Here is a 57671-nt window from a genome sequence, read left to right as displayed (position 1 = left end):
TTATTCTATTATTAAATGAGAGTAATACGCTGTTTTAACTTGCAGTTAGGCAAAACGTGATTATGGCAAAAAACAAGATTGTAAACTTTTGGTTAAAAAATTGATTAAAGTTTCTGGTAAAATAAGATTTAGAATGTAGAAAGGTCAGTTAGCCACAGTGAAAATTTACAACACTTTAACTAATACTAAAGAAGAATTTAAGCCGATAAACCCAGGTCAGGTAACAATGTATGTTTGTGGACCAACTGTATATAATTATATTCACATTGGTAATGCCAGGAGCGTTATTGCTTTTGACACCATTAGGCGCTATTTAGAATTTCGCGGTTTTAGGGTAAATTTTGTGTCCAATTTTACTGACGTAGACGATAAAATGATCGCTGAGGCTAAAGCTGAAAATGTTACTGTTCCTGAATTAGCTGAGCGCTACATTAAAGCATATCGTGAAGATATTTCAGCTTTAAACGTTAAGCCGGCAACTAAAAATCCCCGTGCAACTCACGAAGTCAACGAAATTATTAAATTTATCCAAAAGCTGTTTTCTAAGGGTTATGCTTATGAGTCAGATGGTGATGTTTATTATCGTACCAGAAAATTTAAAAATTATGGTGCTCTTAGCAGCCAAAATCTTGCAGAGCTTGAAGAGGGTGCTTCTGAGCATGTTAATGAAGAAGAACAAAAACGTAAAGAGGACCCAATAGATTTTGCTTTATGGAAAAAGCAAAAGAAACCTGATGAAATAGCTTGGGCTTCTCCTTGGGGCAAGGGCCGTCCCGGTTGGCATATTGAATGTTCAGTAATGGCTACAAAATATTTAGGTGAAACAATTGATATTCATGGTGGTGGTCAAGATTTGGAATTTCCTCATCATGAAAATGAAATTGCTCAAAGTGAAGCAGCAACTGGTAAACCCTTTGTTCACTATTGGATGCATAATGGTTTTGTTACAGTTGGAGCAGATGCAGAAAAAATGTCCAAGTCACTGCATAATTTTGTAACTGTGCATGATTTGCTAAAAGAAGTTGATCCACAAGTGTTGCGCTTCTTTATGGCCAGTGTTCAATATAGAAAACAAATTAATTATTCGACTGATAATTTAAAACAAGCACAAATTATTTTGCAGAGGTTTAAGAATACTCTTAACAATCTTGAATATCGACTAAAAGATGAAACAGATAGTGAAAAGTCAGAAATTTTAGACAATAAAATTCAAGAGACACAGCATAAATTTATTAATGCTATGGACGATGACTTTAATGTTCAGAATGCTTTAACTGCCATTTACGATTTATTACCGGAAATTAATGCCAATATTAATGCTGAAAATGCTGATAAAGATGCTCTTAAAAAAGCGGCTAAACTTTTGACAAGCTGGTTAGCTGTTTTCGGGATAGATGTACAGCGCTTAATTACCGCTGAAAATCAAAATGATGATGAGCAAGTTCAGAGACTAATTAAAAAACGTGAAGAAGCACGTAAAAACAAAGATTGGGCACAAAGCGATGCGTTGCGGGACGAACTTAAACAAATGGGTGTTACAGTTGAAGATACACCACAAGGAACAAGGTGGCTACGTGAATAAAACTCTAAAAATGACAGAAAGTGATGTTAATCCGGATACTCTAAATGGTCAAACATTAGCTTATCTAGGTGATGCTGTTTATGAAATTTTTATCAGGCGACATTTAATTAAATGCGGTATTGTTAAACCCCAAATATTGCAAAGAAGAGCTACTCATTATGTGTCGGCCAAAGCGCAGGCAGCATTAATTACCAAACTTCAGGAAGAAAATTTGCTTTCTGAAGATGAAGTGGCAACCTTTCACCGCGGTCGAAATTCGAAAACTTATACTAAAGCAAAAAATACCAGTTTAGCTACTTATCAATTATCCACCGGTTTTGAAGCTGTTTGGGGATACTTAGAACTCTTGAACAAAAAAGATCGTATAGAGCAGCTGACCGAATGGTGTATTAAAACTATTGAAAATGGGGGCATAGAGGAATATGACTTCAAGTGACAAAGACTTTGTTTTTGGCAGGCATGCAGGACTGGATTATTTAAAAACCCAAGATGCCGATCATATCAACAAAATATTTTTACAGCAGGGCATTAAAGAAAATTTTGCCAATCAGGTATTTACCTTAGCTAAGCAGAAGGGGTTAATTGTCCAAACGGTACCCAAAAATAAATTGGATAGACTGGTGCAAGGTGAGAATCATCAAGGTTTGGTATTAACGGTAGCTAGTTTTGAATATGCCGATCTGGATCAACTGCTCGATCGATTTGACCGCAGCAATCACGAACCGTTTTTACTGATGCTTGATTCAATTGAAGATCCTCATAATTTAGGCTCCATTTTGAGAACAGCAGATGCTACTGGAGTTGACGGCATTATCATTCCTAAAAGACGTGCTACCGGATTAACTTCTGTTGTAGCTAAAACTTCAACTGGAGCAATTGATTACGTGCCGGTAGCCAGGGTAAATAATCTGGTGCAAACTGCGAAGATATTGAAAAAACGTGGCTATTGGCTTTTTGGTACTGATATGAAAGGTACAGATTATCGTCTGTGGAACAGTAATGGCAAAACTGTTTTGGTAATCGGCAATGAAGGCAAAGGAATTTCACGCCTTCTTAAAGAACAGATGGACCAAATGCTGACCTTGCCTATGGTCGGGCATGTGCAATCACTAAACGCGAGTGTCGCGACAGGTGTTTTGCTTTACCAGATGCTTAACAGCCGCAATCCTCTTAAATAGTTTTTCTAACACTCTGACCAATCAGAGTGTTTTTTTATAGCCAAATAAAGTAATATTCTCTTTTTTATTTAATGCGGTTTCAACAAATTTAGTTTTTTGTTGCAGCCGAGCTAACAGTAAAAAATAGTTGCCGAGTTTGAACTTAGGTTCGATTTTTGAGGTTTATTAGGTACTGTATTCTTCAATAAAAATTTAAATAGGAGAAAAGAAATGAAGAATACTGAAACAAATGTTAAAAGTGAGGCGGAACTTATTAGGCAAATAAAAAATGGTGAGGATGAAGCTTTATTAGATTTATGTTTTCGCTATAAGCCATTGATTAACAAAGTTAAAAGCATGTATCATGTGCGCTATTATGACAACCAAGATTGGGAACAGGATGCAATGATTATTTGTCATGCTTCGGCAAAAAGTTTTGACTTTAATAAAGGAAAATTTGGCAGCTATTTTAAAACACGACTGATTAATCATGCACGTTCACTTGTGAGATATGATAATGCCTATCGCAGGCAGGCGTTAAAACAATCAGTTTCGCTAGAAACAGCCAAGAAAAACAATTTAATGCCATTAAATAAATCATTTGTTTCTATACCAGAAATTCCTTTAAGTGAAAATATTGCTATTTTAACAGGCAGATTGTCTACTTTAGAGGCTAATGCATTGTTAGTAGGATTGGGTGTAATCAAACAAAAAGATGTTATCGAGAAACTAAAAATTAGTAAATTAACTTTATCAAGAGCACGCTCACGTCTGGCGCAAAAAATGCGCCAAACATTGCTCGATTAGTTTTTATAGTTGACATCTAGAAATTGCGGTATAATTGTTATTGTAGAATAAATTTTAGGAGGTAGTTAAGATGGCAGATGAAGTTATGAAGACTGCATTGTTGGATCGTCACATGAAAGAAGTTTTTGACTGGAGTGACTCAGATATTCCAGTTAGAGATGCCCTTTGGGATTATTTTATGGAAAAGAATGGCAGAGATACCATTAAGACGGAAGAAGCTATGCTTCCATTCCTGAAAGACTCTGACGATAAAATCGAATCCTTTGTTAATGAAAATCTTAAGAAGTAAATCCGACTAATACAATGTTCTACGCACTGTGGTCACGCATTTGTTTGGCCACTCTTAAGCAGCTGCTTGAAAGAGCAGCTGCTTTTGTTATGTAATAAGTAAGATTTACAAGTAATTATTAAATTAATTGCTTAAGTTAGCCATTTTTGCTAAAATACAATAGTTTGGAAGTGAGATTATGGCAGTGAAAAAAGCATCATTAGCTTGCAGCATTTGCGGCTCTCGTAATTACTCAATCGCTGCAAGTAAGAATCGCACTCAGCGACTTGAATTAAAAAAATATTGTAAGCATTGCGGTAAAATGACATTACACAAAGAAACGAGGTAAATTATGGTTAAATTCTTTAAGAGTGTAGTTGAGGAAATGAAGCTGGTTACTTGGCCAACAGCAAAACAAAACCGGCACGACACTGCAATCGTAATTGTTTCCTCGATTTTGTTTGCTGCGTATTTAGGTTTACTTGATCTGCTATTTACTAATGTTACACAAATAGTTATGTAATAGCGCAACTGATTGATTTGTGGTACAATTATATTAATTAGAAAAGTCCTCTGACGCAAGAGGCTTTTTTGTTTGCCAAAAATATAAGGAGAATATGTAATAATGGTAGAAACTACTAAAAAGCAATGGTATGTGCTTCACACTTATTCAGGTTACGAAGACAAGGTCAAATCAGACTTATTGTCACGAGCTCAAAGCATGGGGATGCAAGACTATATTTTTCGAGTAATGGTTCCTGAACAAGAAAAGATTGAAAAGGTTAACAACAAGAAAAAAGAAGTCGAAGAAAAAATCTTCCCTGGTTATGTTCTTGTTGAAATGGTAATGACCGATGAAAGTTGGTTTGTTGTGCGGAACACACCAAACGTAACAGGATTTGTCGGTTCACACGGCGGTGGCTCTAAGCCATCGCCACTTCTAGAAGACGAGGTCAACAGGCTTTTACGTCAACAAGGTGAACCAGCTAAAAGACCCCAAATTGACTTTGAAGTTGGTGAAACAGTTACGATTATTGATGGAGCCTTTAACGGTGTTGAAGGCAAAATTACTGAAATTCAACCTGATAAGTACAAATTGTTTGTTTCTGTTGACATGTTTGGTCGTGCTACTACCACTGAGCTTGATTATGATCAAGTAAAGAAAATTAGTTAGTAATAAGTCATTTATTGCAAAATTACTAAATCGATGATAATATATTAAAGTACTTTTATTATTGTGGGAGGAAAAGTAGGTAACTTTTCCATTTTAACCACGCACGGAATCAAGGAGGTTTTGACCGTGGCAAAGAAAGTTATAAATGTTGTTAAATTACAAATACCAGCTGGTGCTGCAACACCCGCTCCTCCAGTTGGTCCAGCTTTAGGTCAAGCTGGTATTAACATTGTTGGCTTTACTAAGGACTTCAATGCTAGAACTGCTGACCAAAAAGGCATGATTATTCCTGTAGTCATCACAGTATATGAAGATCGTTCATTCGAATTCGTAACTAAGACTCCACCAGCTCCAGTACTTTTGAAGCAGGCTGCTAAGATTGACAAGGCATCCGGTGAACCTAATACCAAGAAAGTTGGTAAGGTAACCAAGGATCAAGTTAAGGAAATTGCTGAAACTAAGATGAAGGACCTTAACGCTGCTGATGTCGAAGCTGCTATGCGGATGATCGAAGGTACTGCTAGAAGCATGGGTATCGAAGTCGAAGACTAATCCTGTTATTTATAACAATTTAGGTGGGAGAGCTTTAGCTCGCTTAACCACATATTAAGGAGGAAATCACATGCCAAAGCATGGTAAAAAATATTTAGAAGCTGCTAAAAAAGTAGATTCAAAGAAATTATATTCAGTTGCTGAAGCAATGAAGTTAGTTAAAGAAACTTCATACGCAGGCTTTGATGCTTCAGTTGAAGTTTCATACAACTTGAGCGTTGACCCTAAACAAGCAGACCAACAAATTCGTGGCTCACTGGTTTTGCCGAATGGTACTGGTAAGACACAAAAGGTCATTGTTTTTGCTGAGGGTCCTCAAGCTGAACAAGCTAAGGCTGCTGGTGCTGATGAAGTTGGTTCTGACGACTTAGTTGAAAAAGTACAAAACGGTTACTTAGACTTTGATGTCGTGGTTGCTACACCAACAATGATGGCAAAAGTTGGACGTTTAGGTCGTGTGCTTGGACCAAAAGGTTTGATGCCAAACCCTAAGACTGGTACCGTTACAATGGATATTGAAAAAGCCGTTAAGAATGTAAAAGCTGGTCAGGTTGAATACCGTGTTGACCGTCAAGCTGCTATTCACGCAGCGATTGGTAAAGTTTCATTTACTGATGAACAATTAATTGAAAACTTTGATGCATTGCGTGACGTTATTTTACGTGCGCGTCCATCTGCTGCTAAAGGTCAATACATTAAGAGTGTTGCTGTAGCTGCAACCTTTGGACCTGGGATTAAACTTGATCCATTAAATCTGGACTAAAATTGAACAATTAATTAAAGCAACTTTGCGATTGAGCAGGTTGCTTTTTTTATCTATTTACGAGTATTTATGATTGGTCAAAGGTAAAAGTTTTGATAAACTAGAGCTAAATTTTATTTGTTTAATTGAGGGAATTTTATATGAAAAAAAGTAATTTAGGCAGACTGCTGACATTAATATTATTTATGTCCCTATTTTTGACAGGTTGCAGTCAAAACCGAGAAAAAATTACTATTGTTGGCTCCAGTGCCTTACAACCTTTAATAGAACAAGCTGGCAATGACTATCACCTAGCCCACATGAGCAGCAACATTGTAGTCCAAGGTGGTGGCTCCGGTACAGGACTAAGCCAAGTGCAAGCAGGGGCCGTTGAAGTTGGTACTTCTGATGTTTTTGCTGAAACGCAAAAAGGCATTGATGCAAAGAAACTGGAAGATTACCCTGTGGCAGTAGTTGGTATTGTGCCAATTGCAAATAAGGGTGTCGGAGTTAAAAATTTATCTACTAAACAACTCTCTGATATTTTTACTGGTAAAATTAAAAATTGGCGTCAAGTAGGTGGTAAAAATCAGTCAATTATTGTGATCAACCGTTCTCGTGGAAGTGGTACGCGATCGACATTTGAGGACTTGGTTCTAAATGGAAAAGAAGCAATTAATTCTCAAGAACAGGATTCAAATGGAACTGTCAAAAAAATTGTCAATTCTACACCGGGTACTATTTCTTATATTTCTTTTCCCTATGCTAATGACCAAAATATTCAAAAAATAAGTATAAATAATATTCAACCAGATAATAGAAACATACCCACGAACAAGTGGCCACTTTGGTCTTATGAGCATATGTATACAAAAGGTAAACCGAATAAGGCTACTGCAGCTTTTATTAAATACGTATTGAGTAAAAAAGTTCAAAAAGATTTAGTTCCTAAAATTGGCTATATAAGTGTACATGAAATGAAAGTTGCGCGTGATAGTCAAAATAAAATTACGAAGATAGGTAAATAAAATGGCAAAAAAAGAACAAGATTTACAACAAGTTGTTGAGAATGCTCTTGCCGAACAAAAAGTACCACATGTTAAGTTCAAAGGTATTGATCCCAAAAATATTGATGTTGATCGCTTAACTAAGCCATCAAAAGAAACACGACAAGAATGGTGGGGCAGAGGATTAACATTTTTGGCAATTATATTAATAGGAATATTAATAGTTGCAATCATTGGTTTTGTTGGCATGCATGGGTTAGCAACCTTTATTGATGATAAAGTGAACATTTTCCATTTTCTGTTTTCTACTGACTGGAATCCTAATGCTGGTAAAAATCATGTGGGTGCCGCAGCAATGATTGTCACTTCATTTGCCGTAACGCTGCTGGCAGCACTAATTGCAACTCCGTTTTCGATTGCCGTGGCACTATTTATGACAGAATATGAATCTGGTAAGAGAGTGCAGTTACTGCAATCCGTAATGGAGCTCTTAGTAGGTATTCCTTCTGTAGTTTATGGCTTTATTGGCTTAATGGTAGTTGTTCCAGCTGTCAGAACTATTTTTGGTGGAACAGGCTTTGGCATCTTGACTGCCACTTTAATACTTTTTGTAATGGTTCTGCCCACAATCACTTCTCTTACTGTTGATGCGTTTAAAGCTATTCCCAAAGATTTGCGAAAGTCTTCAGCAGCTCTTGGTGCTACGAAATGGCAGACTATATATCACGTTGTGCTGAGAGCAGCTCGCTCACGTATCATGACAGCCGTTATTTTCGGTATGGCTCGTGCTTTTGGTGAAGCTTTAGCTGTGCAAATGGCAATCGGGAATGCAGTCTTAATGCCATATAACTTGGTTAGCCCAGCAGCAACATTAACCAGTCAGTTGACTAGTCAAATGGGCAATACTGTTATGGGTACCTTGCCTAACAATTCATTATGGTCTTTGGCACTTTTGCTATTAATAATGTCTCTTGTGTTCAATTTCTTAGTTCATCTGATCGGAAAGAAGGGTTAGTGGTATTATGAATGCGAAAAAAACTAACCGAATTGCTACTGGCGTAATTTATTTCTTAGTTGGAATCGTTGTACTTCTTTTGGTTGGTATTCTTGGTAATATCTTAGTTTCGGGATTACCGCATTTATCGTGGCATTTCTTGAGTTCAGAATCGTCCTCTTTTGAAGCAGGCGGTGGAATTAGAGACCAATTATTTAATTCTATCTATCTTTTATTACTTACCTTACTAATTTCTATGCCAATTGCACTCGGTGCTGCCATTTATTTAGCCGAATATGCTCCTGATAACTGGTTCACTCAGTTAATCAGAACCACGATTGAAATTTTGAGCTCTTTACCTTCAATAGTTGTTGGTCTGTTTGGCTATCTTTTATTTGTGGTTCAGTTCGGATTTGGCTTTTCAATTCTCGCTGGTGCTTTAGCACTAACTTTTTTCAACTTGCCAACTCTTACTAGTAATATTGAAGAAGCCATTAAAGGTGTTCCTCAAACTCAAAGAGAAGCTGGCTGGGCTCTGGGTTTATCTAATTGGAAGACCATTCACGGCATTGTATTGCCAGCAGCCCTGCCAGGAATAATTACTGGTGTTATTTTGAGCGCTGGACGTGTTTTTGGTGAAGCTGCAGCTTTGATTTATACCGCAGGGCAAAGTGGTTCAACGGTTGATTATTCTAACTGGAATATGTTTAGTCCTACTAGTTTTTTGAATGTAATGCGTCCAGCAGAAACGCTAGCTGTACATATTTGGAAAGTAAATACTGAAGGGATAATTCCGGATGTGAATGTGGTTTCAGCTGCTACTTCTGCTTTGCTAGTCATTGTTGTCATTATCTTTAACTTCGGTGCTAGAGCGTTGGGAAACTGGATCTATAAACGGCTTACTGCCGCAAGAATAAAGTAAAGGGGTTCTTATGGAAAATTGGCAAAAACAAAAAACCTACATTAAGACCTTTCCTGAAGATGACTGTGCAATTTCAACTACTGATTTGAGTGTTTTCTATGGTGGTACAGTTCAAAAGTTGTTTGATGTTAGCTTAGGCTTTAAGAAAAATACAATTACTGCATTAATAGGAGCATCTGGTTCAGGTAAATCAACATTTTTGCGCTCACTTAATCGTATGAATGATCGGGTAGCACGAGTTGACGGCAAAATTATGTTTCATGGCCTTAATGTTAATCAGAACAAAATTAATGTTTATGAATTGCGGAAGGCAATTGGAATGGTTTTTCAAAAGCCTAATCCTTTTCCGAAGTCAATTAGAGAAAATATCACTTATGCCTTAAAAGCAAACGGTCAGCAGAATAAAAAGAAACTGGATCAAATTGTAGAAGAAAGTCTCAGAGCTGCGGCTTTATGGGATGAGGTAAAGGATAAACTCGACCAAAGTGCATTGGCACTATCAGGGGGTCAGCAGCAAAGACTATGCATTGCGCGAGCGATTGCTCTAAAACCCGAAATTTTACTTCTTGACGAGCCTGCTAGTGCTTTGGATCCTGTATCTACTGCTAAGCTTGAAGATACTTTAAAGCAGTTGAGAAAGAAATATACCATGGTTATGGTAACGCATAATATGCAGCAGGCTTCAAGAATTAGTGAATATACAGCATTCTTTCACTTGGGACATGCGTTAGAATATGATACTACTACAAATATTTTCACCAACCCTCAAGGTGAAATTACTGAGAAGTACATTCAGGGTAGTTTTGGATAAAGGTGGCGTTATTGATGACAAATGTGATGGAGGCTAAAAATGTTAAACTTAAGTATGGCAGTTTTGAAGCTTTACATGGTATAAGTTTAGCTTTTCCCGCTCAAAAATTGACTGCCTTAATTGGACCATCTGGCTGTGGCAAATCTACCTTTTTGCGCTGTTTAAATCGTATGAATGATGATATTGACGATATTAATATTACTGGTGAGATACTTTTAGAAGGAAAAGATATTTATCACTCTCATATTGATTTAGTTGCTCTACGTAAGAAGGTGGGAATGGTGTTTCAACAGCCCACGCCGTTTCCGTTTTCCGTCTTTGATAATGTAGCTTATGGTTTACGCATAGCTGGTGTTAAAGATAAAGATTTGATTGAACAGCGTGTTGAAGAAAGTTTGAAGCAAGCTGCAATTTGGAATGAAACTAAAGACAGTTTGCAGCGTAATGCTCTTGCTTTTTCAGGAGGACAACAGCAACGTATTTGTATAGCTCGGGCTCTGGCAATCAGACCGGAAGTTGTTTTACTTGATGAGCCGACATCTGCTTTAGATCCAATATCAAGTTCAGAAATTGAAGAAACGTTAATGGCTTTGAAACAGAAATATACTTTTATTATGGTGACACACAACTTGCAACAGGCGAGTCGGGTTTCAGATCAGGTAGCTTTTTTAATGAATGGTGAATTGATTGAATCAGGTTCGACACAAGAAATGTTCTTGTCACCTAAAAAAGAAATAACAAACAATTATCTTAACGGCCGTTTTGGCTAATTTTGGAGGTGGATTATGCACGAAATATTTTTAGATGAACTGAAAAAGTTGAACGCTCAGTTTATGGAAATGGGAGTCTTGGTCAATGATTTGATTGACAAGGGTACGCGTTCATTCGTTGAACATGATAAAAAGACGGCGCAAGAAATGATTGCCGAAGACAAGGAAGTCGCAAAAGAAGCTGTCAAGATCGAAAAAAAGGCTTTGGAATTAATGGCATTGCAACAGCCGGTTGCGACAGATTTTCGCGTTGTTATTAGTATCTTAAAAGCTACAACGGACTTAGAAAGAATTGGCGAAAATGCAAACAGTATTGCCGTTGAAACTGTCAGAGTCAAAGGTAATCCACGTCTGCCAGAAGTTGAAAAAGTAATTTCCAACATGACCCATCAAGTGCGTGAAATGTTGGTTCAAGTGTTAACTGCTTATGTTCAAGAAAATGAAAAAGATGCTAGAAAAATGGTACTTGGACATGCTAAGGTTTTTAAAGATTATAAGAATGCCAGACAAATGATTATAGATGGTGTAGAACAAGAACCTGACGCCGCTGTAGCTTCTGCCAGTTACTTTGTTATCATCAGATTACTAGAGAGAATAAGTGATCATATTGTGAACTTGGCCAGTTGGGTAATTTACAAAACTTCAGGTGAATTATTTGAGTTAATAAAACCTAAGCCGAAAAAGAACTGATTAGCTTGCAATTAAGTTATATTCCTGTTATATTTAATAAAGTAAATTCTACCTAAGACTCGGGTGGCATGACGCCTTAATTTCCCGCCGAGGCCAGAAGATATTGATGAGTTTAAAGCTCCATGTCTTTCTTGGCATGGAGTTTTTATTTGGGCCTGATGGAATTTATTATTAAATTTGATGGAGGTGAAATCGATTGAGTAAAGCTGCTATTGCTGAAAAAGAAAAGTTCGTTGATGCGTTTGCTGAAGAACTTAAAGCTGCTAAAGCAATCTTAATAATTAACTACTTGGGTTTAACTGTTGAAGAAGTTACTAACATGCGTAAGGAACTTCGTGAAAACGATGTTAACATGAAGGTTGTTAAGAATACTTACTTAAGACGTGCTGCTGCTAAGGCCGGTATAGAAGGTCTTGATGAGACTTTTGTAGGTCCTACTGCTGTAATTTATACTGATAATGCTGATGACATTACCGAACCAGCTCGTATCGTTTCAAAATACGAAGATGATTATGATGTTATCGACATTAAGGGTGGTATGCTGGAAGGTAAATTGACTTCTAAAGAAGAAATCAAGGAACTTGCTGCCATTCCTGGTCGCGAAGGCTTACTGTCAATGCTTGTTTCTGTATTACAAGCCCCTGTTCGCAATTTCGCATATGCTGTTAAGGCTGTTGCTGATTCAAAAGATGAATCTGCAGAATAAATAAAATAATTTATATCTAAAATTTTGGAGGATAAATAAGTATGGCTTTAGATACTGATAAGATTATTGAAGACTTGAAAGGTGCTTCAATTCTTGAATTAAATGACCTGGTAAAGGCTATTGAAGATGAATTTGGTGTTTCTGCTGCTGCTCCAGTTGCTGCTGCAGGTGCTGCTGGTGGCGAAGCTGCTGCTAAGTCAACATTTGATGTTGAATTGACAGAAGCTGGCCAAGAAAAAGTTAAGGTTATTAAGGCTGTCCGTGATATTACCGGACTTGGCCTTAAGGACTCAAAAGATCTTGTTGATGGCGCTCCTAAGAACGTTAAGGAAGGCGTTTCTGAGGATGAAGCTAACGACATTAAATCTAAGCTTGAAGATGTTGGTGCTACAGTTACATTGAAATAATTGTAGTCCAATCGGACAAGTTAAAAAAAGGCGTATTTGCAATTTGCAAATACGTCTTTTTATTTTTCAAGAGATTTAATTAAAATTGGACTTAAGCTAAAGGCTTTTAATTATTTTTTTACATAATTCTTCTGACAATACCATCAGGATAGTGAACTGATAAATACTTTGAATTGCGTGAGTTCCAGAAATTGTCTTGCAGACTGGAAACTCCAACCCCACCGTTGTCAGTGTATGGACTATCATGTAAAAATAATCCTTTTCCGAGGTACATTCCAACATGGGCTAAATGACCATCGTCTTTATCATCGAAGAAAATGAGATCGCCACGTTTTTTGTTTTTATAATTAACGGGTTTGCCATTATAACATTGACTAAATGTGGTTGATCCTAGATGATGGCCTGCTTTAGTAAAAAGATAATTCATAAAACTAGAACAGTCAAAATGTCTTGATTTTTCGTCATATTTGGAATAACCAATCATTTTTTCACCGATTTTGATAGTGCGTTCAAGCGACTTTTTGTTGCCTTCTAGAGCCTTTAAATTATATTTGATATTTTGGCCTAAAATCCAATAATTTTGTCCCCGATGTTTAAAACGATAATATACTGCATACAAGTTAGTATGGGCAATCATATTGACATGAACCCATTTATTCTTCAAATGCAAATTTTTGCTAGTTCCTATTTTTCTGGCATCATTAGTGTGGGCAGGTAAGTTATACAATTTGGCATTTCTGACAATTTTCATTTTATAATTGATTTTATTTTTAGTTAATAGAAACTGATTGAAAGCTTTTTTATTTAACCATCCGTACTTTGTCTTAACAAAAGTCCCTTTGTTAGTTTTGGCTAATTTGCTGTAACTAATTTGTCTTTTATACCAATTTTTGGCTGAAAGCTTTTTGCCAGTTAATGTTTTACTAAAGCGATAATGGGTTTGGTAAATTTTACCACTACCTTTTTTCTTAGAATAGACAACCTTTGGCACTTTTTTGTGCTTTTTATTAGTGTTAATTGCCCCGTTTGAACCAGAGTTATTATCGTTCGTATTAGAATCTTCTATCTGATTATTGTCAGAATTAGAATCATCACTAGTGTCAGAATTAGATTGAGTTTGCTCTTTTTGCTCATTGTTCTGCTGATCAACAATACTTGATGTATTAGTAGTTGCAGCAGAAACTCTTTCATTAAAAATAAATGTGCTCATAAGCGATAAGCTGATAGCCACTAAAAATAGTTTTGATTTGCTTAACATTTTAGCTCCAATCAATTTTAAAAAAATTTAACTACATTTACCATTTTATAATATAATGAAATTTATAGTTAATTAATTTTAAAATATCACTTGTGATTTTAAATTTGAAAATGTTTAGGGAGGTATAGGTGCAAGTCAAAAATAAGTTTATTTTTGGACTTTTTTCTATAATAGCAGCTTTTTTTGTTAGCGCTTCTGTAGTTCAGTCTGATGAAACCATTCAAATTGACAGCAATAGTGCAAACAATAAAGTGGATCAAAAAACTAAAAAGAAAAAACATAAAACTACAGTTTATAGTCACAATCAAGACAAATCAGTTGGCCAATATACTAAGTATATTCATGGAAAAAAGCCTAAAACCAAAGCAAAAGCTTACCTAGTTTTGGATCGTAAGACTGGAGAAGTACTGTTGGCAAAAAATGCGAAGAAGTGCTATTTAACAGCATCTACTGGGAAACTAATGACAATTTATTTAGCCAGGCGCAAGCTTGCCCGTAATCCGCATGATTGGCAAAAAAAGCTCAAGTTTTCCAGCCCTTTGGTAAAAATGGCCAAGAATCCCAACCTTAACTGCTTTCATGTAAAAAAAGGAAAAAAGTATACTGTCAAAGAGATCATGTCTTCAGCAATAATTGATTCCGACAATAACTCTGCAATTCGATTGGGTCAATGGGTTGCAGGTTCAAATAAGAAATTCATCAAAATGATGAACAAACAAGCAAAGCTATGGCATCTTTCTGCAAATTTCGTATCAGCTTCAGGGCTTGAAAACAGTGATTTAGCACCTTATGGTTATTATGTTAAAGGTGCTTGGAGTTCAGGAAACTTATTGTCGGCAAAAGATCTAGCAATAATTGGTTATCATGTTGCTCATGATTATCCCAGTTTGATGAAATTTTTTGCCACACCTGAGATGTATGTGGCAGGCCAGAAATTACATAACTATAATGATACGTTACCTGGTCGTAAATATAACGTTAAATCCTTCAAAACCGATGGCATGAAAACAGGCTGGACACCGCGATCAGGCTATTGCTTTGTTGGAAGTTGTAACAAGGGCAACGGACGGATTGTAGTGGTACTGCATGACAAAGATGAGTTTTCGGATGCGAATAAATTAGTAAAATTTACGTATAAGCATCGTAGTTAGTCGACATATTAAAGAAGGTGAGTAATGGATAGTGAAAATAAAAAAGAATAAATTTGTAATAGTTAGCTTTTTAATTATTCTTGGTGGATTCATATTAAATTTTGGGCAAAAGAAAATCTTTGCAAAATCCGTTAGTGAAATTCCACGAGAATATATGCGTAAACCGATTAGTTATACTAAATCTTCTGAAATTAAACCATATCCTCATGGGATGAGCGCTAAAAAAGATAAGATAGTAGTTTCATTAAAAAAGCAACGCGCGTATTTGATCCGTGGTCGCAAAACCAGATACGAATTTTATGTTTCAACTGGAGCACATAACTCAACACCTAAGGGACATTTTCGTATTAATACTTATCGGGCACCGTGGTTTTATTCTGCCAGTGAGAAAATGGGTGCAAGATTTGCGGTGGGCTGGCTGCAAGGCGGCTTATATCTTTTTCATGAAAATCCGCGGAATATTCATCATAAATTAATTAAAAAGGTAGCTAACAAATTAGGTAAAAAGCCAACCTCTCATGGTTGTATTCATTTAAGCACAAGCGATGCAAAATGGTTCTATCAAAAAGCACCAACTGGACTAAGAGTTATTATTAAATAAAGGAGAAAGCAATGAAAAAATTTAATTATCGTAAAACTGTCGCAGTACTATTAACTTTTACAAGCATGGCAAGCGGTCTGTCTTTTGGCTCAACGACCACAGAAGCTAAGAAAGTTTCCAGCAGTGTGGTTTTGAAAGCACCAGCTGTTAAAAGGGTAAAAGTCAAAAAAAGAACATATTACTATAATAAAAAAGGCAAGAAGTTAAAGAAAAAGATTTTAAAAAAGGGCAAGAAGCTAACAGTTGTTAAAAAAGCTAAGAAAATAAAAGGGAAAAAATTCTATCTTGTAACTAAAAATAGATTTGTTCTGGTAAAAGATGTTGCAAATATTAAGTCAAAGGTTAAAAAGCCACAAAAACAGCCTGTAAATCAACCTACTCAATCTAATTCAGGCAATTCTGCCAATCCAGTAGATACTAATAAACCAGCAAGTTCAGCTAATACAGGCACAACACAACCTGCTCAAAATAATTCCTCAATTGCTGATTTTTCAATTAGTGAATTTAGGCAAGAGTTTTTAAAAGAATTAAATAATGAAAGAACAAAACGGGGGTTAAATACAGTAACAGAAGATTCTCGTTTAGATGAAGTTGTACAGGAAAGGACCAAACTACTGCCTAATAATTTTGCTCATGTGGATGCGAATGGAAAATTTATCTTAAATGACTTCTTTGATAAGGCCGGAATTAGTCGTAACAGTACCTCTGAATGTCTAGCGATGTTTCCTTGGGGTTGGACAATGGATCATTCAAGCAACCAGCTTGTTGAGGCCCCACATGGTGGCACTAGTGCTTTAGTAGCCGATAACATGGTTTATGAATATATTTATGATGACGCTGCATCCAATTGGGGCCACCGTGACATTCTGCTTAATCCTAAGGATAAGACAATTGGACTTGGTGCAGTAGTAGATAACAACAGCGATCAAATTTATTCATCGGTTGGAGTTACATATTAAGTAAAAAAAATGTAGACTCGTCAAAGGTTGCCTAATAACAATGAAATACAACAAGTGATTTAATTAATAATTTTAATATACATCACAAACTGAATATTTTTGCAATGTAACCTTTGTTATTAAAGGTAAATCTAATGAAAAAAAGATACATTTTGGGGCTGATATTAATTGTCTCTTTGTTCGAAATACAAATTGCCAATCCCGTAAAAGCGGACTCAAGCGATTTTTCTGAAGATACAACAATTAATGCTCAAAATAATACTACTGCTGAAAATGAAACTACTGATAAAAACAATAACAGTACTAGTGCAAATGATAATGAAACTGTAGATAGTAATAGTGACCAAAATAAGCAGAATACTGATAATGAAACGCTGAAAAAAGAGCAAAATAAACCGACTCCACTGGTAAAACCCAAAATTAAACAGGGTTGGATCAAAAGGGAAAAGAAAAAATATTTTTACAAAAATAATAGAAAAGTCAAAGGACTAGTAAAAATAAAAAAATATCATTATTTGTTTAATAAGCATGGTGTTTTGCTCAATGGGCTGAGAAAGACGCCCCATAAATCTACCTATAGTTACTACCAGCCTAGCGGCAAAAGAAGTGAAAAATCAGTGTCTACCAGAAAAGCCTATTATTGGATTAAAAAAGGAGTAGTCAAGGGTATAAAAAACTATGCTAAATGTATTTCTCAAAGACCAGAATTACCAACAGGATGTGAAATGACGGCAGCTACAATGATGATTAATTTTGCTGGTAAAAAAGTGTCAAAATTAAAAATTGCTAATGAAACTCCTCGTAGCAGTAATCCCAACAAAGGTTTCATTGGTTCTCCTTACAAAGCTTATCCTGCAGGTTATTGGGTAGCACCTGGTGGGCTAAAGGGCGTTGTCAAAAAGTATCTGGGCAAGGCTAAAATTATGACTAGTTGTGGGTTAAGTGCAATTAAAAATAAATTGCTACACTCTCATTTAGTAGTTGTCTGGGTTAATGGTATGGACGGTTTTTCTAATCACGCACTCACTTTGACCGGCTATCATAATCAGCAGCTTTATTACAATGATCCGTGGACAGGGGGGAAAGCTCAAATTAATAGTGCAACTTTTACCAGCTACTGGAGTCGTGATGGGTACAGAGCGCTGAGCTATTAAAATGTTTTAACGCTCTAATAATAGTTTTATGATATTATTATTTTGTATCTTATTTTTTGAAAAAGAGGAAAGAATATGAAATATAAAAAGCAATTATTTTTGGGCATTGCTGCTATTACTCTAATTGCAAATATTGGAACTACTTCAGTTGTTAATGCTCAAACTAGTACATCACCAGAAACTGGTGAGTTACAAAATAATCAAAATAATCAGTTAACTAATAATACCAATGAGACAAATAACGCTGACGATTCTAAACAATCTGATAATACAGGTGATACTGAAAATTCGAATAAACCCACAGAAGAACCTAAAGCTCCTGCAAAAATTAAAACAAAATTTAACAAATTGCATACGAAATTTAAATGGACAGCCGGCGATAAAATCACTGATCAGGTAGCGTTAAATAGCCATGAAAAAAGACCAGTCAGTTTGCAAAAATGGAATGGCAAAAAATATGTTAATGTTAAAAAGCTCTCAACAAATAAGGATGGAAGCTTTAAAATAACTTACCCTTCATCTTGGTATCATCATAAACATTCAACTTGGAGATTTTATGCTCCTAAAACAAAAGATGCCACAGCCGCAAAGAGTAGTAAAATTACTATAAAAACTGTCAGGCGTTATCAAATACCAAAAAGGTATCGTCAATTGCATATGAAGAGTTTACATCTCAAAGGTTTCTATACCAGTCCACTTGATAAAAGCTTAAGCTATGCTTCAAGCAGAAATGATTATGTTAATGCTTTTATTAAGCGCGGTTACCAATATAAAAATGCTGGTACAGCTTGGGTTGATTTTACTACCAAAAAACCAGGCACTTCTGTAGATTGTTCTGGTTTAGTAATGCAATGTATGTATGCAACAGGAATCGATCCTTCTCCTGCTAACCCGAGATGGCATGCTACTCATGAATGGGGCTGTCGTTCATTTGTTCAAAGTCCGACTTTGCAAACGGTTAGCCTTAATAAATTAAAGCGGGGAGATTTAATTTTTTATGGTCAACCAAAGCCAACTTGTTATCACGTAGGGATTTATTTAGGCAATAATAAAGTCTTACATTCTTGGCCTAATGCTGGCGTAACAGTATGGAATGCCAATTTTCGCCCATACTATTATGCTAAACGTGTATTTCCAGTAACAAAAACTCAAAAGGTTCATCAAATGTGATAGAAAAAATTTAAGCTATTTTTTTCAGAATGCTAAAAATGAATTTTTAGTACTAGACTATTCATTAGTTTAGTGCTTTTTTTGATTGATGTAGTACAGGCATAGTACGAAAATTTTGATAAAAATATGCTTAACTTATATATCTATTTTTTATATACTAAAATAAATTGTTCTTAAAAAAATATCAAATTATAATGTAATTTATGTTGATTAATTAACACTTAAGAAATAGAATTTAAAGTGCAACCAGTTAATATAATTTTAGATGAAGGAGAACTTTAAAAATGAATTCTAATTATAATAAAAAGCATCAATTGAGTAGAAAATTAATAATAAATGCGACAATTTTAGGGCTACTTGGGGGAACTGCCTTAACTATTTTGCCAAAACAGTCACAAAGCATTCAGACTGTTCAAGCAGCTTCAGTAAAAAAAGCTAAGTTGACAAAGAAGGCATATATCTATAATAAAAAAGGTCACCGCTTAGAATTAAAAGCTTACAAAAAAGGTAAACGTGTAAAAGTTTATGGCACAAAATATATTAAACATCGTAAATATTACAGAATAGGCAGTGGTTTATACATTGTCGCTACAAATGCTAGATTTATAAAGTCTAAGTTACCAAACAATGTTTCAAATTCTAAAGATAACAATAGTTCTACTAGTAAGCCCGTAGGAGATGATTCTTCATCAAATAAATTATATAAAGTAGGTGAATTTGGTGATTGTAACTTAACATATTCTCCAGCAACTAGGACAGTACACATTTCTGCGTATGGCGAAAACAATACTCTTGGTTATGATGAGAGTATTGCGGATAAGATAAATGGAGCTAAGCTAAACAAGGGGAATAACTTAAAAATTAGTGAAGTGGAACATATTAGTATAGATACAAATGTTTCTTTGGATAATAATACTTCAGATCACCTTTTTGCTAACTTTGCTAATTTGCAAGATATTTCGGGACTAGAAAAAGTATACGCTGGTAAATGTACTGATTTTGACAGTATGTTTGCTAATGATCCTAAATTAGAAAAATTAGATCTAAGTAGTTGGGATTTATACGCTTTGGAACATGAAGATGATGTTACTACAAAAAATATGTTCTTTGGTGACAGTGGGTTAACTGAGCTCAACTTAACTGGATGGGATATTAGTAATGTAAGTGATGCTAAAGGCATGTTTGATGGTGTTAATCCTGCAGCTATCAAAGGCTTAATTCAAAAGGCGCCTAAATATAATTAAAGCAAACCATGAATTTATCGGGGGTATACATTGAAAAATTTTTTAAAATTACTTGCTAAATTTAGTAATAAATTTTTGCTAAGTCTTACCTTAATTGGAATTTTTGGCGGTAATCTGGTAGAAGCGGATTCTATTCATGTTGCTGAGGCGGCTACTGGAAATAAATATGGATTTGTAAAAAAATTTCAAGTTCCAAAAAAATGGCGAGGACAGTGGTATAAATATAATAACAAAAATGATTTTTATACGATGCGTTTATATGCTCATGGGCTAGTTGCTAAAAGTACTTATGATAACTATGTCCACAGTAAAGGTGTTTATAATCCGCTATGGGTTATAGGCAAAATTAAGGGCAAAAATAAATATCCTTGGCAAATGCCATTGAAATGGGTTGGTAAAAATAATAAAGGCTACACAAATAATTATGCTGGCTATTGGGTAAAGCGGAGTAATAGAGAATGGATTGTAGAGACGTCTCCTCTTACAAAATTAGGTGAAATTTCAGACTATCGTTTTCTATCTTTACATTCTTTCAAAGTAAAAGATAAAAAATACTATGCCTTACTAGGGTCAGGTGAAGATACAGAAAAAGTTTACTTCGAAACTAAAAAATTAGCCAAAAAATTTAGCAACTATAATTTCAATAATATTAAACGTCCTTTGAGGTAAAAATGAAACATCTTAAACCTGCCAAAATTTTGGCTTACATAACTATAGGACTAGTCAGTCTAACCTTGCCGTTTACTGCAAAAAGTTCTGAAATAAAGGCATCCTATAATGAATACAATTTTCATAGCCTTAAGCATCTAATTCCAAAAAAACATCCTAAAAAGTATGATTACTGCTATAAATTACAAAAAAAGGCCTCTAAAAAAGCCTATGCTAAGAATCCCTGGATTCATATGAATGGTTATGTTGTCACCGATCATAGTGGATATACCAAATACACTAAAAATATGAAACCAGTTAAATCTTCATATTATCCGAGATTTAAACAATTAAAGGCTCACGCGGTTAGTGCCGACTTTTCAAAGGGTAACTTCATTATGCACTATAAAACTAGAGATAATGCAATAATTCATGGCATAGCTTTTAAGAAAAAACAGAATATCAAGGTCAAAAGAATTAAATTAACTCCTGATATTTTGCTTAAAGCTTTTTATAAAGATTTTATTGATCCAAAAGGTGATTTTAAATTAAAAAAGGGTAACGAAACAGATTTTCTTGCATCTAAAAAGCAAAAACATTTTTATCACAACTGGAAGATTGATACCTCTGATACTATGAAAGATACTGTAGCTGATTTTATGGATACAGTTCGTTTTGTTGATGTTGAGATAAATGATCCCAGTTACGGCTATCATTATATATTCTTTAAAATAGATAAATTTAAGAAATATAAAAACTATGTGAAGTTTCGCATGCTTTACGGTATTTACTAATATCCAAGAAACTAATTATGTTGGAAAATATCTTTTAAACATAATTAGTTTTTTTGTATTTGCAAAAATTGACATGTCCGTTAAAATTATCTGGATAAGGTTTTAGAAATGAGCGAATTATGACTGACAAAGAAAACCAAATGTATTTTGCTGAGAACCCCACTTCTCAGCATGATGAGCATATAATTGATTATCAAGTCAACGGCATTGATCTCAAATTTACCACTGATGCCGGAGTTTTTTCGAAATTACGGGTGGATTATGGTTCAGGTGTTTTAATTAAGAAAATGCTTGATGTTGATTTTCCTCAAAACAATATTTTAGATGTTGGCACCGGATATGGACCAATCGGTCTTTTTGCAGCTAAATTTTGGCCAAAGCAAACAGTAGAAATGATAGACGTTAACCTGCGTGGATTAGATCTAGCAAAAAAGAATGCTGAGCTTAACCATATAGATAATGTTGCTATTTTTTCTTCTGATATTTATAGCAATATTGCATCAGCAAAGAAATATGGCTTAATTCTGACTAATCCACCGATTCGAGCAGGTAAAGAAGTTGTTTCAAATATTTTGTCTGGTGCGAAAAATCATTTGGTAACTGATGGGGTTTTACTAGTAGTAATTCAGAAAAAGCAGGGTGAACCGAGTGCCCGTAAATTATTAACAAAAACTTTTGGCAACTGTACCATTTTAAAAAGAGATAAAGGTTACTACGTTTTGCAGGCGGTGAATAATTAATGCCATTTTCAAGTGCAGAAAAAAAAGACTTTATGCAATTAGCTTTTCAGCAAGCAAAAAAAGCCCAAGATTTAGGAGAAGTTCCAATTGGTGCGATTGTGGTAGCTCCCGATGGGCAAGTTATCGGGGAAGGCTTTAACCGCAGAGAATTGGATCAAGACGCGACTCAACATGCTGAAATGATTGCTATCAGGGAAGCTTGCAATAATCTTGGTACTTGGCGTTTAATAGACTGTAGTCTTTTTGTCACCCTAGAACCCTGTCCAATGTGTGCAGGTGCGATTATTAACTCTCGCCTTAAGAGTTTGTATTTTGGAGCACTTGACCCTAAAGCTGGTGCGGCTGGTAGCGTTGTCAACCTTTTTGATATTGAAAAGTTTAATCATCATCCTAACGTTATTCGGGGACTATACCGTGAAGAGTCTAGCCAAATGCTAAAAAACTTTTTTAAAGATATTAGACAAAAACAAAAAGCAGCAAAAGACTCCGGCAAAAATTTCGCAAATTAGTGGAAAAATACCTTAAAATACGTTAATATATCTTATGGGCAATGTTTGACCTCCAAAGCGTGTCAGGACCGGAAGGTAGCAGCACTAAGGTTGCTCGGGCATGTGCCTTTTATTAGACAATTACAAACTCTTAACTCTTGCGAAAGAGTTAAGAGTTTTTTACTAGGGAAGACTGATCAATGGCTTATCAAGCGTTATACCGCAAATGGAGACCCCGCACTTTTGACAGTGTGATTGGTCAAGATGATATTACGGATACTTTGAAAAATGCAATTAAGCGAGGTACAATCTCCCATGCTTTTTTGTTTGCTGGACCACGTGGTACTGGGAAAACTTCATGTGCAAAAATTTTGGCTAAGGCGTTAAATTGTACAAATCTTAAAGACGGCGAGCCTTGTAACGAATGCGCGAATTGCAAAGCAGCAGATAAAGGCGCGATGGCAGACATTATTGAGATCGATGCGGCTTCTAACAATGGCGTTGATGAAATACGTGATATTAGAGATAAAGTTAAGTATGCCCCAACTCAGGGCAAATATAAAGTATATATCATAGATGAGGTCCACATGTTGTCTATGGGTGCTTTTAATGCTTTACTTAAAACTCTTGAAGAGCCACCGGAACATGTCGTTTTCATCCTGGCCACTACGGAATTGCAAAAAGTGCCAGCGACTATCATATCAAGGACTCAGCGTTATAATTTTAAGCGTATAACTCAGGCTGACCTTGAACAAAGAATGAAGTATATTCTTGAGCAAGAAAAAATCAGTTATGATGAAAAAGCCTTAGCCGTAATTGCTCAAGTAGCTGACGGTGGTATGAGGGATGCCTTAAGCATCTTAGACCAACTTTTAAGTTTTGATAAAAACAAAGTTGAATATGATGCGGCTCTTGAAATAACAGGTTTTGCTGATAAAGAAAAGATCGAACAGATTTTATTAGCAATTTTAAATAATGATACAACTGAAGCATTGTCTTTGGCGCAGACAGAACTTGAAAATGGTGCCAGTTCAAAAAACATTTTAGATGAGCTCATTGAAATGGCGACTAATGCATTAATGGCTGTCAAAACTAACGACAGCAACCAAAACTTCTTTTTAAGCGATGATTTTGTTGAACAGATTAAAGAAGTTGATCCTGACCGCTATTTTCAACTGATTGCATCCGCGAACACTGCATTAAATGATTTACGCTATACTAATCAGCAACAGATTCCACTAGAAGTCTTTTTAGTTGAATGTGCTGGCAAACAAAATAGCAAAGTTGGTTCTGAAAATGTTTTGGCCGATTCAGAAAGTCAAAAGAATGCAAATACTGATTTGGCAGCTGAAATAGCAGCATTAAAAAAGCAAGTTACAGACTTGACTAAAAAAGTTTCTAATTTAAGTAAAAAGCAAACTCAAAATAGCAATAAGATTTTTCATCTTGATAGTGCCGTTTCTGATCGAATTGATACTAATAAAAGTAAAAATTCCAAAGCAAAAACTGCTCTCAAACCTAAAAAAACAGTCAGAAGTAGAAAAAAGGCTAATGAGCAAAATCGGAAACAAGTTTATCATGTCTTAGAAAATGCCACTAAGGATGATCTTGTGGCTATCAAAAATGTTTGGCCTGATCTGCAATCAGTTTTAGGCGTATCGCAACGAGCTTTGCTAGATGTGCTAGAACCTGTTGCAGCTAGTTCAGATCAGGTAGTAATGAAATGCAAATATACTCTTTGGTTTGAAAAAGCCAGCGAAGATGGTAATTTATTAATTGTATTGACAGATGAAATTGCTAAATTTACTAAGCATAGCTATGAAATAGTGCTGGTACCTGATGAAGACTGGTCTACTGTGCGGACAGAATTTTTGCAAAAGCATGGTAAAGAACTGCTTAACAAGCAAAAACAATCAGATTCAGGACCTGAACAACACGAGTCAAGCAACCAGGTTGTAGAAAAAGCTAAAGAGTTATTTGGTGACACAGTAAATGTTAAAGACTAAAATTTAAAGGAGAAAAAAATATGAGTAAAAGACCTAATTTTGGTGCTATGGGCGGCATGAATATGCAACAAATGATGAAGCAGGCTAAGAAGTTGCAAGAGCAAATGGCGCAAGAGCAACAAAATATTACTGCACAGGAATTTGTAGGCAAGTCAGCAGATGACTTGGTTGTAGCTACTTTTAGCGGAGATCGCAAATTGAAAAATATTACTATTGATAAAGATGCGATTGACCCTGACGATCCTGACATGTTGCAAGATTTGATTATTGATGCGGTTAATAAAGGATTAGCAGAAATAGACCAAGCTACCCAGCAAAGTTTAGGCAAGTATACGAAGGGCATGATTTAATTGCAGTATCCAGCACCAATTGCGCATTTAATTGATTCTTACATGAAATTACCTGGTATTGGTGAAAAAACAGCTACAAGGCTTGCATTTTATACTCTAGATATGCCGGATAACGACGTTCATAGTTTTAGTACTGCACTAAAAGAGGTGAAAGAAAAACTTCACCGTTGCTCTATTTGCGGCAACATTACAGAAAAAGATCCGTGTACTATATGCAGTAATCCTGAACGTGATCAATCGACAATTATGGTAGTTGAGCAGCCTAAAGATGTGATGGCTTTTGAAGATATGGGTGAATATAATGGGCTATATCACGTTTTGCACGGAGTTTTATCACCAATGGATGGTATTGGCCCAGAAGAAATTAATATTAAGTCATTAATAGTTCGGCTGCAAAAGCAGGATCGCGTAAAAGAAGTCATTTTGGCTTTAAATTCAACTCCAGAAGGAGAATCAACAGCCATGTATATTAGTAAACTAATCAAACCAGCTGGTATTAAAGTAACCAGGCTAGCAGCAGGCTTGGCTGTAGGCAGTGATATTGAATACGCTAATTCAATTACCTTAAAACGAGCAGTACAGGGGAGAACTTCAATCTAATGGCACGTAACAAAATAAAAAATATGGGTGATGAGTGGTTAATGGCTACTATTGAAGACTTGCAGGAAAAAATTGCTGTTCAAAAAAATCTTGATCCGACTACACTAGATATGTCTGAAGACAATGTAGTGACAGGTAAAATTTTAAGAGCCAAGTATTCCTTTTTATATGATGAAGCGCGACATCGTCATACAAGATTTAGTGGTTTTACCAATGCAATTTCTGACTAAAGTCCTTTTTCAAAAGGGCTTTTTATTTTGATGAAAAATTAAAAGTACGTTGGGGTGTTCATATAAAGATAACTCTTGTAAAATAGAGACATGGAGAGTTTTATGAAGAGTTATTTTATCAGTTTTGAAGGACCAGATGGGTCAGGAAAAAGTACAGTTTTAAAGCAAGTTGTGGCGGAAATTGGGCCTAGGCTTAAGACACAATATCTAGTAACCAGAGAACCAGGAGGCTCAAAAATTGCTGAGAAAATCCGGCAATTAATTTTGGATCCGGTTAATGAAGAAATGTCTGCCAAAACTGAAGCATTGCTTTATGCAGCTTCTCGCAGTCAGCACATGTTTGAAACCGTGATACCAGCACTTAAAGCAGGTAAAATAGTTTTTTCAGATCGTTTTGTTGATAGTTCATTAGCCTATCAAGGAGCAGGCCGAGAATTAGGTGTTGCTGCAGTAAAACAGATTAATGATTTTGCTACAAGTAAAATTGAACCCGATCTAACTATTTTTTTAGATGTTAAACCGCAAGTTGGATTAACCAGAATTGCTAAAGAAAGAGCCGGTCAAGAAGATCGTTTGGAACAGGAAAAATTAAATTTTCATCAAAAAGTTTATCAGGGTTATCAAGAAGTAATTAAGGCTCATCCTGAAAGAATAAAGGTTGTTGACGCAAATAAACCTTTTAATTTAGTAGTAGAGGATTGTGTTAAAATAATTGCAAACCGATTACCAGTAGATTTGTTAAAGGACTGATTAAAATGAAGTTAATAGTTGCAATTGTTCAAAAAGAAGATGCTAATAGATTGCAGCGTACTTTTGTCAAAGAAAATATTCGTGCGACTAAGCTGGCTACAACTGGCGGATTTTTAAGTGAAGGTAACACTACTTTTCTTATCGGAATAGATAATAAACATGTCAAGCAGGTTTTGCGCATCATTAAGGAAGAGTCTAAATCCCGTGAAGAATATATGAACCCTAATTTGGTGATGACGGGTTTTGAAATGAGTAGCCAACCAGTTAAAATAACAGTTGGGGGAGCCACTTGTTTTGTTTTGCCTGTTGAAGAATTCAAGCAATTCTGATGTTTGTCAATATTCAAGAAAGGGGCAAGAAGCAGTCAGAACTTTTGCAGCAAGCTTTTGAGCAAAACAAATTGGCCCATAGCTATTTATTTGTTGATGCCAATGAAATTCAGGCATTAAATACTGCCTATTGGCTAGCTTGCCTTTTTAATTGTAGTGGCATTGAAAAACCGGATGGTACATGTCAGAATTGCAGGCAAATTATTTCCGGCAACCACCCTGATGTGTTACTGGTGAAGCCTGAAGGCAAGCAGAATTTGGGAATCGATCAGGTGAGGCTTTTAAAGGAAGAATTAGCTAAAAGTCCAGTTCAAAGCAACGTGCGTTTTTTTATTATTAATGAAGCCCAGAAATTAACTTTGCCAGCGGCTAATGCTTTACTTAACTTGTTGGAAGAACCTATCGCACCTGTTGTTACTATTTTAATTACAAATAATACCGATCAAATTTTGCCCACAATTCGTTCACGTACTCAGATTATTAATTTTACTAATAATGAAAAAGAGAATGGCAAAAGCGCGGAATTGCTGGCAAATGGGTTTAGTCCAAGTGAAGTTGACTCATTGGAAGATACTGCTAAGTTAGATAAAAAGACTAGGTATTTTTACCAAGAAATGCTTGAACACAATTCACTTTCACTAGTGAGTGCACATCAGTTAGCGGAAATGGCTAAAAGCAAAAGTGAGCAAAATTATATTCTTTTTTTACTTAAAAAATGGGCTCAAGCTGAATTAAACAGCAGTAATCAAGAAATCGGGGCAAGGATGTTAAAGTATTTGCTTGAAATTGACAAAATGCAGTACAGCAATGTCAATTTTCGCAATTTATTGGACTTTCTTGCTTTGCAATGGAAAAGGTAGGTGTTTGAGGTGGATTCTTATTCAAAGTTAGAGCAACTTCATGATTCAATGGTTAGCATGACCAAAACAATTGAGAGTTTAGAAAATAGTATTTTGGAAACATTGAAAGAAAATACTGAGTTAAAAGTAGAGAATCAGTTGCTGCGTGAAAAAATGGACAAAATGAATAATGCCCACAATAACACCGTTAAAACTCAGAGTGGTCTTGAATCTTTACGGCAAATTTACAGTTCAGGTTACCATATTTGCAATATGTACTATGGCTCTCACCGTGATCCCAATACTGACTGTATGTTTTGTTTGGATATTCTTGATAATTTTGGCGAAAAGAAGAAAAAACATTAAAGGATTGATTAGATGCAAAGGCAAAGTAGTTATGGCCAAGACAGCGGCAAACTTTATTTAGTGCCAACTCCGATAGGCAACCTTGAAGACATTACCCTTAGAGCAAAAAGAATTTTACAGGAAGCTGATTATATTGCTGCTGAGGACACTAGAACAAGTGGAATTTTGCTTGAAAAAATTGGGGTCCATAATCATATGCTTTCCTTTCACAAATATAATTCAAAAGAAAGGGCACCTGAATTAATCAAGCTAATGAAAGAGGGAGCGTTTATTGCTGAGATTAGCGATGCAGGGATGCCCGTCATTTCTGATCCAGGATATATTCTGGTGCAAGAATGTATCAAAAATAATATTCCCGTAGTTCCTCTGCCCGGCGCTTCCGCATTTACTACTGCCCTGATTGCCTCTGGCTTTGACGCCCAACCTTTTACATACTATGGCTTTTTACCTCGTAAAAAAAGTGAACAACAGCCTTTTTTTGAGCAAATGAAAAAAGCTCATGCTACTTCTATTTTTTATGAAGCGCCACACAGGTTGACAAAAACTCTCAATAATTTATCTGAAATACTGAATTCTGAGCGTAAAATTGTTGTTGCCAGAGAGCTTACTAAAATTCATGAAGAATTTATTCGTGGTACAATCAGTGAGGTTACCAATTATTTTGGACAAAATCCTCCCCGCGGCGAATTTGTTGTTTTAGTTTCTCCAAACACTGTTAAGGAAAAACAATTGTCTTGGACAGAATTGATTAAATTGGTCAATCAGTTAGTTTCCAAGGGAGAAAGTAAAAAATCGGCGATTAAAACAGTAGCTCAGGAAAATCATGTTTCCAAAAATGAGTTATATGAACGTTATCATCAAAAGTAGGTGAAAGTATGAAGTATAGTGAAAAGCATATAGTAAATTATTATGAGTGTGATGAAAATAAAAATTTGAAATTGCCTGCAATGATTGATTTAATGATGAGCGTTTCAGAGCATCAATTAGACTCTGGTAATGGCAGTACAAATGCACTAACTAAAAGGGGATTAGGTTGGGTTGTAACACAATACCATATTGAAGTTGCTCGCCTGCCTAGACCAAATGAAGAAATTATCATCATAACGGAACCATTTGGCTATAATCGTTTTTTAGAATACAGAAATTATGCTTTTACAGATCAAAGCGGAAATGAACTAATAACTGTTAAGAGTGAATGGGTGCTATTTGATTTAAAAACTCGTAAGCTGGTTTCCACAGACAAAGAAATGATGGCTGAAATAGGCGTTCCACTTCTAAAAAAATTACCTCGTTTTCCTAGATTAAGAGTTCAGGATAAATATCAAAAAGAGAGACAATATCGGGTTCGTTATGATGATTTAGATACAAATCATCACATGACAAATGGACATTATTTTAACTGGTTTATTGATACATTGGACCGTGATTTTTTGAAAAACCATATTGTCAAGACTATTGATATTAAATTTAACCTTGAAGTGCGCTATGGTGAAACCCCATATTCGCGTGTGAGCGTAATTAAAAACGAAACAGGTATTAAATCTTATCATACAATTGCAGATGAGGACAAAAATGATAAAGCCGTTTGTGAACTAACTTGGCGCAAATTATAATATAATTATTTTTTGTGTTCTCACAAAAATTAACTGAAGAAAGAAAGTGCTGAAAATGACTATTAAAGAGATGCTTAAGGTCGAATTGCGTGATCTTGTCCTTTTAGGAATTATCGTGGCAATGAAAATTATTCTTAGTCGTTTTACAGTTGGAACAACAATTGTGCATGTTAGCCTCGGATTTATAGGCAGTGTAATGCTAGGTTATTTGTTTGGACCAGTATGGGGCAGCATTGGTGGTGGAATTAGTGATTTGGTTTCATCAGCTCTATTTGGCAATCAAGGAGGGTTTTTCCTTGGCTTTACATTGAGTGCAATGATAGGTCCCTTTATTTATGGATTGGTTTTTTATCAAAAGCCAGTTAAAATATGGCGAATAATTTTAGCAACATTGTTAGTAACTGTTGTTGTTAATATAGGTTTAAATACGCTTTGGGTTCACCTTCTTTACGGGATGGACTTTCGCGTTGTCCTTATTCAACGAATACCTAAAGAAGCGATTACTCCGTGGTTAGAGATGATTATTAGTTACTTTGTATTAAACGCCATTTCACGCGTGAGAATCAAAAGGTAATTTTGAAAGAGTATAAAAATTTTAGAATGAAAATTTTGAGTATGTCGACTGCGACAAATAATTTAAGCGTAGCTTTAAATGATAATGGTGAGACTATTGCGGAAAAAAATGAGTATGATGCCCACAATCATAGTGCTCATTTGGATCCTTTAATTGATCAAATTTTAAAAGAACATAATCTGAAATTAGCTGAAATTGATCGCTTTGCCGTTGCGATAGGGCCGGGTTCATATACTGGATTACGGATTGGTGTAACTACTGCTAAAATGTTTGCCAGCATATTACATAAAGATGTAGTAGGCATTTCTACTTTACAAGCACTGGCTGCAAGTTATGCAGAACAAGGCATTTTAATAGTAGCTGGGATTGATGCTCGCAATGATAACTATTTTGCTGGTGCTTATATAAATAAGGAAAATGGTAATGTACCTGACTGCGTGATTCCCGATGGTCACTATCACATTGATACTCTTTTAAGTGCAATATCAGAGTATCATGCAGCTCACAATTTGGAAAAAGTGATTTATGTTGGGACTGGCTTTGAAAAGCAGGAAGAGGCTATAAGAAAGACAAATATTCCCTTCAGTTTTGGCACGGAAAAACAGAATGTTGTTCATGCTGGTTTAATAGGTAAGCTGGCTCTGAATGCTCAACCTGATGACCCTGATCAATTATTGCCGAATTATTTGCGGCGCACGCAAGCTGAAATTGACTGGCATAAAAAGACAGGGGAAGCCTATAAACCAGATAGCAATTATGTGGAAGAAGTTTAAGCATTTTGGGTCTTTTTGGCTTTTAGCAAAAGAAAAAAAGTTTATTAAGTTTGTCCCAGAAAAAATCATTGTGAATCAATCTAGTCTGAGTATCAGGCAAGCCCAAGTTAAAGATATTTCTGCAATATTGTTATTGGAGCAAAGTCTTTATCAGGGTAAACAACCGTGGAATTCAATGGCTTTTCATACTGAAATAAGTAGAAATGATTCACTATATTTAGTTGTATTGCAGACTAAAAGTCTCATTGGCTTAATTGGTGTGCGCTTTGACAGCAGTAATGCTCATATTACTAATCTGATGGTTGATTCGGCTTGGCAAAAAAAAGGTATTGGCACTTATTTAATTAAAAAAGTAATTGAAATTGCTAAAAATAAAAACTGTAAAGAACTTAGCTTGGAAGTAAGAGTTGATAATTTAACTGCTAAAAATTTGTATTGCAAGTTAGGCTTTACAGTAAGTTTTGTGTGGCCTAATTATTACCAGAGTTCGCATCAAGATGCTTTTAACATGGTGCTTAAATTGGCAAGTGACTAAAAGAAAGGAAATTAAATTGGTAAATAAAAAAGACATCCGTATTTTGGCTTTTGAAAGTTCGTGTGATGAGACTTCGACATCTGTTGTCAAAAATGGCAGAGAAATAGAAAGTTTGATAGTTGCAACTCAAATTAAAAGTCATCAGCGTTTTGGCGGTGTTGTTCCTGAAGTTGCTAGTCGTCATCACATTGAAGTTATAACTCAAATTACCAATGAAGCACTAAAAGAAGCAAATGTAACTTGGAAAGATATTGATGCAATTGCTGTCACCTACGGACCGGGTTTAGTTGGGGCACTTTTAATCGGTGTCAGTGCGGCAAAAGCTGCTTCAATGGCTACAGGCATCCCTTTAATTGGCGTCGATCATATTATGGGTCATATAATGGCAGCGCAGTTAAAAGAAGAAATTGCTTATCCAGCATTAGCTTTACAAGTTTCAGGTGGTCATACTGAAATCGTTTTGCTCAAAGGACCAACTCATTTGGAAATTGTTGGTGATACCAGGGATGATGCGGCAGGAGAAGCTTATGACAAGATTGGCCGAGTTTTAGGGATTAATTATCCGGCCGGTAAAACTATTGATGAATGGGCTCATCAGGGGCAGGATACCTTTGAATTTCCGAGAGCAATGATTAAAGAAGATGATTATGATTTTTCTTTTTCTGGTTTAAAGAGTGCTTTTATTAATACCTATCATCACGCTGAACAAATTCATCAAAACCTGAATAAATATGATCTGGCTGCCAGTTTCCAAGCTGCAGTGATAGATGTCTTGGCTACTAAAACTATTAGAGCAATTAAACAGTATGCTCCAAAAACTTTTATTATGGGTGGAGGGGTTGCCGCTAACCATGGTTTACGTGAAAGAATGAACCATGAAGTAGCAAACCTGCCTCGGAATTTACAACCGAAAGTAATTTTGCCAGAGTTAAAATTGTGTGGAGATAATGCTGCAATGATTGGTGCTGCTGCCTATAACTTGTACCAAGAAGGAAAATTCGCTGATCTTACTTTGGATGCTGATCCATCTTTAGAATTACCTTACGCATCAGAAATGCTGCAATAAAGGAGACTGGGAAAAAGTAGGTCAGTGATCTTACTAAAAGAGCCGGCAAACCACTAAAAAAGTGGTTTGCCGGCTTTAGTTTTATTGAGTCAAGGGGACTCTTTTCCTAGACCTTTTTTGTCATTATACGTTTTAAGATTAACTATTTTAAACATTAAATTTATGTATCAATTACTGAATGAGCGTGATCAGTCCTTTGATTGAAAAGAAGCAGAGTGCAATCAACTAATTAATGAAGCCTATTATCAAAACTCTGAAAAAGATTTGAATTTTATCTTGTTTAGATAATTTAGTCATAAAAATGACCCCCAAATTTGTTTTAAATTTGGGGGTCACTTCAAAAATCATATATGACATTTTTTAATTTAGTTTTCCTACCAGATTATAATAAAGTCAGAAAGGTAAAGTGGGAAATCAAAAAAGTAAGTTCAAGAAATACAAAATTTGATAATCACTTTGATTATGAATTTTATAAACATGGACTATTAATAAAACTCAAACATAACCAAGTTCTTACAAATAAATAGGGGAAATGTTTAAACTCTTAATCAAAAAACAATGAAATTGATATAATTCAATGATATCCTGATATAGTATTCTATCATTTCAAATTAATTCACCACTCAAAAAGGAGACAATGATGTTAATAGTCCAAAACCTATCACTCAAAACCAGGCAGCCAATCCTGCATGATTTTTCTTATCAATTTGCACCCGGTCAATTTTATCAAATTGCTGCAGAAAACGGTTCTGGTAAAACAAGTTTCTTGCGTGCTGTTACGGATCTAATTCCAACTTCTTCTGGTAAAGTCTTATTAGACAGAAAACCATATGCCAAAAATAAGCGTAAGCTTTTTTTCTTTGAAAGCAATGAATGGTTGAACGTCAATTTAACTAGCCTTGATTACTTAAAATTCGTGAAAAGCCAATGGCATTCTAATGTCGACCTTGATCAAGAACTTGATTTGCTGGGTGTACGTGAGTATGTCAAAGTCCCGATTAAAAAGTATTCGCTTGGAATGAAGCAAAAATTGATTGTGGCCATGTACTTAGTTAGTGACGCTGAATATTACTTGATGGACGAGATCACTAACGGTCTTGATGAAGAAAGTCGCGCAATTCTTTATGAACGACTAAATGATGAGGTGACTCAGCGTAATAAATGTATTATTCTGACCTCTCACTATAGCAGTGAGATTAAAGTGAATAACTTACACCGGCTTGTTTTACAAAAACAAATGATGCACGAGGTAAAACAATGAGCTCATATTTTTCATTGCAACTTAAAAAAGTTACTAAACAAAATCTATCAATTATTTCAGTGGTTATTTTATTATTAATTTCTTTTGGCTTATTATACATGAAGTCTACGCAGATCAGTGGTACAGGTTCTTTAAAAGGAGATGCTCAAGGTCAGATTGCCATGAAAAAGGAAGCCTTACAAGCCGATCGTCAAGCACTCAAACGATATTCACCGCAAGGAAAATCATACAAGGCCACTGAAAAAGATATTAAACAAACTGAAAAGGAATTAAAAAAAGATCAAGCCTTTGTTGATAATATTAATCACAATCACTGGAAGCGAGTTTATGAAACCAAATTAAAAAAGGAACAAAAAGGCAAATTGACTGATCTAAGTTCGGATGAAAAAGATGGACATAAAAGTGTAATACTGCGTTTAAAGTATCTCATAGCTCACCCTATGCCTTATGAAAGCGATAGCGCAGTCACTGGAATACAGTTTCTATTAGATTTGAATGAAAACTATTTGCCCGTCTTATTTAGTTTAGTAATGATTTTTGTTTTGACTTATTTATTTACTGGTTCTTATAAAAATGGTCTTGACATTTCGACTGTCTTGCCAATTAATCGCTTGCAAAGTACCCTGACTAATAATATTGTTGGGCTACTGGTTGTCAGCTTTATTTTTCTTTTACTAAACTTATTAGTTTTCGGTGGAGCAGCGAGCATTTTTGGTACTGGTCGCGGTGACTATCCTTACATCATTCACCATCTGGTTAGCGACCACTTGGTGCCAGGAATTGTTCCGACCGCCAAATTGTTGCCCCAAGCAACTATACTGCAGCTCTTAAATTTCATATTTATGGTTTTGTTTGTGCAGCTGGCTGCTAAAATCTTTCATAACCAGTTACCGACTCTGTTAGTTTCGCTATTGCTTTTATTAGGCGGTCATTTTATTACAATTTTTATCATTCCGTTGGAGAAGATTGCGCAGTGGCTTCCTGGTACTTATTTAGGAGCTTTAAATGTTGTATCAAACCAAACAGCCTATGCAATGGATAATTCCGCGATTAACTTTTCAAATGGTGTGCTTACCTTAATACTAAGTTCTATATTATTATTCTTGCTGGTACTTTTAATTGATCGCATTACAACTATTGCACATAGAAATGGGAGATTGGCATAATGTCCTATTTGGCTTTTCAGCTTAAAAAAGTATTTAAGAATAAGCTAACCCCAGTTTGCTTAGCAATTTTGCTCTTGTTAATGGGTATTGTCTTATTCATGAATATTCGTACTAATCCCCAATTTTCCTTGCAGGCGGGGGCTAAATCAGAGATTGCTTACCGCCAAAAAGAAATTAACCGACAGCAAAGATTACTTAAACATGATAAACAAAAATCAAAAACTGAAGTTTACCATGATACTAAAGCTGCTATTAAGCAAAACCAAGATGCAGTTAAGCAAGATAAACAAGTTCAAAAAGCGGCAAATAAAGGCAACTGGCGCAAAGCCTACACGATTATGTGGCAACAAAAAAAGCAAGAACGAACTATTATATCAAATGGCCAAGATTCAACAGGCCTTAATTCAAGGACAAATGTAGAGAAAAAACTGCAATTCTTTAACTACTTACGCCATGAGCCTTTGCCTTATGAAAGTCAGGATATGCCAGTAACAGGCTGGCAATTCTTACTGCAATTAAATCAGCAATATTTGCCTTACGTATTTACTCTTGTTGCTCTGTTTTTATTAACTTTGTTTTTAACTGATTCTTACCATCAAAAGTTAGATACGGTGCAGTTATTACCGCTTGAAAAAAATAATTTAATGATTTCGAATACCATAGCAGGAATAGTCCTGACTCTTGGTAGTTTTTTAGGGATTAACTTAGTATTATTTATTGTAGCTTCCCTTATTTCTGGTACTGGTAGTTTATCCTTCCCTTATATCGTAGTTCAATATACAGTTAGTGGTCCCCTTATTAAATGTGTAACTACTGGCAGCTTTATTATCAAAGTAATTGTATTGCAGGCACTTACCTTGATCTTCGATGTTGTCTTAGTTCAGTTCCTTGCCCGAATTTTTCGTGATAAATTACCAGCATTACTTATCGCTATTTTACTTGTCCCAGGGCTCAACATTGCAACTATGATAGTTGATCCGCTGCGTAAGATTTGCGCCTGGTTGCCAATGACATACTTGAACGCAGTTGACATAGTATCTGGCAATTTAGGAATGAATTATCAAAATATGCAGTTGAACTATAAGACAGGGATTTTAACACTGTGCTGTTCAATTTTAATAATTGCTATTTTGATTTTACTGTCCAGTCATATAAAATATAAAAAATAAAATTTTATATTTCTTAAATTAATATTTTTACCTCTAATTTAGTGTTATCATGACTTTAGATCGTTCATTTGTTTATTTAAATTATGCATACTCAAAAGTCTTTTAAAACTAAGTGTAAAAATATATAACAAGCAATAACATACTCGTCATTACAAAATGGGAAACTCGTTTCAAAAGAGTTTCCCATTTTGATTAAATAAATATATACAGATTTAATATTCAATAATATCTTAACTTGCTGTGTAAATTTTATGTTACAGTGTTATCTATTCTAATCAGGTAATAAGGTACCTACCATGATAAAGTCAACTAGATTGGTGTGAGTTCTTCTTAAAACTAAAAGATAAAATATTGAGCAAAGGAGTCTGGGAAAAGATAGTTTTTTCCCAGACTCCTTATTATCTCTTAAAAATCTTTGTAGAAAGCAATCAAGTTGTATTTGTCACACGGATTAAAATTACAACTCTCATAAAACCTGCGCGTTTTAACGGTATTTTCTGTCAACAAAACTTTCTGTCTGACAGAATTGTATTTCTTTAGCACGCTGTTTATTAATTTCGTACCAATTCCTTGTCTTTGATAAGCAGGATTAACAAGTAAATCTTGGATATAAATGATGGTCAGACCATCACCAACTACTCTGATTAATCCCACTAACTGGTTTTGATCATAAGCGCCGATAGCAAAAAGCGAATTTACAACTGCCTTTTGCAGTTGCTGAGGATTTTGCGTATAGGAACTCCAACCTACGCTTGTGTATAAATTTATAAGTTGTTCCATAGCGATATTTTTGTCAGCTATATATTTCATTTTTATTCCTCTTTAATTAATTAATAATTAAAGAGCAGTGCGTAATTTTTCCATGTGTACCTCTCAATTTATTTTTGATAGAGCCAGTAAAATTATTATCTTAAGTTTAAACAACTACAATTTTAAAAGCAACACTAAATTTATCAGGTTTTGCAACCGAAAATTTATTAATAATTAATAAGAAAAGTTAGCGCAAGCCAAGAATAGAAACAGCAGATAAAAAGCTGGTTAATCTTAATCTGTGGTTGTGTTAACTTAATATATATTATTTTAGTCAAAGCTATCGAGTTCAGTTAGTGCTTTTTCCCAAGCATTATTTGCTTCGTCCAGTTGTTTTTGTACAGCGTTAAGCTGTTCTTGCAAGGGACCTAATTTGTCAAAATTAGTAGCAATTGCTGGATCAGCCATTTGAGATTGAATATCTTTTTGCTCTTTTTCCAATTTTTCAATTTTATTTTCGGTATTTTCAACTTCTCTTTGCAATTTACGCTTTTGTGAATCGCGCAACTTTTGCTCCTGATAAGACAATTTATTTTTATTTTGTTCAGGTTCTACTATTTCTCTATTCTCAGATGATTCATTTTCGGAGGCTGAGTCTTGCTTATTCTTTTCATCTAAATAATAGCTATAATCACCCTCATATACTTGAGCAATACCGTTTTTAATTTCTACAATCTTATTTGCTAACTGATTGATGAAATAGCGGTCGTGGGAAACGAAAAGTAAAGTACCATCATAGCTCTGTAGTGCCTGTTCTAAAACCTCCTTGGCTTCAAGATCCAAGTGGTTAGTAGGTTCGTCCATCAGCAGAAAGTTATTATGTTCTAGTGACAAAACAGTTAATGTTAATCTGGCCTTTTGACCACCTGAAAGTTGCCCGACAGTTTTATCAATATCTTTTGCCGTAAACAAAAAACTGGCTAAAATCGACCTCACATCTTTTTCAGGCATTGTTTTGTGCCGGTCCCAAACTGTATCGATTACCGTTTTAGTTGGATCAAGTCCCTGAAGTTCCTGATCATAATAGCCGATATCAAGGGATGCTCCATATTTAATTGAACCTTTTTTCGGCTTTAACTCCTTCATCACGGTTTTAAGTAAAGTTGATTTACCAATACCATTTTGACCAATAACGGCCACGCGATCGCCCTTATTTATTTGCAGAGAAATATCGTGAACCATTGTTTTTGTGGGGTAGCCAATTGTTAAATCACGCAAAATTAATACTTCTTTACCTGAAGGCCTTTCGCTTTGGAAATTTATGCGCACTTTATTTTTGTGCTTTGGGGGAGTAATCCTATCCATTTTCTCCAATTGCTTGCGCCGGCTTTGTGCTCTCTTAGTAGTTTTGGCTCTGACAATATTTTTTTGAATAAATTCTTCGTCTTTTTTGATTTTTTCTTGCTGCTTTTCGTATGCTTCTTCTTGTTGACGGTCACGTAATTGGCGTTCAGCGACGTAGGCAGAATAATTTCCTTTAAACACAGTTAATTTGCCAAATTGTAATTCAAAAATCTGTGTTGCTAAATTATCCAAAAAATATTGATCATGGGAAACTACCAAAATAGCACCAGAATAGTTTTTAAGGTAATTTTCAAGCCAGTCTAGAGTGTCTAAATCAAGATAGTTGGTAGGTTCATCAAGTAATAATAACGGGGGTTTGCGTAATAATAACTTGACAAAAGAAAGACGTGTTTTTTCTCCACCGGAAAGGCTGCCAACCTTTTTAGTCCAAGTTGCTTCAGGAAAATTAAAGCCATTTAAAACACTCTTGATATCGGCCTGGTAGGTGTATCCACCTTGTTGTTCGAAGCTGTATTGCAATTGGTCATATTGTTTTAGCAGGTCCTTTTTTCGCGGATTTGCAGACATTTCTTCTTGTAAATCCCTTATCTTTTTACCCATATTAATTAGGGGAGTAAAAACAGACAGCATTTCATCCCAAATAGTTTTATTTTCATTTAAATCATTTTCTTGAGCAATATAGCCGACATCTATATTTTTATTGATTGTAAAGTCACCATGTGTGGCTTCTTCTTCGCCGGTCATAATTTTAAGCAAAGTCGTTTTACCGACACCATTGGGTCCAATGAGACCTATTCTGGCATTTGAGTCAATTGAAAAATTGACATTTTTAAATAATGTGTTGGCACCGAATTGTTTTTCTAAATCGTGTCCTTGAGCAATTATCATAATTTTTCACCTAGAAACCATTTTAGCATACGTAGCAAAATTCTTGGGGGAGAGTTTGATTGATAAATAAAAGAAATAAATGTAAAAAAAAGCATTTTTACATTAAAAAGAGTAAAAATACAAATTTCTATTATCAACCTGATACTATTATGCTAAAATTTGATAGATTGTGAAAAAAATGTTTGCAAATAGCGCAAATTTATAGATAAAATAGTAGTAATTGCTGAAAAATTCACAAAACGAAATATTTACTTAATCAAGTTGGAGGCTTTTTAAATGGAAAAAATCAAAATACCCACGGCTACGGCTAAAAGACTGCCGCTATATTACCGCTATCTGATAATTTTAAATGAGGCTGGCAAAGAAAAAGTTTCCTCTACTGAATTATCTGAAGCCGTTCAAGTAGATAGTGCTTCAATCAGACGTGATTTTTCATACTTTGGCGCATTGGGCAAACGTGGCTACGGCTATGATGTAAAAAGCTTGCTTTCTTTTTTTAAAAAGATTTTAAACCAAGATACCTTAACCAATGTTGCCCTGGTTGGCGTTGGTAATTTAGGTCACGCATTATTAAACTATAATTTCAAGCGTACAAACAATATCCGTATTTCATGTGCTTTTGATATTGATGATAAAATTACGGGCAAGATTCTTAGTGGCGTTCCTGTTTATGATATGAGTGAGCTAAAAAAACAGCTTAGTGACCAGCAGATTTCTATTGCTATTTTGACTGTTCCTTCTACAACAGCTCAAAAAACTGCTGATGATATGGTTGAAGCCGGCATCAAAGGAATTATGAATTTCACGCCAATTCGTTTGTCTGCTCCAAGTGGTATTAGAATCCAAAACGTTGACTTGGCAACGGAATTACAAACTCTAATTTACTTTCTGGACTCAGACAAGAAAAAGTAGGTCTAAAAATAGAATTAGCACTTTTTTACTCAAAGTGCTAATTTTTTCTTGCATTTTTTCATAAAAGGGGTTATTATCATAAATGTAAGTTAGCACTTAACTGATAGGAGTGCTAATGACACGTAAAATAGATTAATAATTTAATTTTAGGAGGGACAAACGTGTTACAACCAATTGGTGATCGCGTGATCGTTAAAGTTAAAGAAGAAGAAGAGAAAACTGTAGGCGGAATCGTCCTGGCTTCTAATGCTAAACAAAAGCCAACAGAAGGTGAAGTTGTTGCTGTTGGTGAGGGCAGTTATGCTGAGAACGGCAGTAAAATTCCTATGACCGTTAAAAAAGGTGACGTTGTTTTATACGACAAGTATTCAGGCACAGATGTCAAGTATGATGACGAAAAGTATTTAGTCCTTCACGAAAAAGATATTTTAGCAATTGTTAAGTAATTAAGGAGCGCAGAAAAACATGGCAAAGGAAATTAAATTTTCAGAAAAAGCAAGACGTTCTCTATTAAAGGGTGTTGATAAATTAGCTGACACTGTTAAGGCAACTATTGGTCCTAAGGGTAGAAATGTTGTTTTAGAGCAATCATACGGCAACCCAGACATTACTAACGATGGTGTGACAATTGCCAAGGCAATTGAATTAAAAGACCACTATGAGAATATGGGTGCTAAGTTAGTTGCAGAAGCAGCACAAAAAACCAATGACATTGCTGGTGATGGTACAACTACTGCTGTTGTTTTGACTCAAGCAATCATTCGTGAAGGCATGAAGAATGTTACTGCTGGTGCTAATCCTGTTGGTGTTCGTCGCGGTATTGAAAAAGCTACTAAGGCTGTAGTTAACGAATTACATAAGATTAGTCACACTGTTTCTTCAAAAGACCAGATTGCTCAAGTAGCTTCAGTATCTTCAGCCTCAAAAGAAGTTGGTGACTTAATCGCTGACGCAATGGAAAAAGTTGGTAATGATGGTGTGATCACTATTGAAGATTCACGTGGTATTGAAACTGAATTATCAGTAGTTGAAGGTATGCAATTTGACCGTGGTTACCTTTCACAATATATGGTAACTGATAATGACAAGATGGAAGCAGATCTTGACAATCCATACATTTTAATCACTGATAAGAAGATTTCTAACATTCAGGACATTTTGCCATTGTTACAAGAAATTGTGCAACAAGGTAAATCACTTTTGATCATTGCTGATGATGTTTCTGGTGAAGCTTTACCAACATTAGTTTTGAACAAGATTCGTGGTACCTTTAACGTTGTTGCTGTTAAAGCTCCTGGCTTTGGCGACCGTCGTAAAGAACAATTGCAAGATATTGCCGCTTTAACTGGTGGTACAGTAATTACTGAGGACTTAGGTCTTGAATTAAAGGACACTAAGCTTGACCAACTAGGTCAAGCTCGCCGCATCACTGTAACCAAAGACTCAACTACTATTGTTGATGGTTCTGGTTCTGACGAAGCTATTAAAGACCGTGAAGATTCAATCAGAAAACAAATTGCAGAGACTACTTCTGACTTTGACAAGAAGAAATTACAAGAGCGTCTGGCTAAATTGACCGGTGGAGTTGCCGTTATTCATGTTGGTGCTGCTACTGAAACTGAATTAAAAGAACGCAGATACCGCATTGAAGATGCTTTAAACTCCACTCGTGCAGCCGTTGACGAAGGATACGTTGCAGGTGGTGGTACAGCTTTAGTAGACGTTAAGGATGCCGTTAAAGGCCTTAAAGGCGACAATGCTGATGAACAAACTGGAATCAACATCGTCTTAGAAGCTTTAACTGCTCCAGTTCGTCAAATCGCTGACAATGCTGGTGAAGACGGCTCAGTTATCTTGAACAAACTTGAAGGTCAAGAAAATGAAGTAGGCTATAATGCAGCTAATGGCAAGTGGGAAAACATGGTTGAAGCCGGAATTATTGACCCAACCAAGGTAACCCGTACTGCTTTACAAAATGCTGCTTCAATTGCTGCTCTTCTCTTAACTACTGAAGCTGTTGTTGCCGAAATACCAGAAGATAAACCTGCTGCTGATCCTAATGCAGGCGCAGGTGCTGGCAATCCAGGTGTGATGTAATCTAGTTTTTATTAGTTATTTAATAAATCCTACTAGCAACCCTGTGGGGCTTGCTGGCAGGATTTTTTGTTATAATGCAGTTTTAAGCTTATATCAGTTTTGATTGTTCACTGGAAAGGAACATTAGTGGAATATTTAAGTTTATTAGGTATTGTTGTTATAGTAGTCGGATTTGCTTTAGGACTTGACACGATAGCCGTAGTTGTAATTGCTGCTTTAGTTACGGCATTAGTTTCGGGAATAGATTTTACCTCATTTTTGACAATTCTGGGTAAAGGTTTTATGGATAATAGAATGGTTTCGTTATTCTTTCTTACTTTGCCAACTATTGGAATTTTAGAAAGACATGGTTTAAAACAAGCTGCTGTTAATTTGATTAAAAAAATGAAGAAACTGACTCCAGGTCGTATCTTCGATATTTACCAAGCCATTCGTGAAATTGCTGGTGCTTTCGGTATTTCATTACAAGGACACGTCCAATTTATTGCGCCATTAATTAATCCAATGGCACAAGCGGCCGGTAAGGTTAATAGCGAATTGACGCCTCTTGAAGTAGACCAAATTAAAGGAAGAGCTGCTGCAACAGAAAATTTTGGTAATTTCTTTGCCCAAAACCTGTTTGTTGCTTCCTCAAGTGTTTTACTTATTGCAAGTACAATGAAATCGCTGGGTCATCCTGTAGATCCTGCAGGTATTGTTTTATACACTTTTCCTGTAGCTATTATCAGTTATATTTTATGCCTGTTCTACAATCACTCATTTGACCAAAAGTTAATGAAAAGCAAGGAAAAATAGGAGAAATAATGGATACTTTAATTAATAATGTTTTACTGGCATTCTATATTTTAATTGGACTTTTTTTCTTGGCTGCTGCTATTGAATCTTGGCGCGATCAGGCTAATCCAGCTCGCTGGGGTACTGGATTATTTTGGCTCTTATTTGCAATACTTTTCTGCACTGGACAATGGTTGCCAAATGCAATTAACGGTGGCCTTATCGTCATTATTGCTTTGTTATCATTATTTAAACAGGTTCGTGTCGGCCATATTAAGGAATTGGATGAAAAAGTAGCCCAAAAAACGGTTGAACGTATTGGCAACTGGATTTTCTTACCCAGTATCTTGCTGGCAGTTTTAGCTTTGGTCATAGCACAGTTTACTAATTTTGGTGGTCAAGTAGGAATCGGTGTAGCAGCTATTGTTTCACTTGTGGTTGCACAAATTTTGACTAGATCAAATGCCAAAGTAGTTTACGAAGATACACAAAGAATGGTTCGTTCTGTTGGTTCTGCCGGCATTTTACCACAACTACTTGCAACTTTAGGTGTGGTATTTACAGCTTCAGGTGTGGGACAAGTGACGGCTAAAGCTATTTCCGGGCTTTTTCCTATTGGAAACCACTTATTAGGAGTTGCACTTTATTGTATTGCTATGGCACTATTTACAGCAATAATGGGTAATGCGTTTGCTGCGTTTGCAGTTATTACAGCAGGGATTGGCATTCCTTTCGTTGTCGCCCAAGGTGGTTCACCGATTGTAGTTGCGGCATTAGGAATGACATCTGGATACTGCGGTACATTGCTTACCCCAATGGCAGCCAACTTTAATACTTTGCCAGTTGCATTAATGGAAATGAAAGATCAATTAGGTGTAATCAAGCAACAATTTCCGATTGCAATTAGCATGCTGCTCATTCAAATTATTCTAATGTACTTTTTAGCTTTTTAAGATAGTAAGGAGAAAAGATAATGAAAATTCTTGTAACAGGTTTTGATCCCTTTGGCGAAGATAAGATTAATCCTGCAATTGAAGCAGTTAAACGGCTGGATGATGAGATTGCTGGTGCAAAGATCGTTAAACTCGAAATACCAACAGTTTTTGGCGACTGTGCAGAAGTAGTTCATGAAGATATTCTTAAGGAAAAACCAGATTATGTTTTAAATATCGGTCAAGCTGGTGGTCGTTATGCTTTGACTCCAGAACGAGTAGCTATCAATTTTGATGATGGACGTATTGCTGATAATAAAGGTTATCAACCTATTGCCAGTCCTATTCATGAAGATGGTCAAAACGCATATTTTACACAACTTCCCGTAAAAGCGATGGCACGTGCAATTCGGGAAGCTGGATTGCCAAGCTCTGTTTCAACAACTGCAGGGACTTTTGTCTGCAATCATATTATGTATCAAGTGCAGTATATGATTGACAAGGAATTTCGTAACTTAAAGGCTGGATTTATGCACATTCCGTATTTACCTGAGCAAGTTGTTGCTAAACCTGAAACTCCATGTCTTAGCCTAGCAGATGATGTCAAAGGCATTACTGCTGCAATTACCGCAATTGTGAAAATGGATGGCAAAAAAGATTTACAGAGTATTGAAGGTCACATTGCTTAAATTTTTTAAACAGAAAGCAATTATTGCAACTAAAAAGCATATTGTGAAAAGAGATCGTTTTACTTGCGGTCTTTTTTCTTTTAACAAGAAGTTTAGCGTATAATAATAACAGTAATGCAGAAAAGAAGGGGAATAATGGCGCAAACAAACCTGACTCCGATGATGGAGCAATATCACGAAATTAAAAAGCAATATCCGGATGCTTTCCTTTTTTATCGGGTGGGCGATTTTTACGAATTATTTGAAGATGATGCAGTCAAAGGTGCGCAAATTTTGGAATTAACGCTGACTCACAGGTCAAATAAAACTGAAAATCCTGTTCCCATGGCGGGAGTCCCGCATGTAGCTGTTCAATCTTATGTAGATACTTTAGTTGAAAAAGGCTACAAAGTAGCCTTGTGTGAACAACTTGAAGATCCTAAAAAAGCTAAAGGAATGGTTAAACGGGGCATAATTCAACTTGTGACTCCGGGAACTTTGATGAATGACAAGCCCAGTGAAGCCAAGGAATCGAATTATCTGACATCAGTTGTGACTACTAAAAGTTGCTTTGGACTTGCATACAGTGACTTATCCACTGGTGAAATTTATGCTACACATTTAAAAAGCTTTGCGGCTGTTTCAAATGAGTTGCTTTCGCTGCGAACACGCGAAGTTGTTTTTAATGGTCACTTAAGTGACAAGGATAGTGATTTTCTTCATAAAGCTAATATTACAGTGTCAGAGCCCGTAGAATTAACTGGCAAACATGCAGAGATTTCTTTTGCTGAGCAGGATTTGACTAATTCTGCTGAAAAAGCTGCTGTAAAACAACTTGTAGGTTATTTATTGCAGACCCAGCGCCGCAGTTTAGCCCATTTACAAGTAGCAAAAAGTTATGAAGTCAATCAATATTTGCAAATGTCTCATACTGTACGGGATAATTTAGAGTTAACAGCATCTGCGAAAACCGGCAAAAAAATGGGTTCCCTTTTTTGGGTTCTGGATAAAACGCATACTGCAATGGGTGGACGGCTGTTAAAACAATGGCTGGCTCGGCCACTTTTGTCAATTGAGCAGCTAAATAAACGGCAAGAAATGGTGCAGGCCTTAATTGATGAATATTTTACGCGAGAAAATATTAACGATGCTCTAAAAGGGGTTTATGATCTGGAACGTTTAACTGGGCGCATTGCTTTTGGCAATGTCAATGCCCGCGAGTTATTGCAGTTGGCTCACTCTCTCAATGCCGTGCCAACGATTTTGACAGCAATCCAAAAAGCTGATAATAAAAATCTGCAAAATTTTGCCAGACAAATTGATCCGTTAAAAGGCATTGCTAAATTAATTACAGATACCATTGTTGATCAGCCTCCAGTTCTGACGACTGAAGGCGGATTAATCAAAGATGGTGTTGATAGTCAACTTGATCGCTACCGGGATGCCATGAATAATGGTAAAAAATGGTTGACTGAAATGGAGCAGGATGAACGGGCCAAAACAGGAATTGAAAATTTAAAAGTAGGTTACAACAAGGTCTTTGGCTATTATATTCAGGTTACAAATTCGAATAAGGGCAAAGTACCTTCAGATCGTTATACCCGTAAGCAAACTTTGACCAATGCTGAACGATATATTACACCTGAACTTAAAGAGCATGAAAATCTGATTTTGGAAGCACAGACCAAATCAACGGATTTGGAATATGATTTGTTTGTGAAATTAAGAGAAGAAGTTAAGAAATATATTCCTGCCTTGCAAAAGTTGGCTGGACAAGTGGCAGAGCTTGATGTTTTCTGCTCTTTTGCTCAAGTAGCCGAGGACAACAATTACTGCCGACCACAATTCCATACTGATAATCAGGATGTTAAAGTTATCATGGGCCGTCACCCTGTAGTTGAACAGGTCATGAAAGCAGGCTCTTTTATTCCTAACGATGTAAAATTAACAGAAAATACAGACATTTTTCTGATAACTGGTCCTAATATGTCCGGAAAAAGCACTTATATGAGGCAGATGGCACTTATTGCCGTGATGGCTCAAATTGGTTCGTTTGTGCCAGCAGATAGTGCTGACTTGCCGATTTTTGACCAAATTTTTACCCGGATTGGGGCAGCAGACGATCTGATTTCTGGTCAAAGTACCTTTATGGTTGAAATGACTGAAGCAAATGATGCTTTACAACATGCCACTAAACGCAGCTTGGTTTTATTTGATGAAATCGGGCGGGGAACAGCCACTTATGATGGTATGGCTCTAGCTGGTGCTATTGTCCAGTATCTGCACGATGAAGTTGGAGCCAAAGTTTTATTTGCGACGCACTTCCACGAGCTAACAGCCTTGGAACAGACTTTGCCTCATTTAAAGAATATTCACGTTGGAGCAACCGAAGAAAACGGTAAATTAATTTTTCTTCATAAAATTTTACCAGGACCAGCTGATCAAAGTTATGGCATCCATGTAGCACAACTTGCTGGATTGCCGCGAAAAGTTTTACGAAAAGCTACTAAGTTGCTTAATAGACTTGAAGCCCAAGGAAGTAATTTAGGTCCTGCTTCCACGCAGCTGGATTTGTTTAGTACAGCTAGTGAAACAGAAGAAGCTGTTCCTGTTGAAACACCATCAGATTCTAAGGATGAATTAACTGATAAAGAAAAAGATATCTTAGATGAAATTTCTAATCTTTATTTAGCTGATCAGACGCCGCTGCAAGTAATGCAGTTAGTCGAAAACTGGCAAGAAGATTTAAAGGATGAGAACTAGTCATGGCAAAAATACATGAGCTTTCTGTCAACCTCTCTAATCAGATCGCAGCCGGAGAAGTAATTGAACGACCTGCTAGCGTGGTAAAAGAACTGGTTGAAAATGCAATTGACGCAGGTAGCAGCAGAATTAGAATTGAATTCACTGATGCCGGATTAAAGCAAATTCTAGTTCAAGATAACGGCTCCGGAATTGATAGCGATCAGATTGATCTTGCTTTTACTAGGTATGCGACCAGTAAGATTGCAAATGAGCATGACTTATTTAATGTCAATACATTAGGTTTTAGGGGCGAAGCCTTAGCCTCAATTGCTGCAGTCAGTCACGTCGAAATTTTAACTAATTCTGCTAATGAAATAGGTACGCGCGCCGAGTTTGCGGGTGGAGTTAAAAAAGCACAGGAGGATGCCGCTGCCAGAAAAGGTACACAGATTACTGTTAAAGACTTATTTTATAACACGCCGGCGCGATTAAAATATTTACGTAGTCCGAGAACTGAAATTATGAAAATCGTGGATATTGTTAATCGGATTGCGTTAGGTTATCCTGAAATTGCATTTACATTGATGAACGAAGGTCGCATATTATTAAGGACTGCTGGCAACAATAACTTACGGCAAACGGTTTCTAGTGTTTATGGCAGAAATATTGCTGAAAAAATGTTGTCTTTTAAAGGCAGTGACAATGACTTTGAGGTAAGTGGCTTAATTTCTAATCCTGAACTTACCAGATCTACGCGTAATTTTATTTCAATTTTACTTAATGGCCGTTACATTAGAAATTTCAAATTAGCGAGTGCAGTAATGGATGGCTATGGTAATAACCTTGCTGCTAAACATTATCCGATAGCTGTTGTTAAGATAAAAACTGATCCGCTTTTGGTTGATGTTAACGTGCACCCCACAAAAAGAGAAGTACGTTTATCTAAAGAAACTGAATTAAGTCGTTTAATAACAAATGCAATCAGCAGTGTGCTTTTGAAGAATGAAACAAAATCTGATGCTATTAGCAATTTAAATAATGCTATGGAGGATACTTTAGTTGATCAGCTAAAATTTAATTTAAATAAAAACGTGGTTGAAACTAACAGACCTGAAACTCAAGCTGACCAAATTAATGAAACACGTCCTGAAGAAATTCAGCATATACAGCATGCACAGTATGTGAATTTAGATATTCCGCGAGATGATGATCGATATTTGATTACTGCAACTTGGACAGATAATGTAAAAAAGCAATGTCAGTTGACGCCTTTTACCAGTAAGCAATCTAATAGCGGGATAATTTCTACGGGGGATGAATTACTGGCAAGTAGTTTACCCGAGCTAAGTTTTGTAGGTCAGACTAAATTATTTATTATTGCTGCAAGTAATGATGACTTATATTTAATTGATCAGGTTGCTGCCAGAAGACTGCTTTCTTTTAAAAAGATTATGCTCGAGTTGTCTAGTTCTAAAATTAGCCAGCAAGGTTTACTGAGTCCTTTAATTTTGGAATTTGGCAATTTAGATTTTCTACAAATAAAAGATAAGTTGGCAGATATCAAAAAAATTGGTATTTTTTTAGAAGATTTTGGGCAAGATACCTTTATCTTGAGGTCTTATCCCACTTGGTTAGGCAAAGACGTCGAACATTCTGTGCGTACAATTTTAGACACCTTTTTAAATGTAGATGAAAGCAATTTTCAAAATTTAATTAAAAGAATAGCAGCAGATCAAGCTCAAAGGGAAGTTCCTGGACGTAAAAGGCTGACATCTGCAGATTGTGGCGAAATTTTGACGAGTTTGAGACAAATTTCTGATCCGTATCATGATGCAAAGGGTAATTTGGTAATTGTGCGCCTAAGGAAAAAAGATTTACGCAAAATGTTTAAGAAAGATTAACAAAAATGTATGAATATTTGAATGGCGATATTGCAATAGTTAAGCCAGATTTTATAGTAGTTGACGTAAATGGAGTCGGCTACAAGGTTTTTACTCCCTCACCATATGCATACCAAGAGGGACAAAAAGTGCGAGTTTTTATAGAACAAATTGTGCGAGATACTGGAGTTACCTTATATGGTTTCCAGACTGAAGATGATAAAGGCTTGTTTTTAAAACTTTTAAGTGTCAGTGGTATCGGACCAAAGTCTGCTTTAGCAATTATGGCTGCTGAAGACAGTAATTCTCTAGCAGAAGCAATTGAACAGGGTGAGGTGAAATACCTAACTCGTTTTCCTGGTGTAGGCAAAAAAACGGCTTCACAAATTGTCCTTGATTTAAAGGGTAAATTAGGAGACTATGTCAAGAAAGCAAATAAAGAAGCTTTAGCAGAAATAACTCCGGAATTAAATGATGCATTATTGGCATTATTGGCATTAGGTTATACTAAAAAAGAAGTAGACAGGATTACACCGGCTTTAATAAAAGAGGAAAAGACAACAGCAGATCAGTACATTAAAAAAGGATTGGCTCTTCTCTTAAAGAAGTAAATCTTGTTATAATGAAAATAACGATTTAAAAGGAAGTGAGACAGTTGGCAGAAAATAAAAATGAGATAGTTTCTGGTGAAGCTCAAGGCTCAGAAGAAGAACAGGCCGAATTTTCACTGCGTCCCCAAACACTAGATGAATATTTGGGACAAAAACGGGTAAAAAAAGAAATGGCAGTTTATATAAAAGCTGCTAAAAAAAGAGACGAAGCACTGGATCACGTTCTATTATATGGTCCGCCTGGATTGGGAAAAACAACTTTAGCATTTGTAATAGCGAATGAACTAGGTGTTCATTTGAAAAGCACTAGTGGACCTGCAATTGAAAAGGCTGGTGATTTAGTTGCCTTGCTAACTGATCTTAATCCTGGTGATATTTTATTTATTGATGAAATTCATCGCTTGGCCAAACCAATTGAAGAAGTTCTTTACTCTGCTATGGAAGATTATTATGTCGATATCGTAATTGGTGAAGGGCAGACTACTCACGCGGTTCATGTCCCCTTGCCACCTTTCACTTTAGTCGGCGCAACTACTTTGGCTGGGCAATTGTCTGCACCATTGCGCGGACGATTTGGTATCGTGGAACACTTGCAGTATTATACGGTTGATGAGTTAGAAAAAATTATCTGTCGTTCAAGCAAAGTTTTTAATATTGATATTGAACCTCAAGCAGCACACGAATTAGCACGCAGATCAAGGGGCACGCCCCGTGTGGCTAACAGGTTATTACGCAGAGTACGTGATTTTGCCCAGGTCAAAGGAGAAGAATTCATTTCTTTTGCCACTACAAAAAGCTCACTGCAACAATTGCAAGTTGACGATGAAGGCCTAAATCAGACTGATCGCAAAATTCTGCGTGTAATTATTGAAAATTATCGTGGTGGACCGGTAGGAATCAGGACTTTAGCGGCAAATTCGGGTGAAGACGTTGAAACTATCCAGTCACTGTACGAACCATATTTAATGCAAAATGGCTTTTTATTAATGACTCCAAGAGGAAGAATGGTCACTGAGAAAGCTTACGTTCATTTAGGCTTGCCCTTGCCAAACAAATAATGCAATTGTTCGTTATTTTTTGTATAATTAATATTTAGACAATGAGTAATTTTAATTTGAGGAGTGTAACATTGAATAATTTATTTTTAGCTAATGCTAATAATGGAAGCGGAAGTTTGTGGACAATCATTATCTTTGTTGTTTTGATCGCTTTGATGTATTTTACTATGATCAAACCCCAAAAAAAGCAACAGCAAAAGAAAATGGAAATGATGAATCAATTGAAGAAAGGTGACAGCGTCATCATGATTGATGGTCTTCACGGTAAAATTGATTCCGTTAATACCAAAGACAAAACTGTTGTGCTTGATGCTGATGGGATTTATTTAACTTTTAGTAGAATGGCAGTACAGCAAATTTTGCCAAATAATACGGCTAATGCTGAACCAGTTGCTACTTCTGAAAGTACTGATAAAGCTGAAGAATCAGAGCAAAGTGAACCGACAACGGATCAGAAACCAGATAAGCCAGCGGAAAAGTCAACTGAAGAAAGACCAGCCAGTTCATCTGATGAAACTCCTGACGATTCAAAATAAAAGCAGTTACTTAAGTGCCTTCAAGGCACTTTTTTGTTACCAAAATTAGTAAACAAATATTGGCAAATGTTGCTCAAAGCGCGAGTTTACCGGCAAAATAGTATAAAATAAAGTTAGTGTAAAAAGATAGCAGAAAGGATTTTTTCATGAATAACATTCCGGTAATTATGATTATCTTTGGTGGGAGTGGAGATTTAGCTCATAGGAAGTTATATCCTGCACTGTTTAATTTATTTGAACAAGGTTTAATTCACGATAATTTTGCTGTGATCGGCACGGCTCGTCGTCCATGGTCACATGAATATTTGCGCGACCAAGTGAGTGACGCTGTGCACGAAACACATAATGAAGTGGATGAAAATGATTTAGCTGCTTTTGCCAGCCATTTTTACTATCAGTCTCATGATGTGACAAATGTTGAACACTATGAAACTTTGAAAAATTTGGCGCAAGATCTTGACGATCGTTATAGTGCACAGGGAAATCGTATTTTCTACATGGCCATGGCTCCTAAATTCTTTGGGACTATTGCTGAACACATTAATGATCAGCATTTAACTAGTTCGGGTTTTAACCGCATTGTTGTTGAAAAGCCTTTTGGTCGTGATCTTGCCACGGCAGAAGAGTTGAACAAGCAAATAACTGCATCTTTTGCTGAAGATGATATCTTTCGGATTGATCATTATTTAGGCAAGGAAATGATTCAGAACATTTTACCAATGAGGCTTACTAATCCATTGATTAAAAATATTTGGAATAATCATAATATTAAAAACGTTCAGGTCACTTTAGCAGAACAACTTGGAGTTGAGGCTCGAGGTGGCTATTACGAAACAGCAGGAGCTTTGCGCGATATGGTACAGAATCATATATTCCAAATCATAACTTTGCTTGCAATGCCAGAGCCTAAGGATTTGACTTCACAAAGTATCCACAAAGCAAAGCAAGAACTTCTTGATAGTATGATAATTCCCACAGAAGATGAAATTGCGCGGCATTTTGTGAGGGGGCAATATCTTGGCAGCGATGTCACCTTTGGCTATCGTCAAGAGCCTAATGTTGCTGAGGATTCTCATACGGAAACCTATGTAGCAGGTGAAGTAAAGTTTAAAAAGGGGCCATTGGCAGATTTACCAATTTATTTTAGAACTGGTAAAGAAATGAGAGAAAAGAAAAATAGGATTGACATTGTTTTAAAGCATATGTCGAATCAGTATGGCATGGCTCATTCAAATAATATTTCAATCATTATAGATCCGCAGATGCAAATTTTTATTACTATTAACGGTAAAAAAATCAATGAAACTGGAATCAGACGTGAGAATTTAAGCTACGGACTTACAAGTGAAGAGCAAAAACAGGTGCCAGATGGTTATGAACGTTTGTTGCATGATGTTTTTGTAAATGATTCGACTAATTTTACTCACTGGAGTGAACTAAAAAACTATTGGAAATTTATTGACCATGTTGAAGAAGCTTGGCAAAAAGAAAACGAACAGGGTCAGGAACCTGAACAATATTTGCCATACAGAATGGGTCCTAAGTCAGCTGCTAAAATTTTTGAGTCGCCGACAGAGCGTTGGATTTATGAGTAATTTTGACGATGGCCTTTTGCCTAAAAATGATACACATAGAAGAATTATTCATCTTGATATGGATGCTTTTTATGCATCTGTAGAAACACGCGATAATCCAGAATTAAAAAATAAAGCACTGGTAATTGGTCAAGATCCTAGAAATTATCACGGTCATGGTGTGATTGCAACAGCTAATTATATCGCTCGTCAATACGGTGTGCACTCTGCTATGCCATCGATTAAGGCATTAAGACTGATACCGAAAAATAAATTGGTATTTTTGAGCCCAAATTTTACTAAATATCATAGTGTTTCTGCTGAAATACATCAGTTGATGCATGAAATTACTGATAACGTCCAATCTATCGCGCTTGATGAAGCGTATTTGGATGTAACTGAAAACAAATTAGGGATAACCTCTGCATTGCAGATTGCAATTAATCTTCAGAAGAAAATAAAAAAAGAAGTTGGTCTTAATTGTTCTTTTGGCGTCACATATAACAAATTTTTAGCAAAAATGGGTTCTGAGTATTCGAAGCCATTCGGGCGCACTGTTATTTTGCCAGATGAAGCCAAAGAATTTTTAGCAAAACAAAAAATTGCTCAGTTTCATGGTATCGGTCCAAAAACTCAAGCAAAATTAGCAGAAATGGGCATTTTTACAGGTCATGGGTTGCAAAAAATGCATGTTCGTGATTTAATAAAACATTTCAACCGTATGGGATACTTAATGGCTGAACACGCTAACGGTATTGATTTATCACGAGTAATTCCTGATGATGAGCGTAATCGCAAATCTATTGGTATTGAACGATCCTATGAACCTAGTGTTTACAATGAGCAAACTGCATTGACAAATTTGCGTAATTATGTTAATGATCTGGCTGATAAGCTAATTGAACGAAATTTTTATGCCAATACTGTTGTTTTAAAAATTCGCAACAGTGATTTTAAGACTGTTACTAAAAGGCGTAAACTTGATCATGCTACTAATAATCCATTAGAACTATACGATGCTGCTAAAGAACTTTTTGATCCTATTTCCAGTTCATTTTTAAGTGATGGCATAAGGCTTTTGGGTGTGACTGCTACAGATTTTACAGAAGCAGACTATGAAAATATGGATTTAGATTTATTTACTCAATAAAAAGTTGTTATTAGGCTGGAATTTATATAAGTAATAAAGGAGTTTAGATATGAATACTTTTACCGAAATATATCAAAAAATCACACAATATGACACCATTATTTTACATAGACACACTAGTCCAGACCCAGACGCTTTAGGTTCTCAGGCAGGACTTGCACGTTCTTTAAAGCTACAGTTTCCCAATAAGCGTATCTTATGCGCGGGTGAAAATGATGAAGGCGATCTAGCATGGATCAATCATATGGATCAAGTGACTGAACAGGATTATGAAGGAGCTCTTGTAATCACAACAGACACCGGAAATACAGCCCGTATTTCTAATAAACTATATAGCAAAGGTGATTTCTTAATTAAAATTGATCATCATCCCGATGTTGAACCATATGCTGATATGAGTTTTGTTGATGATCAGGCTCCTGCTGCTTCACAAATTGTAGCAGACTTTATTATTACTGAAAAAATGCCACTTACTGCAGAAGTTGCTTATCCACTTTATGCTGGAATAGTGGGTGATACTGGTAGATTTATGTATCCTGAAACAACAGATCATACTTTTAAAATTGCGGCTAAATTGGCAGCTACCGGAATTAACATCAACGAGATTGCCCGCAATATCAGCGATGTAACTTTCCAGCAAGCAAAATTACAGGCTGAAGTTTTGGAATATATGAAAGTTGATGCTAGTGGTGCAGCTTATGCTATTCTGACTCAGGATACTCTGCATAAATTGGGTGTAGATTCAGACCAAGCTTCATGTACTGTTTCTACTCCCGGTCGAATTAAGGATATCATTGCCTGGAATGTTTTTGTTGAAAAACCAGACGGTACATTCAGAGTCCATTATCGTTCAAAGGGACCAGTAATTAACGAATTAGCAGCAAAACATGATGGAGGCGGTCACGCTTTAGCAAGTGGAGCTAACGCAAAAGACATGGCGGAAGTGAAACAAATTTTCGCAGAACTAGTTCAGGTAACCAAGGAATATCAAGAGGAACATGAATAATATTTTTGAAAATGAACAGATAAATCCAGCAATTAGACAGGGATTAAAAAAGATTAACTTTGTTAAACCCACTGAAGTGCAGGAAAAAGTGATCCCTGTTTTAATGGCACGCAAAAATGCTGTAGTGCAAGCAGTTACCGGTTCAGGTAAAACTCACGCATTTTTGATTCCTATTATGAATGAAATTGACGAAAATCTTCAGTATCCTCAAGCAATTTTGACCACGCCTAGTCGTGAACTTGCACAGCAATTATATCAAGTTGCACGCCAGTTAAGGGATGCTTCCAATCTAAACCTGTCTATTGCGTTATTAGCAGGTGGTACCGATCGTGAGCGGCAAATTGAAAGTATTAGCAGACATAAACCGCAAATTATCATTGCTACTCCCGGTAGACTACATGATTTTGTTGAAAAAAAGATTTTGCCACTAGATTATGTCAAAAACTTTGTCATTGATGAGGCTGATATGACTCTGGACATGGGATTTTTAAGTGAAATCGATTTTATTGCACAAAGATTGCCCCAAAATTGTGTTTTAACTGCTTTTTCGGCTACAATTCCGGTTAAGTTGGCTAACTTTTTACGTAAATACATGGCAAAGCCTGAAACTATTATCATAGATAATCCCACCGTTATCTCGCCAACGGTCAAAAACGATTTGCTTGATATTGGCTCAAAAAGTCGTAAAAAAGTACTCTATCAATTATTAACAATGGGTCAACCGTATTTGGCACTTATTTTTGCTAACACAAAGCAAACTGTTGATGAATTAGCAGAATTTCTCATTAATCAGGGCTTAAAAGTGGCTAAGATTCATGGTGGAATAACTGAACGCGAACGTAAAAGAACTATGCGTGAGGTAGAGGCTGGACAATACCAATATGTAGTGGCAACTGATTTAGCCGCACGTGGCATAAATATTGAAGGTGTCAGCTTAGTTATTAATTATGAAATTCCCCGTGAATTAGAATTTGTGATTCATCGTATCGGTAGAACTGGACGAAATGGGATGAGCGGTCATGCCATCACGTTAATTCGTGAAGAAGAAATGAATCAAATTCTTAAGCTGGAAAAAATGGGGATTCATTTTGATTTTGTCGAAATTAAAGATAATTCTCTCATATCACGGACACATTATCATAACCGCAAATTAAGAAAATCAACTTCTCAAGGACTTGATAATAAGGTGAGAGGAATGGTAAAAAAAGCACAAAAAAAGCGTAAACCAGGCTATAAGAAAAAGATTAAAAGAGCTATTCAGCAAGACAGAGCTCAAAAAAATAAAATTGAGCAGCGTAGTAAAATTCGTAAGGCAAAGCGACAAAGAAAAGATAGGCGCGATAGTCAAACTTAATTTTAAATAAAAATCATATTTAACTTATTATCTGAAAACCAGCCTACGATTTTAGTAGTTGTTGGTTTTTTATTTAGAGGATAAATTAAAGTATGTTGCCTTTTTAAGTGCTTTTTTAGCTTTTAAAAATAACATCATTTTTTTCCAAGATAGTATTGCTCGTCATGCCTATTATTGATATACTTATGATACTATAAGTAGGAGCGATCAATATGAGCTTAACAAAGACTGAGCAAGTTCTCCTGTTGGAGCTGTCAAAATATAGAGTTTATAAGTACACTGTAACTAAGTTTTGTAAGAAGTTAAATATAAATCGTGGGGTTTTTTATACAAAATACCGCAATATTTGTGATTTATTTACTTCAGTTTTAACTCTGCAAACTAGGCGGACATTGCGAAGTGTAGATGGCGAAACGATGGACCGGATGTTTTACCGCATGTTGCTGAAAATAAAAGAGAATAAAATATTCTATATTAATCTCAATAGGATTGCACAAGATCCACCAGAATTTTATCGTGTTTTGCGAAAAGAATATGCTATAGCAATAGAAAATTACATGCGACCTAGAGGTCCATTTTCAGTTCGCAAAGTGGAATTAGTAGCAAACGGAATTTATGCTATTGTTTTTAACTGGGTGGTAGATGAATGCCGACATGATATCAGGGATGTATACCAGAGTATCCATTTATTATTGGTTCATATTGAGCAATCAATAAAAAAAGCTGACTGAATTAATTTTTTTTGTAAAAAATACTTGCAAAAAAGAAAAATAATTGCTAGTATTAATAACTGTCGTCGGGCAATGAGCCGCAAGGCAAGAGGCCCCGGTGGCCGGCAAAAAATCGAGCAAAAGCAGTTGACAAAATTGGGCTGCTTTAGTAAGATAATAAACGCTGTCGGGCAAGACGGCAAAAAGGTTCCAGAAAAAAGTGCTTGACAAAAGGGCA

At 35.9% G+C, this 57671-nt stretch carries 64 protein-coding genes, 1 other RNA gene and 1 other annotated feature; of the genes, 62 read left to right on the top strand and 3 right to left on the bottom strand.

All coding sequences use genetic code 11. From position 1 onward, the window contains the following. Window positions 1-157 precede the first annotated feature (157 nt). The 18 genes from cysS to rplL all read left to right on the top strand — a co-directional run bounded on the left by cysS (window position 158) and on the right by rplL (window position 12589). Window positions 158-1582: a cysteine--tRNA ligase gene (gene cysS, locus ACZ2M0_RS05110; RefSeq protein ID WP_187160550.1), complete on the top strand. Its 1425-nt coding sequence runs from the start codon at window positions 158-160 to the stop codon at window positions 1580-1582. A 10-nt stretch (window positions 1583-1592) separates the two neighbouring features. Then, a complete protein-coding gene (locus ACZ2M0_RS05105; protein ID WP_490058791.1) occupies window positions 1593-2018 on the top strand; it encodes a Mini-ribonuclease 3 in 426 nt (141 codons plus the stop codon). Next, the gene (rlmB, locus tag ACZ2M0_RS05100) at window positions 2005-2760 is read left to right on the top strand and encodes a 23S rRNA (guanosine(2251)-2'-O)-methyltransferase RlmB (RefSeq protein ID WP_490058751.1); all 756 of its coding nucleotides are present in this window, start codon (window positions 2005-2007) and stop codon (window positions 2758-2760) included. Before ACZ2M0_RS05105 ends, rlmB begins: the two co-directional genes overlap by 14 nt. Before the next feature lie 210 nt (window positions 2761-2970). After that, entirely contained in the window at window positions 2971-3546 is a 576-nt protein-coding gene (locus tag ACZ2M0_RS05095) for a sigma-70 RNA polymerase sigma factor region 4 domain-containing protein (protein ID WP_490058750.1), read from the top strand. A 70-nt stretch (window positions 3547-3616) separates the two neighbouring features. Further along, on the top strand, window positions 3617-3835 hold the full coding sequence (locus ACZ2M0_RS05090) for a P8 family protein (RefSeq protein ID WP_045928407.1): 219 nt from the start codon (window positions 3617-3619) through the stop codon (window positions 3833-3835). Between the two features lie 178 nt (window positions 3836-4013). Next, complete coding sequence (gene rpmG, locus ACZ2M0_RS05085; protein WP_187153829.1) at window positions 4014-4163, top strand: 50S ribosomal protein L33; 150 nt, start codon at window positions 4014-4016, stop codon at window positions 4161-4163. A gap of 3 nt (window positions 4164-4166) precedes the next feature. Further along, window positions 4167-4337 (top strand): preprotein translocase subunit SecE, encoded by a 171-nt coding sequence (secE, locus tag ACZ2M0_RS05080; RefSeq protein WP_045928406.1) that lies wholly within the window; start codon window positions 4167-4169, stop codon window positions 4335-4337. A gap of 102 nt (window positions 4338-4439) precedes the next feature. Next, window positions 4440-4988, top strand: coding sequence for a transcription termination/antitermination protein NusG (gene nusG, locus ACZ2M0_RS05075; protein ID WP_109586561.1), 549 nt, complete (start codon window positions 4440-4442; stop codon window positions 4986-4988). A 126-nt stretch (window positions 4989-5114) separates the two neighbouring features. Continuing rightward, window positions 5115-5540: a 50S ribosomal protein L11 gene (rplK, locus tag ACZ2M0_RS05070; protein ID WP_034980336.1), complete on the top strand. Its 426-nt coding sequence runs from the start codon at window positions 5115-5117 to the stop codon at window positions 5538-5540. A gap of 70 nt (window positions 5541-5610) precedes the next feature. Continuing rightward, window positions 5611-6303, top strand: coding sequence for a 50S ribosomal protein L1 (gene rplA, locus ACZ2M0_RS05065; RefSeq protein ID WP_045928405.1), 693 nt, complete (start codon window positions 5611-5613; stop codon window positions 6301-6303). A 140-nt stretch (window positions 6304-6443) separates the two neighbouring features. Continuing rightward, entirely contained in the window at window positions 6444-7310 is an 867-nt protein-coding gene (locus ACZ2M0_RS05060) for a phosphate ABC transporter substrate-binding protein PstS family protein (RefSeq protein ID WP_187160554.1), read from the top strand. 1 nt (window position 7311) lies between these two features. Further along, window positions 7312-8304 (top strand): phosphate ABC transporter permease subunit PstC, encoded by a 993-nt coding sequence (gene pstC / locus ACZ2M0_RS05055; RefSeq protein WP_490058749.1) that lies wholly within the window; start codon window positions 7312-7314, stop codon window positions 8302-8304. Window positions 8305-8311: 7 nt separating this feature from the next. Continuing rightward, window positions 8312-9205 carry a phosphate ABC transporter permease PstA gene (gene pstA, locus ACZ2M0_RS05050; protein WP_045928403.1) on the top strand — a complete coding sequence of 298 codons (894 nt, stop codon included), beginning with the start codon at window positions 8312-8314 and terminating at the stop codon, window positions 9203-9205. Between the two features lie 10 nt (window positions 9206-9215). After that, entirely contained in the window at window positions 9216-10016 is an 801-nt protein-coding gene (pstB, locus tag ACZ2M0_RS05045; RefSeq protein WP_109586558.1) for a phosphate ABC transporter ATP-binding protein PstB, read from the top strand. 14 nt (window positions 10017-10030) lie between these two features. Beyond that, a complete protein-coding gene (gene pstB / locus ACZ2M0_RS05040) occupies window positions 10031-10786 on the top strand; it encodes a phosphate ABC transporter ATP-binding protein PstB (RefSeq protein WP_278954926.1) in 756 nt (251 codons plus the stop codon). A 15-nt stretch (window positions 10787-10801) separates the two neighbouring features. After that, on the top strand, window positions 10802-11476 hold the full coding sequence (gene phoU / locus ACZ2M0_RS05035; RefSeq protein ID WP_187153825.1) for a phosphate signaling complex protein PhoU: 675 nt from the start codon (window positions 10802-10804) through the stop codon (window positions 11474-11476). 33 nt (window positions 11477-11509) lie between these two features. Beyond that, window positions 11510-11633: a sequence feature (ribosomal protein L10 leader region), on the top strand. Between the two features lie 39 nt (window positions 11634-11672). Beyond that, window positions 11673-12182 carry a 50S ribosomal protein L10 gene (gene rplJ, locus ACZ2M0_RS05030; RefSeq protein WP_045928399.1) on the top strand — a complete coding sequence of 170 codons (510 nt, stop codon included), beginning with the start codon at window positions 11673-11675 and terminating at the stop codon, window positions 12180-12182. 41 nt (window positions 12183-12223) lie between these two features. Further along, window positions 12224-12589, top strand: coding sequence for a 50S ribosomal protein L7/L12 (rplL, locus tag ACZ2M0_RS05025; protein WP_045928398.1), 366 nt, complete (start codon window positions 12224-12226; stop codon window positions 12587-12589). Between the two features lie 118 nt (window positions 12590-12707). Here the strand turns inward: rplL and ACZ2M0_RS05020 are convergent, their stop codons facing one another. Next, window positions 12708-13847, bottom strand: a complete 1140-nt coding sequence (locus ACZ2M0_RS05020; RefSeq protein WP_490058748.1) for a C40 family peptidase — start codon at window positions 13845-13847, stop codon at window positions 12708-12710. 128 nt (window positions 13848-13975) lie between these two features. Between ACZ2M0_RS05020 and ACZ2M0_RS05015 the strand changes: the two genes are divergently transcribed. From ACZ2M0_RS05015 to ACZ2M0_RS04880, 28 genes are all read left to right on the top strand, one after another. Further along, complete coding sequence (locus tag ACZ2M0_RS05015; protein ID WP_490058747.1) at window positions 13976-14998, top strand: D-alanyl-D-alanine carboxypeptidase family protein; 1023 nt, start codon at window positions 13976-13978, stop codon at window positions 14996-14998. A 31-nt stretch (window positions 14999-15029) separates the two neighbouring features. Next, window positions 15030-15599, top strand: coding sequence for a L,D-transpeptidase (locus tag ACZ2M0_RS05010; RefSeq protein ID WP_490058746.1), 570 nt, complete (start codon window positions 15030-15032; stop codon window positions 15597-15599). Window positions 15600-15610: 11 nt separating this feature from the next. Continuing rightward, window positions 15611-16558: an SLAP domain-containing protein gene (locus tag ACZ2M0_RS05005; RefSeq protein WP_490058745.1), complete on the top strand. Its 948-nt coding sequence runs from the start codon at window positions 15611-15613 to the stop codon at window positions 16556-16558. A gap of 134 nt (window positions 16559-16692) precedes the next feature. Then, window positions 16693-17712: a C39 family peptidase gene (locus ACZ2M0_RS05000; protein ID WP_490058744.1), complete on the top strand. Its 1020-nt coding sequence runs from the start codon at window positions 16693-16695 to the stop codon at window positions 17710-17712. Window positions 17713-17787: 75 nt separating this feature from the next. Beyond that, window positions 17788-18882, top strand: a complete 1095-nt coding sequence (locus ACZ2M0_RS04995; RefSeq protein ID WP_490058743.1) for a C40 family peptidase — start codon at window positions 17788-17790, stop codon at window positions 18880-18882. A gap of 284 nt (window positions 18883-19166) precedes the next feature. Next, window positions 19167-20126 carry an SLAP domain-containing protein gene (locus ACZ2M0_RS04990; protein ID WP_490058742.1) on the top strand — a complete coding sequence of 320 codons (960 nt, stop codon included), beginning with the start codon at window positions 19167-19169 and terminating at the stop codon, window positions 20124-20126. A 30-nt stretch (window positions 20127-20156) separates the two neighbouring features. Next, window positions 20157-20795, top strand: coding sequence for a hypothetical protein (locus ACZ2M0_RS04985; protein ID WP_490058741.1), 639 nt, complete (start codon window positions 20157-20159; stop codon window positions 20793-20795). A 2-nt stretch (window positions 20796-20797) separates the two neighbouring features. Next, window positions 20798-21568, top strand: a complete 771-nt coding sequence (locus ACZ2M0_RS04980) for a hypothetical protein (protein ID WP_490058740.1) — start codon at window positions 20798-20800, stop codon at window positions 21566-21568. A 119-nt stretch (window positions 21569-21687) separates the two neighbouring features. Continuing rightward, entirely contained in the window at window positions 21688-22308 is a 621-nt protein-coding gene (locus tag ACZ2M0_RS04975) for a class I SAM-dependent methyltransferase (RefSeq protein ID WP_490058739.1), read from the top strand. Beyond that, the gene (tadA, locus tag ACZ2M0_RS04970; RefSeq protein WP_109586548.1) at window positions 22308-22817 is read left to right on the top strand and encodes a tRNA adenosine(34) deaminase TadA; all 510 of its coding nucleotides are present in this window, start codon (window positions 22308-22310) and stop codon (window positions 22815-22817) included. The genes ACZ2M0_RS04975 and tadA overlap by 1 nt, the downstream gene beginning before the upstream one ends. 28 nt (window positions 22818-22845) lie before the next feature. After that, window positions 22846-22939, top strand: an RNA gene (ffs, locus tag ACZ2M0_RS04965) — signal recognition particle sRNA small type. Window positions 22940-22996: 57 nt separating this feature from the next. Then, window positions 22997-24802 carry a DNA polymerase III subunit gamma/tau gene (gene dnaX, locus ACZ2M0_RS04960; RefSeq protein WP_490058738.1) on the top strand — a complete coding sequence of 602 codons (1806 nt, stop codon included), beginning with the start codon at window positions 22997-22999 and terminating at the stop codon, window positions 24800-24802. Window positions 24803-24822: 20 nt separating this feature from the next. Further along, on the top strand, window positions 24823-25152 hold the full coding sequence (locus tag ACZ2M0_RS04955; protein ID WP_490058737.1) for a YbaB/EbfC family nucleoid-associated protein: 330 nt from the start codon (window positions 24823-24825) through the stop codon (window positions 25150-25152). Beyond that, window positions 25153-25752 (top strand): recombination mediator RecR, encoded by a 600-nt coding sequence (gene recR, locus ACZ2M0_RS04950; protein ID WP_490058736.1) that lies wholly within the window; start codon window positions 25153-25155, stop codon window positions 25750-25752. Next, entirely contained in the window at window positions 25752-25982 is a 231-nt protein-coding gene (locus ACZ2M0_RS04945) for a YaaL family protein (RefSeq protein ID WP_294760320.1), read from the top strand. The genes recR and ACZ2M0_RS04945 overlap by 1 nt, the downstream gene beginning before the upstream one ends. Before the next feature lie 102 nt (window positions 25983-26084). Further along, window positions 26085-26732 carry a dTMP kinase gene (gene tmk, locus ACZ2M0_RS04940; RefSeq protein ID WP_419513231.1) on the top strand — a complete coding sequence of 216 codons (648 nt, stop codon included), beginning with the start codon at window positions 26085-26087 and terminating at the stop codon, window positions 26730-26732. Window positions 26733-26737: 5 nt separating this feature from the next. After that, entirely contained in the window at window positions 26738-27061 is a 324-nt protein-coding gene (gene darA / locus ACZ2M0_RS04935) for a cyclic di-AMP receptor DarA (protein ID WP_294760317.1), read from the top strand. Further along, window positions 27061-27921: a DNA polymerase III subunit delta gene (locus ACZ2M0_RS04930; RefSeq protein WP_490058735.1), complete on the top strand. Its 861-nt coding sequence runs from the start codon at window positions 27061-27063 to the stop codon at window positions 27919-27921. The genes darA and ACZ2M0_RS04930 overlap by 1 nt, the downstream gene beginning before the upstream one ends. 9 nt (window positions 27922-27930) lie before the next feature. Further along, the gene (yabA, locus tag ACZ2M0_RS04925; RefSeq protein WP_046332961.1) at window positions 27931-28266 is read left to right on the top strand and encodes a DNA replication initiation control protein YabA; all 336 of its coding nucleotides are present in this window, start codon (window positions 27931-27933) and stop codon (window positions 28264-28266) included. 12 nt (window positions 28267-28278) lie between these two features. Continuing rightward, entirely contained in the window at window positions 28279-29133 is an 855-nt protein-coding gene (gene rsmI, locus ACZ2M0_RS04920) for a 16S rRNA (cytidine(1402)-2'-O)-methyltransferase (RefSeq protein WP_490058734.1), read from the top strand. An 8-nt stretch (window positions 29134-29141) separates the two neighbouring features. Continuing rightward, window positions 29142-29879 carry an acyl-[acyl-carrier-protein] thioesterase gene (locus ACZ2M0_RS04915; protein ID WP_490058733.1) on the top strand — a complete coding sequence of 246 codons (738 nt, stop codon included), beginning with the start codon at window positions 29142-29144 and terminating at the stop codon, window positions 29877-29879. Window positions 29880-29934: 55 nt separating this feature from the next. Continuing rightward, entirely contained in the window at window positions 29935-30453 is a 519-nt protein-coding gene (locus tag ACZ2M0_RS04910) for a folate family ECF transporter S component (protein WP_034980295.1), read from the top strand. A gap of 26 nt (window positions 30454-30479) precedes the next feature. Then, on the top strand, window positions 30480-31226 hold the full coding sequence (gene tsaB, locus ACZ2M0_RS04905) for a tRNA (adenosine(37)-N6)-threonylcarbamoyltransferase complex dimerization subunit type 1 TsaB (protein WP_490058732.1): 747 nt from the start codon (window positions 30480-30482) through the stop codon (window positions 31224-31226). Next, window positions 31210-31761, top strand: a complete 552-nt coding sequence (gene rimI / locus ACZ2M0_RS04900; RefSeq protein ID WP_490058731.1) for a ribosomal protein S18-alanine N-acetyltransferase — start codon at window positions 31210-31212, stop codon at window positions 31759-31761. Before tsaB ends, rimI begins: the two co-directional genes overlap by 17 nt. A 16-nt stretch (window positions 31762-31777) precedes the next feature. After that, window positions 31778-32827 carry a tRNA (adenosine(37)-N6)-threonylcarbamoyltransferase complex transferase subunit TsaD gene (tsaD, locus tag ACZ2M0_RS04895; RefSeq protein ID WP_490058730.1) on the top strand — a complete coding sequence of 350 codons (1050 nt, stop codon included), beginning with the start codon at window positions 31778-31780 and terminating at the stop codon, window positions 32825-32827. A 640-nt stretch (window positions 32828-33467) separates the two neighbouring features. Next, window positions 33468-34088, top strand: coding sequence for an ABC transporter ATP-binding protein (locus ACZ2M0_RS04890; RefSeq protein WP_490058729.1), 621 nt, complete (start codon window positions 33468-33470; stop codon window positions 34086-34088). Then, window positions 34085-35254 (top strand): hypothetical protein, encoded by a 1170-nt coding sequence (locus ACZ2M0_RS04885; protein ID WP_490058728.1) that lies wholly within the window; start codon window positions 34085-34087, stop codon window positions 35252-35254. Before ACZ2M0_RS04890 ends, ACZ2M0_RS04885 begins: the two co-directional genes overlap by 4 nt. Then, window positions 35254-36423, top strand: coding sequence for a hypothetical protein (locus ACZ2M0_RS04880; RefSeq protein WP_490058727.1), 1170 nt, complete (start codon window positions 35254-35256; stop codon window positions 36421-36423). The genes ACZ2M0_RS04885 and ACZ2M0_RS04880 overlap by 1 nt, the downstream gene beginning before the upstream one ends. 405 nt (window positions 36424-36828) lie before the next feature. On the opposite strand, the gene ACZ2M0_RS04875 is transcribed toward ACZ2M0_RS04880, so the two are convergent. After that, window positions 36829-37233, bottom strand: coding sequence for a GNAT family N-acetyltransferase (locus ACZ2M0_RS04875; protein ID WP_490058726.1), 405 nt, complete (start codon window positions 37231-37233; stop codon window positions 36829-36831). A 270-nt stretch (window positions 37234-37503) separates the two neighbouring features. Then, on the bottom strand, window positions 37504-39426 hold the full coding sequence (locus ACZ2M0_RS04870; protein ID WP_490058725.1) for an ABC-F family ATP-binding cassette domain-containing protein: 1923 nt from the start codon (window positions 39424-39426) through the stop codon (window positions 37504-37506). 276 nt (window positions 39427-39702) lie between these two features. Here ACZ2M0_RS04870 and ACZ2M0_RS04865 point away from each other — a divergent pair, with 276 nt between their 5' ends. The 16 genes from ACZ2M0_RS04865 to ACZ2M0_RS04790 all read left to right on the top strand — a co-directional run bounded on the left by ACZ2M0_RS04865 (window position 39703) and on the right by ACZ2M0_RS04790 (window position 57454). Further along, on the top strand, window positions 39703-40338 hold the full coding sequence (locus ACZ2M0_RS04865) for a redox-sensing transcriptional repressor Rex (RefSeq protein WP_046332386.1): 636 nt from the start codon (window positions 39703-39705) through the stop codon (window positions 40336-40338). 161 nt (window positions 40339-40499) lie between these two features. Continuing rightward, window positions 40500-40784, top strand: coding sequence for a co-chaperone GroES (gene groES, locus ACZ2M0_RS04860; RefSeq protein ID WP_034980276.1), 285 nt, complete (start codon window positions 40500-40502; stop codon window positions 40782-40784). 19 nt (window positions 40785-40803) lie between these two features. Next, window positions 40804-42435, top strand: a complete 1632-nt coding sequence (gene groL, locus ACZ2M0_RS04855; RefSeq protein ID WP_490058724.1) for a chaperonin GroEL — start codon at window positions 40804-40806, stop codon at window positions 42433-42435. 126 nt (window positions 42436-42561) lie between these two features. Further along, window positions 42562-43230 carry a DUF969 domain-containing protein gene (locus ACZ2M0_RS04850; RefSeq protein WP_419513217.1) on the top strand — a complete coding sequence of 223 codons (669 nt, stop codon included), beginning with the start codon at window positions 42562-42564 and terminating at the stop codon, window positions 43228-43230. An 8-nt stretch (window positions 43231-43238) separates the two neighbouring features. Continuing rightward, window positions 43239-44162, top strand: a complete 924-nt coding sequence (locus ACZ2M0_RS04845) for a DUF979 domain-containing protein (protein ID WP_490058723.1) — start codon at window positions 43239-43241, stop codon at window positions 44160-44162. A gap of 20 nt (window positions 44163-44182) precedes the next feature. Further along, window positions 44183-44830 (top strand): pyroglutamyl-peptidase I, encoded by a 648-nt coding sequence (pcp, locus tag ACZ2M0_RS04840; RefSeq protein ID WP_490058722.1) that lies wholly within the window; start codon window positions 44183-44185, stop codon window positions 44828-44830. Between the two features lie 159 nt (window positions 44831-44989). Next, window positions 44990-47572: a DNA mismatch repair protein MutS gene (gene mutS, locus ACZ2M0_RS04835; RefSeq protein ID WP_490058790.1), complete on the top strand. Its 2583-nt coding sequence runs from the start codon at window positions 44990-44992 to the stop codon at window positions 47570-47572. A 2-nt stretch (window positions 47573-47574) separates the two neighbouring features. Next, window positions 47575-49455 (top strand): DNA mismatch repair endonuclease MutL, encoded by a 1881-nt coding sequence (gene mutL, locus ACZ2M0_RS04830; RefSeq protein WP_490058721.1) that lies wholly within the window; start codon window positions 47575-47577, stop codon window positions 49453-49455. A 5-nt stretch (window positions 49456-49460) separates the two neighbouring features. Next, window positions 49461-50045 (top strand): Holliday junction branch migration protein RuvA, encoded by a 585-nt coding sequence (ruvA, locus tag ACZ2M0_RS04825; RefSeq protein ID WP_490058720.1) that lies wholly within the window; start codon window positions 49461-49463, stop codon window positions 50043-50045. A gap of 44 nt (window positions 50046-50089) precedes the next feature. Beyond that, window positions 50090-51103 (top strand): Holliday junction branch migration DNA helicase RuvB, encoded by a 1014-nt coding sequence (ruvB, locus tag ACZ2M0_RS04820; RefSeq protein WP_490058719.1) that lies wholly within the window; start codon window positions 50090-50092, stop codon window positions 51101-51103. Between the two features lie 71 nt (window positions 51104-51174). Beyond that, window positions 51175-51639 carry a preprotein translocase subunit YajC gene (gene yajC / locus ACZ2M0_RS04815; protein WP_233560908.1) on the top strand — a complete coding sequence of 155 codons (465 nt, stop codon included), beginning with the start codon at window positions 51175-51177 and terminating at the stop codon, window positions 51637-51639. A 146-nt stretch (window positions 51640-51785) separates the two neighbouring features. Further along, entirely contained in the window at window positions 51786-53234 is a 1449-nt protein-coding gene (gene zwf, locus ACZ2M0_RS04810; protein WP_490058718.1) for a glucose-6-phosphate dehydrogenase, read from the top strand. After that, window positions 53227-54363: a DNA polymerase IV gene (dinB, locus tag ACZ2M0_RS04805; RefSeq protein WP_490058717.1), complete on the top strand. Its 1137-nt coding sequence runs from the start codon at window positions 53227-53229 to the stop codon at window positions 54361-54363. Before zwf ends, dinB begins: the two co-directional genes overlap by 8 nt. Window positions 54364-54412: 49 nt before the next feature. Beyond that, window positions 54413-55369, top strand: a complete 957-nt coding sequence (locus tag ACZ2M0_RS04800; protein ID WP_490058716.1) for a DHH family phosphoesterase — start codon at window positions 54413-54415, stop codon at window positions 55367-55369. Beyond that, window positions 55362-56723, top strand: coding sequence for a DEAD/DEAH box helicase (locus ACZ2M0_RS04795; RefSeq protein ID WP_490058715.1), 1362 nt, complete (start codon window positions 55362-55364; stop codon window positions 56721-56723). The genes ACZ2M0_RS04800 and ACZ2M0_RS04795 overlap by 8 nt, the downstream gene beginning before the upstream one ends. A gap of 212 nt (window positions 56724-56935) precedes the next feature. Further along, window positions 56936-57454, top strand: coding sequence for a hypothetical protein (locus tag ACZ2M0_RS04790; protein ID WP_223901939.1), 519 nt, complete (start codon window positions 56936-56938; stop codon window positions 57452-57454). Window positions 57455-57671 lie beyond the last annotated feature (217 nt).

Source organism: Lactobacillus sp. VURO6/B1 (VP7) (assembly GCF_058139575.1).
The sequence above is the reverse complement of the archived record's forward strand: the minus strand, read 5'-3'. Positions and strand labels throughout refer to the sequence as shown.

What these genes read in the sequence shown, in the direction of transcription:
- ACZ2M0_RS05105 (WP_490058791.1), top strand. Translation starts at nt 1,593, where the DNA reads ATGACAGAAAGTGATGTTAATCCGGATACTCTAAATGGTCAAACATTA.
- rlmB (WP_490058751.1), top strand. Translation starts at nt 2,005, where the DNA reads ATGACTTCAAGTGACAAAGACTTTGTTTTTGGCAGGCATGCAGGACTG.
- ACZ2M0_RS05095 (WP_490058750.1), top strand. Translation starts at nt 2,971, where the DNA reads ATGAAGAATACTGAAACAAATGTTAAAAGTGAGGCGGAACTTATTAGG.
- ACZ2M0_RS05090 (WP_045928407.1), top strand. Translation starts at nt 3,617, where the DNA reads ATGGCAGATGAAGTTATGAAGACTGCATTGTTGGATCGTCACATGAAA.
- rpmG (WP_187153829.1), top strand. Translation starts at nt 4,014, where the DNA reads ATGGCAGTGAAAAAAGCATCATTAGCTTGCAGCATTTGCGGCTCTCGT.
- secE (WP_045928406.1), top strand. Translation starts at nt 4,167, where the DNA reads ATGGTTAAATTCTTTAAGAGTGTAGTTGAGGAAATGAAGCTGGTTACT.
- nusG (WP_109586561.1), top strand. Translation starts at nt 4,440, where the DNA reads ATGGTAGAAACTACTAAAAAGCAATGGTATGTGCTTCACACTTATTCA.
- rplA (WP_045928405.1), top strand. Translation starts at nt 5,611, where the DNA reads ATGCCAAAGCATGGTAAAAAATATTTAGAAGCTGCTAAAAAAGTAGAT.
- ACZ2M0_RS05060 (WP_187160554.1), top strand. Translation starts at nt 6,444, where the DNA reads ATGAAAAAAAGTAATTTAGGCAGACTGCTGACATTAATATTATTTATG.
- pstC (WP_490058749.1), top strand. Translation starts at nt 7,312, where the DNA reads ATGGCAAAAAAAGAACAAGATTTACAACAAGTTGTTGAGAATGCTCTT.
- pstA (WP_045928403.1), top strand. Translation starts at nt 8,312, where the DNA reads ATGAATGCGAAAAAAACTAACCGAATTGCTACTGGCGTAATTTATTTC.
- pstB (WP_109586558.1), top strand. Translation starts at nt 9,216, where the DNA reads ATGGAAAATTGGCAAAAACAAAAAACCTACATTAAGACCTTTCCTGAA.
- pstB (WP_278954926.1), top strand. Translation starts at nt 10,031, where the DNA reads ATGACAAATGTGATGGAGGCTAAAAATGTTAAACTTAAGTATGGCAGT.
- phoU (WP_187153825.1), top strand. Translation starts at nt 10,802, where the DNA reads ATGCACGAAATATTTTTAGATGAACTGAAAAAGTTGAACGCTCAGTTT.
- rplL (WP_045928398.1), top strand. Translation starts at nt 12,224, where the DNA reads ATGGCTTTAGATACTGATAAGATTATTGAAGACTTGAAAGGTGCTTCA.
- ACZ2M0_RS05020 (WP_490058748.1), bottom strand. Translation starts at nt 13,847, where the DNA reads ATGTTAAGCAAATCAAAACTATTTTTAGTGGCTATCAGCTTATCGCTT.
- ACZ2M0_RS05005 (WP_490058745.1), top strand. Translation starts at nt 15,611, where the DNA reads ATGAAAAAATTTAATTATCGTAAAACTGTCGCAGTACTATTAACTTTT.
- ACZ2M0_RS05000 (WP_490058744.1), top strand. Translation starts at nt 16,693, where the DNA reads ATGAAAAAAAGATACATTTTGGGGCTGATATTAATTGTCTCTTTGTTC.
- ACZ2M0_RS04995 (WP_490058743.1), top strand. Translation starts at nt 17,788, where the DNA reads ATGAAATATAAAAAGCAATTATTTTTGGGCATTGCTGCTATTACTCTA.
- ACZ2M0_RS04990 (WP_490058742.1), top strand. Translation starts at nt 19,167, where the DNA reads ATGAATTCTAATTATAATAAAAAGCATCAATTGAGTAGAAAATTAATA.
- ACZ2M0_RS04980 (WP_490058740.1), top strand. Translation starts at nt 20,798, where the DNA reads ATGAAACATCTTAAACCTGCCAAAATTTTGGCTTACATAACTATAGGA.
- ACZ2M0_RS04975 (WP_490058739.1), top strand. Translation starts at nt 21,688, where the DNA reads ATGACTGACAAAGAAAACCAAATGTATTTTGCTGAGAACCCCACTTCT.
- tadA (WP_109586548.1), top strand. Translation starts at nt 22,308, where the DNA reads ATGCCATTTTCAAGTGCAGAAAAAAAAGACTTTATGCAATTAGCTTTT.
- dnaX (WP_490058738.1), top strand. Translation starts at nt 22,997, where the DNA reads ATGGCTTATCAAGCGTTATACCGCAAATGGAGACCCCGCACTTTTGAC.
- ACZ2M0_RS04955 (WP_490058737.1), top strand. Translation starts at nt 24,823, where the DNA reads ATGAGTAAAAGACCTAATTTTGGTGCTATGGGCGGCATGAATATGCAA.
- ACZ2M0_RS04945 (WP_294760320.1), top strand. Translation starts at nt 25,752, where the DNA reads ATGGCACGTAACAAAATAAAAAATATGGGTGATGAGTGGTTAATGGCT.
- tmk (WP_419513231.1), top strand. Translation starts at nt 26,085, where the DNA reads ATGAAGAGTTATTTTATCAGTTTTGAAGGACCAGATGGGTCAGGAAAA.
- darA (WP_294760317.1), top strand. Translation starts at nt 26,738, where the DNA reads ATGAAGTTAATAGTTGCAATTGTTCAAAAAGAAGATGCTAATAGATTG.
- ACZ2M0_RS04930 (WP_490058735.1), top strand. Translation starts at nt 27,061, where the DNA reads ATGTTTGTCAATATTCAAGAAAGGGGCAAGAAGCAGTCAGAACTTTTG.
- rsmI (WP_490058734.1), top strand. Translation starts at nt 28,279, where the DNA reads ATGCAAAGGCAAAGTAGTTATGGCCAAGACAGCGGCAAACTTTATTTA.
- ACZ2M0_RS04915 (WP_490058733.1), top strand. Translation starts at nt 29,142, where the DNA reads ATGAAGTATAGTGAAAAGCATATAGTAAATTATTATGAGTGTGATGAA.
- ACZ2M0_RS04910 (WP_034980295.1), top strand. Translation starts at nt 29,935, where the DNA reads ATGACTATTAAAGAGATGCTTAAGGTCGAATTGCGTGATCTTGTCCTT.
- tsaB (WP_490058732.1), top strand. Translation starts at nt 30,480, where the DNA reads ATGAAAATTTTGAGTATGTCGACTGCGACAAATAATTTAAGCGTAGCT.
- rimI (WP_490058731.1), top strand. Translation starts at nt 31,210, where the DNA reads ATGTGGAAGAAGTTTAAGCATTTTGGGTCTTTTTGGCTTTTAGCAAAA.
- ACZ2M0_RS04890 (WP_490058729.1), top strand. Translation starts at nt 33,468, where the DNA reads ATGTTAATAGTCCAAAACCTATCACTCAAAACCAGGCAGCCAATCCTG.
- ACZ2M0_RS04885 (WP_490058728.1), top strand. Translation starts at nt 34,085, where the DNA reads ATGAGCTCATATTTTTCATTGCAACTTAAAAAAGTTACTAAACAAAAT.
- ACZ2M0_RS04880 (WP_490058727.1), top strand. Translation starts at nt 35,254, where the DNA reads ATGTCCTATTTGGCTTTTCAGCTTAAAAAAGTATTTAAGAATAAGCTA.
- ACZ2M0_RS04875 (WP_490058726.1), bottom strand. Translation starts at nt 37,233, where the DNA reads ATGAAATATATAGCTGACAAAAATATCGCTATGGAACAACTTATAAAT.
- ACZ2M0_RS04870 (WP_490058725.1), bottom strand. Translation starts at nt 39,426, where the DNA reads ATGATAATTGCTCAAGGACACGATTTAGAAAAACAATTCGGTGCCAAC.
- ACZ2M0_RS04865 (WP_046332386.1), top strand. Translation starts at nt 39,703, where the DNA reads ATGGAAAAAATCAAAATACCCACGGCTACGGCTAAAAGACTGCCGCTA.
- groL (WP_490058724.1), top strand. Translation starts at nt 40,804, where the DNA reads ATGGCAAAGGAAATTAAATTTTCAGAAAAAGCAAGACGTTCTCTATTA.
- ACZ2M0_RS04845 (WP_490058723.1), top strand. Translation starts at nt 43,239, where the DNA reads ATGGATACTTTAATTAATAATGTTTTACTGGCATTCTATATTTTAATT.
- pcp (WP_490058722.1), top strand. Translation starts at nt 44,183, where the DNA reads ATGAAAATTCTTGTAACAGGTTTTGATCCCTTTGGCGAAGATAAGATT.
- mutS (WP_490058790.1), top strand. Translation starts at nt 44,990, where the DNA reads ATGATGGAGCAATATCACGAAATTAAAAAGCAATATCCGGATGCTTTC.
- mutL (WP_490058721.1), top strand. Translation starts at nt 47,575, where the DNA reads ATGGCAAAAATACATGAGCTTTCTGTCAACCTCTCTAATCAGATCGCA.
- ruvA (WP_490058720.1), top strand. Translation starts at nt 49,461, where the DNA reads ATGTATGAATATTTGAATGGCGATATTGCAATAGTTAAGCCAGATTTT.
- zwf (WP_490058718.1), top strand. Translation starts at nt 51,786, where the DNA reads ATGAATAACATTCCGGTAATTATGATTATCTTTGGTGGGAGTGGAGAT.
- dinB (WP_490058717.1), top strand. Translation starts at nt 53,227, where the DNA reads ATGAGTAATTTTGACGATGGCCTTTTGCCTAAAAATGATACACATAGA.
- ACZ2M0_RS04800 (WP_490058716.1), top strand. Translation starts at nt 54,413, where the DNA reads ATGAATACTTTTACCGAAATATATCAAAAAATCACACAATATGACACC.
- ACZ2M0_RS04795 (WP_490058715.1), top strand. Translation starts at nt 55,362, where the DNA reads ATGAATAATATTTTTGAAAATGAACAGATAAATCCAGCAATTAGACAG.
- ACZ2M0_RS04790 (WP_223901939.1), top strand. Translation starts at nt 56,936, where the DNA reads ATGAGCTTAACAAAGACTGAGCAAGTTCTCCTGTTGGAGCTGTCAAAA.